The sequence below is a fragment of the Avibacterium sp. 20-129 genome, assembly GCF_026226845.1.
Classification (GTDB): Bacteria; Pseudomonadota; Gammaproteobacteria; order Enterobacterales; family Pasteurellaceae; genus Avibacterium.
On sequence record NZ_JAKKOE010000001.1, the window covers coordinates 1095761 to 1153431 of the forward strand.

Annotated in this window: 53 protein-coding genes and 6 tRNA genes (1 of these 59 cut by a window edge); 28 read left to right on the top strand and 31 right to left on the bottom strand. The window is 40.4% G+C overall.

Translation table 11 applies throughout. The annotated features are described in order from the left end of the window. The 3 genes from upp to hda form a co-directional block, all read left to right on the top strand. Positions 1 to 30: the 3' portion of a uracil phosphoribosyltransferase gene (gene upp / locus L5B90_RS05180; RefSeq protein ID WP_250351541.1), read on the top strand. Its footprint begins 597 nt before the window's first position; 30 of the gene's 627 nt are visible here — the last part of the coding sequence; its start codon lies off the left edge, out of view; the stop codon is at positions 28 to 30. A gap of 98 nt (positions 31 to 128) precedes the next feature. Next, positions 129 to 1382, top strand: a complete 1254-nt coding sequence (locus L5B90_RS05185) for a nucleobase:cation symporter-2 family protein (RefSeq protein ID WP_265762323.1) — start codon at positions 129 to 131, stop codon at positions 1380 to 1382. Positions 1383 to 1488: 106 nt separating this feature from the next. Beyond that, positions 1489 to 2178, top strand: coding sequence for a DnaA regulatory inactivator Hda (gene hda, locus L5B90_RS05190; RefSeq protein ID WP_268738960.1), 690 nt, complete (start codon positions 1489 to 1491; stop codon positions 2176 to 2178). A 121-nt stretch (positions 2179 to 2299) separates the two neighbouring features. Here hda and L5B90_RS05195 read toward each other — a convergent pair whose 3' ends face one another. The 11 genes from L5B90_RS05195 to ccmA form a co-directional block, all read right to left on the bottom strand. Then, positions 2300 to 2875 carry a hypothetical protein gene (locus L5B90_RS05195; protein WP_250351539.1) on the bottom strand — a complete coding sequence of 192 codons (576 nt, stop codon included), beginning with the start codon at positions 2873 to 2875 and terminating at the stop codon, positions 2300 to 2302. A gap of 16 nt (positions 2876 to 2891) precedes the next feature. Continuing rightward, a complete protein-coding gene (gene gloA2, locus L5B90_RS05200; protein WP_250351538.1) occupies positions 2892 to 3287 on the bottom strand; it encodes an SMU1112c/YaeR family gloxylase I-like metalloprotein in 396 nt (131 codons plus the stop codon). Positions 3288 to 3405: 118 nt separating this feature from the next. Continuing rightward, positions 3406 to 4305, bottom strand: coding sequence for a c-type cytochrome biogenesis protein CcmI (gene ccmI, locus L5B90_RS05205; RefSeq protein WP_250364040.1), 900 nt, complete (start codon positions 4303 to 4305; stop codon positions 3406 to 3408). 3 nt (positions 4306 to 4308) lie between these two features. Then, a complete protein-coding gene (locus L5B90_RS05210) occupies positions 4309 to 4791 on the bottom strand; it encodes a cytochrome c-type biogenesis protein (RefSeq protein WP_250364039.1) in 483 nt (160 codons plus the stop codon). After that, a complete protein-coding gene (locus L5B90_RS05215) occupies positions 4791 to 5336 on the bottom strand; it encodes a DsbE family thiol:disulfide interchange protein (RefSeq protein ID WP_250364038.1) in 546 nt (181 codons plus the stop codon). Before L5B90_RS05215 ends, L5B90_RS05210 begins: the two co-directional genes overlap by 1 nt. A 19-nt stretch (positions 5337 to 5355) precedes the next feature. Then, a complete protein-coding gene (locus L5B90_RS05220; protein WP_265762324.1) occupies positions 5356 to 7305 on the bottom strand; it encodes a heme lyase CcmF/NrfE family subunit in 1950 nt (649 codons plus the stop codon). Further along, a complete protein-coding gene (ccmE, locus tag L5B90_RS05225; RefSeq protein ID WP_250351533.1) occupies positions 7305 to 7820 on the bottom strand; it encodes a cytochrome c maturation protein CcmE in 516 nt (171 codons plus the stop codon). The genes L5B90_RS05220 and ccmE overlap by 1 nt, the downstream gene beginning before the upstream one ends. Next, positions 7817 to 8020, bottom strand: coding sequence for a heme exporter protein CcmD (gene ccmD, locus L5B90_RS05230; RefSeq protein WP_250351532.1), 204 nt, complete (start codon positions 8018 to 8020; stop codon positions 7817 to 7819). Before ccmD ends, ccmE begins: the two co-directional genes overlap by 4 nt. A gap of 107 nt (positions 8021 to 8127) precedes the next feature. Further along, positions 8128 to 8865, bottom strand: coding sequence for a heme ABC transporter permease (locus L5B90_RS05235; protein ID WP_265762325.1), 738 nt, complete (start codon positions 8863 to 8865; stop codon positions 8128 to 8130). A gap of 45 nt (positions 8866 to 8910) precedes the next feature. Further along, entirely contained in the window at positions 8911 to 9576 is a 666-nt protein-coding gene (gene ccmB / locus L5B90_RS05240; protein WP_265762326.1) for a heme exporter protein CcmB, read from the bottom strand. Between the two features lie 45 nt (positions 9577 to 9621). Further along, a complete protein-coding gene (ccmA, locus tag L5B90_RS05245; RefSeq protein ID WP_265762327.1) occupies positions 9622 to 10272 on the bottom strand; it encodes a cytochrome c biogenesis heme-transporting ATPase CcmA in 651 nt (216 codons plus the stop codon). 525 nt (positions 10273 to 10797) lie between these two features. On the opposite strand from ccmA, the gene leuA reads away from it, so the two are divergent. From leuA to leuD, 5 genes are read left to right on the top strand one after another with little or no spacing between them, the layout of a single operon-like run. Next, a complete protein-coding gene (leuA, locus tag L5B90_RS05250) occupies positions 10798 to 12351 on the top strand; it encodes a 2-isopropylmalate synthase (RefSeq protein WP_265762328.1) in 1554 nt (517 codons plus the stop codon). A gap of 11 nt (positions 12352 to 12362) precedes the next feature. After that, positions 12363 to 13448: a 3-isopropylmalate dehydrogenase gene (gene leuB / locus L5B90_RS05255; protein WP_265762329.1), complete on the top strand. Its 1086-nt coding sequence runs from the start codon at positions 12363 to 12365 to the stop codon at positions 13446 to 13448. A gap of 25 nt (positions 13449 to 13473) precedes the next feature. Further along, the gene (locus L5B90_RS05260) at positions 13474 to 14100 is read left to right on the top strand and encodes a LysE/ArgO family amino acid transporter (protein WP_265762330.1); all 627 of its coding nucleotides are present in this window, start codon (positions 13474 to 13476) and stop codon (positions 14098 to 14100) included. Positions 14101 to 14145: 45 nt separating this feature from the next. Then, a complete protein-coding gene (gene leuC, locus L5B90_RS05265; RefSeq protein WP_265762331.1) occupies positions 14146 to 15561 on the top strand; it encodes a 3-isopropylmalate dehydratase large subunit in 1416 nt (471 codons plus the stop codon). A 9-nt stretch (positions 15562 to 15570) separates the two neighbouring features. Continuing rightward, the gene (gene leuD / locus L5B90_RS05270) at positions 15571 to 16173 is read left to right on the top strand and encodes a 3-isopropylmalate dehydratase small subunit (protein ID WP_250351525.1); all 603 of its coding nucleotides are present in this window, start codon (positions 15571 to 15573) and stop codon (positions 16171 to 16173) included. 180 nt (positions 16174 to 16353) lie between these two features. Here the strand turns inward: leuD and folD are convergent, their stop codons facing one another. Next, positions 16354 to 17214 (bottom strand): bifunctional methylenetetrahydrofolate dehydrogenase/methenyltetrahydrofolate cyclohydrolase FolD, encoded by an 861-nt coding sequence (gene folD / locus L5B90_RS05275; RefSeq protein WP_250364031.1) that lies wholly within the window; start codon positions 17212 to 17214, stop codon positions 16354 to 16356. Between the two features lie 167 nt (positions 17215 to 17381). On the opposite strand from folD, the gene L5B90_RS05280 reads away from it, so the two are divergent. Both L5B90_RS05280 and L5B90_RS05285 read left to right on the top strand, forming a co-directional pair. Further along, positions 17382 to 17458: transfer RNA gene (locus L5B90_RS05280), tRNA-Pro, on the top strand. Positions 17459 to 17483: 25 nt separating this feature from the next. Next, a tRNA-Arg gene (locus tag L5B90_RS05285) sits at positions 17484 to 17560 on the top strand. A gap of 269 nt (positions 17561 to 17829) precedes the next feature. Here L5B90_RS05285 and groL read toward each other — a convergent pair. Both groL and L5B90_RS05295 read right to left on the bottom strand, forming a co-directional pair. Continuing rightward, a complete protein-coding gene (groL, locus tag L5B90_RS05290; RefSeq protein ID WP_265762332.1) occupies positions 17830 to 19473 on the bottom strand; it encodes a chaperonin GroEL in 1644 nt (547 codons plus the stop codon). Between the two features lie 72 nt (positions 19474 to 19545). Next, positions 19546 to 19836, bottom strand: coding sequence for a co-chaperone GroES (locus L5B90_RS05295; RefSeq protein ID WP_250351521.1), 291 nt, complete (start codon positions 19834 to 19836; stop codon positions 19546 to 19548). A 319-nt stretch (positions 19837 to 20155) separates the two neighbouring features. Here L5B90_RS05295 and L5B90_RS05300 point away from each other — a divergent pair, with 319 nt between their 5' ends. The 3 genes from L5B90_RS05300 to L5B90_RS05310 are packed head-to-tail and all read left to right on the top strand — an operon-like array spanning position 20156 to position 23906. Further along, positions 20156 to 21166, top strand: coding sequence for a Fe(3+) ABC transporter substrate-binding protein (locus tag L5B90_RS05300; RefSeq protein ID WP_250351520.1), 1011 nt, complete (start codon positions 20156 to 20158; stop codon positions 21164 to 21166). A gap of 56 nt (positions 21167 to 21222) precedes the next feature. Further along, complete coding sequence (locus L5B90_RS05305) at positions 21223 to 22884, top strand: ABC transporter permease (RefSeq protein WP_265762333.1); 1662 nt, start codon at positions 21223 to 21225, stop codon at positions 22882 to 22884. After that, positions 22881 to 23906, top strand: coding sequence for an ABC transporter ATP-binding protein (locus L5B90_RS05310; protein ID WP_265762334.1), 1026 nt, complete (start codon positions 22881 to 22883; stop codon positions 23904 to 23906). The genes L5B90_RS05305 and L5B90_RS05310 overlap by 4 nt, the downstream gene beginning before the upstream one ends. Positions 23907 to 23980: 74 nt before the next feature. Here L5B90_RS05310 and L5B90_RS05315 read toward each other — a convergent pair. Continuing rightward, positions 23981 to 24056, bottom strand: a tRNA-Ala gene (locus tag L5B90_RS05315). A gap of 78 nt (positions 24057 to 24134) precedes the next feature. Further along, positions 24135 to 25577: a glutamate--tRNA ligase gene (gltX, locus tag L5B90_RS05320; protein ID WP_250364027.1), complete on the bottom strand. Its 1443-nt coding sequence runs from the start codon at positions 25575 to 25577 to the stop codon at positions 24135 to 24137. A 173-nt stretch (positions 25578 to 25750) separates the two neighbouring features. On the opposite strand from gltX, the gene L5B90_RS05325 reads away from it, so the two are divergent. From L5B90_RS05325 to L5B90_RS05335, 3 genes are all read left to right on the top strand, one after another. After that, positions 25751 to 25826, top strand: a tRNA-Val gene (locus L5B90_RS05325). Between the two features lie 39 nt (positions 25827 to 25865). Then, positions 25866 to 25941 (top strand) — tRNA-Val (locus L5B90_RS05330). A 66-nt stretch (positions 25942 to 26007) separates the two neighbouring features. Then, positions 26008 to 26083 (top strand) — tRNA-Val (locus L5B90_RS05335). Between the two features lie 140 nt (positions 26084 to 26223). Here the strand turns inward: L5B90_RS05335 and mreD are convergent. The 4 genes from mreD to uvrA all read right to left on the bottom strand — a co-directional run bounded on the left by mreD (position 26224) and on the right by uvrA (position 31861). Continuing rightward, a complete protein-coding gene (mreD, locus tag L5B90_RS05340) occupies positions 26224 to 26712 on the bottom strand; it encodes a rod shape-determining protein MreD (protein WP_250351516.1) in 489 nt (162 codons plus the stop codon). Then, a complete protein-coding gene (gene mreC / locus L5B90_RS05345; protein ID WP_265762335.1) occupies positions 26712 to 27758 on the bottom strand; it encodes a rod shape-determining protein MreC in 1047 nt (348 codons plus the stop codon). Before mreC ends, mreD begins: the two co-directional genes overlap by 1 nt. 80 nt (positions 27759 to 27838) lie before the next feature. Next, complete coding sequence (locus L5B90_RS05350; protein ID WP_265762336.1) at positions 27839 to 28885, bottom strand: rod shape-determining protein; 1047 nt, start codon at positions 28883 to 28885, stop codon at positions 27839 to 27841. Between the two features lie 147 nt (positions 28886 to 29032). Beyond that, entirely contained in the window at positions 29033 to 31861 is a 2829-nt protein-coding gene (gene uvrA / locus L5B90_RS05355; RefSeq protein WP_250364025.1) for an excinuclease ABC subunit UvrA, read from the bottom strand. Positions 31862 to 32033: 172 nt separating this feature from the next. Here uvrA and L5B90_RS05360 point away from each other — a divergent pair, with 172 nt between their 5' ends. The 7 genes from L5B90_RS05360 (at position 32034) to L5B90_RS05390 (ending at position 41358) form a co-directional block, all read left to right on the top strand. Next, positions 32034 to 32549, top strand: coding sequence for a single-stranded DNA-binding protein (locus tag L5B90_RS05360; protein WP_250364024.1), 516 nt, complete (start codon positions 32034 to 32036; stop codon positions 32547 to 32549). A 331-nt stretch (positions 32550 to 32880) separates the two neighbouring features. Further along, entirely contained in the window at positions 32881 to 34752 is a 1872-nt protein-coding gene (locus L5B90_RS05365) for a PTS mannitol transporter subunit IICBA (protein ID WP_265762337.1), read from the top strand. Positions 34753 to 34820: 68 nt separating this feature from the next. Then, positions 34821 to 35972 carry a mannitol-1-phosphate 5-dehydrogenase gene (locus tag L5B90_RS05370; protein WP_265762339.1) on the top strand — a complete coding sequence of 384 codons (1152 nt, stop codon included), beginning with the start codon at positions 34821 to 34823 and terminating at the stop codon, positions 35970 to 35972. Between the two features lie 44 nt (positions 35973 to 36016). Further along, positions 36017 to 36526 carry an MltR family transcriptional regulator gene (locus L5B90_RS05375; protein ID WP_250351509.1) on the top strand — a complete coding sequence of 170 codons (510 nt, stop codon included), beginning with the start codon at positions 36017 to 36019 and terminating at the stop codon, positions 36524 to 36526. A 117-nt stretch (positions 36527 to 36643) separates the two neighbouring features. Then, positions 36644 to 37291, top strand: a complete 648-nt coding sequence (locus tag L5B90_RS05380) for a hypothetical protein (RefSeq protein WP_265762340.1) — start codon at positions 36644 to 36646, stop codon at positions 37289 to 37291. A gap of 441 nt (positions 37292 to 37732) precedes the next feature. Further along, positions 37733 to 40600: a DNA polymerase I gene (gene polA / locus L5B90_RS05385; protein ID WP_265762341.1), complete on the top strand. Its 2868-nt coding sequence runs from the start codon at positions 37733 to 37735 to the stop codon at positions 40598 to 40600. A 107-nt stretch (positions 40601 to 40707) separates the two neighbouring features. Continuing rightward, complete coding sequence (locus L5B90_RS05390; protein ID WP_265762342.1) at positions 40708 to 41358, top strand: IS1595 family transposase; 651 nt, start codon at positions 40708 to 40710, stop codon at positions 41356 to 41358. 52 nt (positions 41359 to 41410) lie between these two features. Here L5B90_RS05390 and L5B90_RS05395 read toward each other — a convergent pair whose 3' ends face one another. Both L5B90_RS05395 and L5B90_RS05400 read right to left on the bottom strand, forming a co-directional pair. Then, entirely contained in the window at positions 41411 to 43195 is a 1785-nt protein-coding gene (locus tag L5B90_RS05395) for a cation:proton antiporter (protein WP_265762343.1), read from the bottom strand. Positions 43196 to 43305: 110 nt separating this feature from the next. Continuing rightward, the gene (locus L5B90_RS05400; protein ID WP_250351506.1) at positions 43306 to 45333 is read right to left on the bottom strand and encodes a BCCT family transporter; all 2028 of its coding nucleotides are present in this window, start codon (positions 45331 to 45333) and stop codon (positions 43306 to 43308) included. 490 nt (positions 45334 to 45823) lie between these two features. On the opposite strand from L5B90_RS05400, the gene copM reads away from it, so the two are divergent. Both copM and dprA read left to right on the top strand, forming a co-directional pair. Then, positions 45824 to 46126 (top strand): CopM family metallochaperone, encoded by a 303-nt coding sequence (copM, locus tag L5B90_RS05405; protein ID WP_326938224.1) that lies wholly within the window; start codon positions 45824 to 45826, stop codon positions 46124 to 46126. Positions 46127 to 46285: 159 nt separating this feature from the next. Continuing rightward, entirely contained in the window at positions 46286 to 47413 is a 1128-nt protein-coding gene (dprA, locus tag L5B90_RS05410; protein ID WP_250364017.1) for a DNA-processing protein DprA, read from the top strand. A 7-nt stretch (positions 47414 to 47420) separates the two neighbouring features. On the opposite strand, the gene rsmD is transcribed toward dprA, so the two are convergent. Beyond that, positions 47421 to 48032, bottom strand: coding sequence for a 16S rRNA (guanine(966)-N(2))-methyltransferase RsmD (rsmD, locus tag L5B90_RS05415; RefSeq protein WP_250364016.1), 612 nt, complete (start codon positions 48030 to 48032; stop codon positions 47421 to 47423). A gap of 172 nt (positions 48033 to 48204) precedes the next feature. On the opposite strand from rsmD, the gene ftsY reads away from it, so the two are divergent. Next, positions 48205 to 49839: a signal recognition particle-docking protein FtsY gene (ftsY, locus tag L5B90_RS05420; RefSeq protein ID WP_250364015.1), complete on the top strand. Its 1635-nt coding sequence runs from the start codon at positions 48205 to 48207 to the stop codon at positions 49837 to 49839. 129 nt (positions 49840 to 49968) lie between these two features. On the opposite strand, the gene L5B90_RS05425 is transcribed toward ftsY, so the two are convergent. The 4 genes from L5B90_RS05425 to L5B90_RS05440 all read right to left on the bottom strand — a co-directional run bounded on the left by L5B90_RS05425 (position 49969) and on the right by L5B90_RS05440 (position 53197). Next, positions 49969 to 50526, bottom strand: coding sequence for an IS3 family transposase (locus L5B90_RS05425; RefSeq protein ID WP_265748356.1), 558 nt, complete (start codon positions 50524 to 50526; stop codon positions 49969 to 49971). Next, positions 50498 to 50731 (bottom strand): IS3 family transposase, encoded by a 234-nt coding sequence (locus tag L5B90_RS05430; RefSeq protein ID WP_250364013.1) that lies wholly within the window; start codon positions 50729 to 50731, stop codon positions 50498 to 50500. The genes L5B90_RS05425 and L5B90_RS05430 overlap by 29 nt, the downstream gene beginning before the upstream one ends. Positions 50732 to 50802: 71 nt before the next feature. Further along, on the bottom strand, positions 50803 to 51129 hold the full coding sequence (locus tag L5B90_RS05435; protein WP_250364012.1) for a helix-turn-helix domain-containing protein: 327 nt from the start codon (positions 51127 to 51129) through the stop codon (positions 50803 to 50805). A gap of 154 nt (positions 51130 to 51283) precedes the next feature. After that, positions 51284 to 53197 carry a bifunctional 5-dehydro-2-deoxygluconokinase/5-dehydro-2-deoxyphosphogluconate aldolase gene (locus L5B90_RS05440; protein WP_250364011.1) on the bottom strand — a complete coding sequence of 638 codons (1914 nt, stop codon included), beginning with the start codon at positions 53195 to 53197 and terminating at the stop codon, positions 51284 to 51286. A 250-nt stretch (positions 53198 to 53447) separates the two neighbouring features. Between L5B90_RS05440 and L5B90_RS05445 the strand changes: the two genes are divergently transcribed. Continuing rightward, on the top strand, positions 53448 to 54281 hold the full coding sequence (locus L5B90_RS05445) for a MurR/RpiR family transcriptional regulator (protein WP_250364010.1): 834 nt from the start codon (positions 53448 to 53450) through the stop codon (positions 54279 to 54281). A gap of 65 nt (positions 54282 to 54346) precedes the next feature. Here L5B90_RS05445 and rplS read toward each other — a convergent pair whose 3' ends face one another. From rplS to rpsP, 4 genes are all read right to left on the bottom strand, one after another. Beyond that, positions 54347 to 54697: a 50S ribosomal protein L19 gene (gene rplS / locus L5B90_RS05450; protein ID WP_250351010.1), complete on the bottom strand. Its 351-nt coding sequence runs from the start codon at positions 54695 to 54697 to the stop codon at positions 54347 to 54349. 72 nt (positions 54698 to 54769) lie between these two features. After that, on the bottom strand, positions 54770 to 55522 hold the full coding sequence (gene trmD, locus L5B90_RS05455) for a tRNA (guanosine(37)-N1)-methyltransferase TrmD (protein WP_250364009.1): 753 nt from the start codon (positions 55520 to 55522) through the stop codon (positions 54770 to 54772). 62 nt (positions 55523 to 55584) lie between these two features. After that, entirely contained in the window at positions 55585 to 56112 is a 528-nt protein-coding gene (gene rimM, locus L5B90_RS05460) for a ribosome maturation factor RimM (RefSeq protein WP_250351012.1), read from the bottom strand. A gap of 32 nt (positions 56113 to 56144) precedes the next feature. Further along, positions 56145 to 56393 carry a 30S ribosomal protein S16 gene (gene rpsP / locus L5B90_RS05465; RefSeq protein WP_250351013.1) on the bottom strand — a complete coding sequence of 83 codons (249 nt, stop codon included), beginning with the start codon at positions 56391 to 56393 and terminating at the stop codon, positions 56145 to 56147. 224 nt (positions 56394 to 56617) lie between these two features. Between rpsP and L5B90_RS05470 the strand changes: the two genes are divergently transcribed. Beyond that, positions 56618 to 57637 carry a glycosyltransferase family 9 protein gene (locus L5B90_RS05470; protein ID WP_265762344.1) on the top strand — a complete coding sequence of 340 codons (1020 nt, stop codon included), beginning with the start codon at positions 56618 to 56620 and terminating at the stop codon, positions 57635 to 57637. The last annotated feature ends 34 nt before the right edge of the window (positions 57638 to 57671 follow it).

A 57671-nucleotide genomic window follows, 5' to 3' on the forward strand; every position in this document is an offset into this window, starting at 1 on the left:
GCCGGTGATAAAATTTTTGGTACAAAATAATCTTTTTAAAAACGGCATTTATGCCGTTTTTTTCCGCGTGTTTTATGTAAATAAAACGTTTTTTTAAAGTTAATTCAGACAGAGAGTTGAAACTTAAAATGATAAAAACCAATCCAAATGCACCTATTGAGGTGGAAAACAAAGCCAAACAAGCCTTTGTAGGCTTGCAAATGTTATTTGTTGCTTTTGGCGCACTAGTACTTGTTCCCCTTATTACAGGCTTAGATGCCAATACCGCATTATTAACCGCGGGGGTGGGAACATTACTTTTCCAATTATGCACGGGTAAACAAGTCCCCATTTTTCTTGCTTCTTCTTTTGCTTTTATTGCGCCAATCCAATATGGCGTTGCGACTTGGGGGATTGCCGTAACAATGGGCGGGCTAGCTTGCACTGGCTTAGTCTATTTTGCGTTAAGCACACTGGTAAAACTAAAAGGTGCGGAAGCCTTACAAAAGATCTTTCCGCCTGTCGTGGTAGGCCCTGTCATTATTATTATCGGTATGGGACTTGCGCCTGTTGCGGTAGATATGGCACTTGGGAAAAACTCAGCATATCAATATAATGATGCGGTTTTAGTTTCTATGGCAACACTCTTAACGACGCTGGCAGTGGCGGTTTTTGCTAAAGGAATAATGAAACTGATTCCAATTATGTTTGGTATTACGGTCGGTTATATTTTATGCTTATTCTTAGGCTTAATTAATTTCCAGCCTGTCCTTGATGCCCCTTGGTTTAGTTTACCGCATATCACCACACCAGAATTTAAGCTAGAAGCTATTTTATACTTACTTCCAATTGCGATTGCCCCTGCGGTAGAACACGTTGGCGGAATTATGGCGATTAGCTCTGTAACGGGTAAAGATTTTCTGAAAAAACCGGGATTACACCGCACATTACTCGGTGATGGTGTCGCGACCACTGCGGCATCATTATTGGGTGGCCCACCAAATACCACCTATGCGGAAGTAACAGGGGCAGTTATGCTAACACGCAACTTCAATCCAACAATTATGACCTGGGCTGCCGTATGGGCAATTGCCATTTCTTTCTGTGGAAAAGTGGGGGCATTTCTTTCCACCATTCCAACCATTGTAATGGGAGGCATTATGATGCTAGTATTTGGCTCTATTGCAGTGGTCGGAATGAGTACCTTAATCCGTGGCAAAGTCGATGTTACCGAGGCACGCAATCTGTGCATTATTTCTGTGGTGATGACTTTTGGTATTGGTGGAATGTTCGTGAACTTCGGCGAAATTTCATTAAAAGGTATTAGTTTGTGTGCGGTTGTGGCGATCCTTCTTAACCTGATTTTGCCAAAAGCGAAAGATCAGGTAGAAATTCAAGAATAAAATATCACCAAATTCAACGTAGAAAATAGGGGTAGGCTTTATTTATCCCTATTTTTTTTGTATATTCTTACCGCACTTTAGTTTACGAACACATTGGTTATTAGATTTGCAGTTACCGCTTCCCATTCATCAAATTGATGAAGAAACTCTAGATAATTTTTATGCCGACAATAATTTATTGTTGCTCGATTCCTTGCATAAAAATTTTACTGAATTAAAACAGCAATTTTTCTATATCTGGGGAACAAAAAGTAGCGGCAAAACCCATTTACTAAAAGCCTGTTCTAATGAATTTTTAGTGCAGCAACGCCCTTCTATTTATGTGCCATTAAGCAAATCACAATATTTCTCCCCTGAAGTGCTGGAAAATTTGGAGCAGCAAGATTTAGTCTGCTTAGATGATATTCAAGCGGTGATTGGTAATGATGAATGGGAGCTCGCAATTTTTGATCTGATTAATCGTATGCGAGAACAAGGGCAAGGTATTTTACTCATCAGTGCCAATCAATCACCAAATGCGCTACCAGCGAAATTGCCTGATTTGAGATCACGTTTATCTTGGGGGGAAAGTTATCAGCTTGTATCTTTAGATGATGAACAGAAAATCAAGGTATTACAACAAAAAGCACATTCTCGTGGCATAGAACTGCCCGATGAAACCGCTAATTTTCTGCTAAAACGCCTTAATCGTGATATGCACACGCTGTTCCAAGCATTGGCAGACTTAGATAAAGCCTCTTTACAAGCACAGCGTAAACTGACGATTCCTTTCGTGAAAGAGATTTTAAAACTATAAAGGGAAGGTATTCCCCTTCCCTCTCAGTATGTTATCGTCATTCCAAATAAAAATCATACAGCGTTGCCGCTTCCTTATGTACGACGAGTAACACCGCGGTCGCTTTCTCGTATTTTCATTTTCAACGACGATAATAATCTTGTTTACAAATTGTTTTTTTCAGCATTTCTGAATTTTTTGCAATATTTTGTGTTGCAACTTGTTTACCGTATTTATTTTCTTCATCTTGCACCTGCTGTGCAATTTTTTCATCTTGAATGTTAAATACAGGCGCATATTGCACATTTTCTGGCGCATTTTTAGAATAAATGGTGGCACCTGCAATGCTTGCATAATATTCATTATTAGCTTGGTCAATATAATAAGTACGAGAATCGGTCATATCAACGCCATAATGTGATCTAAACCCTCGACAAATCCCCGCACCAGATTTGAATACCGTGTGCGCAACACGATTTTCACTCACCTCATACACTTCAAACTCAATACTTTTGGCGAGTTTTTCTGCATCGCTCATTTTCTTAGGATTAAGAAGCTTCGATTCTTCCTTGCTCACATAGGTTTGATTTTCTGGCTCACTTTCAGAAAAACGAAAAACTTCCACATAACCAGAAGGCTCTGCCGTTTCTTCAACTGCCATAATGAAATGGCTAGAAAAGCTAAGGAAGATAGCCGTTGCTATATTTAACTTTTTCATTTTGTTACCAAATATTTTACTCAATTTCGTATAGTTCCAAAGGTAACCCATCTGGATCTTGAAAAAAGGTAAACTGCTTACCCGTTAATTCATCGACTCTGATAGGTTCACAAAAAATGCAATGTTGGGCTAAATATGCCACAACTTGATGAATATGCTTTACTTTAAATGCCAAATGGCGTAAACCGCAAGCTTCTGGTTTTGTCACTCTGGCTGGCGGGTTGGGAAAGGAAAACAGCTCAATTTGACTACCATCGGGCAAAGCAAGATCCAGTTTATAGCTGTCTCGCTCTGCTCGATAGGTTTCTTGAATCACCTTTGCCTGCAAAATTTGCGTGTAAAAATGTTTAGATTTTGCGTAATCTGACGCAATAATCGCAATATGATGAAAACCTAAAAATAATGAATTCATTTATCCTCCACGCAATAATCGCTCCACTATATCATTTTTTCAGTAAAATGTGGAATTATCGCTCAAATAGGAAAAAGATAAGATTGGCGTATTTCAAATGGCGCGACGCCACACATCATTACTTTTTCTGATTTGCCTTCTCTTTTTCTTCTTGCGCATCACGCGCTGCACGGATACTTTTTTCTAATAATGCGACTCTAGGATCATCTTTGGGAATTAAACGCAGCATCATTGCCCAAGTAACCGCAGCCATTTTATATTCTTCAGCTTCAAAATATTGAAAAGCCAACAAACCTAACGCCTGTAAATTCGTATGATCTTTACGCAGTACGCCTTTGAGTAAATCCATACCTTTATTTTTATCCGTTTGGTCATCAGAGAACATTAATATACGTGCATAAGAAAGCTGATATTCCTTATTTTCAGGATCTAATTTTACCGCTCTTGCATAGCTGTCATAAGCCAAACGTGCATCATTAAGATTCATTGCCGCCTGCCCAAGCGTCCACCAATCTGCCGCATTATTTGGCTCTTTTTGCAATTTCAAACGCAAAGCCATCGCAAACTGCTGTAATTCTTGCTCATTCATTGGCTTACTTTCTTCTTCCTTTAAGCGTTCATAAAAGTGCGGTAATTTTTGATAAGTTTTTTCAATCATAGCCTCTTGTTGCCACGCTCCTACACGCATATAGCCTAATCCCGCTAGAATAGCCAACGCGAGAAAACCTGAAACAAACCAAATTTTGCCATATTGTTTATGATCTTGTTGCAGCGGTTCATTTTCAGGAATATCTTGCAATAAGGTTTGTTGCAATTCTGTGCGTAACTGCGGGGTATCTTCAATTAAGCCTTGTTGTTCATCATCCTCAAGTTCTTTTAACCGATTAAGATAAAAGGCTTTATTTAACTTATTTCGCTTATTGCTATCCTGTTCGGTTTTGCTTGAAAATAATAAGGGATAGAAACAAATCACTGCAATCAAGAGTGTTACGCCTAGACTAATGAGCCAAAAATTCATTGATTATTCCTTATCTGCTAATAATTTTGCTAAACGTTGCTGTTCTGCTTGGGTTAATTTTTCATCATCCATTTGTACCGCACTTTGCTTTGCCTGAATTTGTGTTTTGGATTTGCGGCGTAACACTAAAATACCACCAAATAACACCAAGCCAATCGGTACAATCCAAAGTAATAGCGTAGCTGGCGTGAGCGGTGGGTTGTAGGTAACAAAGTTGCCATAACGTTGCACCATATAATCCACCACTTGCTGTTTAGTTTGTCCTTGATTGAGCAATTGATAAACTTTTTCGCGCATATCCACCGCAATGGTGGCGTTAGAATCTGCAATATTATTGTTCTGACACTGCGGGCAACGTAGCTCTTGGGTGAGGCTTTGATAATCTTGTTCCTGTTGTGCTGACGCAAAATTCCGCACCTCAATCGCTGCCTTGGCGGTGATAGCAAAAAATAAAAGTGCGGTAAAAAAATAAGGAATTTTTCGCATTATTTTTGTTCCATTAATTTTTGATAAATTGGCTGTAACGTGCTTTGCCAGACTTTTTCGTTCACATCACCTGCATAGCGATAATGAATGATGCCTTTGCCATCAATAATGAAGGTTTCTGGTGCGCCATAGACGCCTAAATCAAGTCCAAAAGCGCCTTTTTCATCTTTAATCACAAGCTGATAAGGATTGCCTAACTCTTTTAACCATTTAATCGCCTTATCCGTTTTGTCTTTATAATCTACCCCGATAATGGTTATCCCTTGTGAATGAAGCTGATTTAAATATTGATGTTCCGCATAGCAGGTGGGACACCAAGTTGCCCATACATTCAATAAGATTGGCTTGCCTTGCTGAAAAATACGTTGCTCGTGCGTTTTGTTGTCAAACAGATCTTGCAATATTGCGGTTGGCACAGGTTTGCCCACTAACGCACTTTCCAACGCTTTGGGATCATCGCCGTTGGAATTACGCTGTAATTGAACGAAAAAGGCAATACTCAATGCCAAAAATAAAATTAGCGGAATTGCATATTTTTTATTCATTATAACCTTCTTATTCTGTTTAAGCCTTCGTTAATAACTGTTTGAAACGGTAACGTCGATCAAACATACAAAGCAAGCCGCCTAACGCCATAAAGAGACCACCGAGCCAAATCCAACGAATAAACGGTTTATAATATAAACGTAATGCCCACGCGCCATTGCCAAGGCTTTCACCTAATGCCACATAGAGATCGCGTGCAAAGCCCCAATCAATCGCGGCTTCTGTCATTGACATTTTACTTACCGTGTAAAAGCGTTTTTCAGCATACAGCGTGGTTTCATATTGACCATTTTTACTGATTTCAATTTCTGCCTTGCCACCAAGATAGTTTGGCCCATTCGCATCACTAATCCCTTGGAATTTAAAATCATAGCCCGCAATCTCAATGCTATCGCCAACGTTCATTCGCACATCACGTTCAATGCTGTAATTTTGGCTAAAGGCAATCCCCCAGACGGTCATCGCCACGCCGAGATGTGCCAACACCATTCCCCAATGCGAGCGGGAAAGTTTGCTTAGCCCTGCAAAGAAGTGATGGCGGTGAGTAGCTCGCTGTTGTAATTCGTATAAGGCTAATACGGTGATAATCACCGACATCATCACGCCTAGCACAGAGGTTGCCGTGATACGATCTTGTAACCAATAAGGCAACACAACCCCCGCAATTAACATCAAAATTAGGCTAAGAATGACAGGTGTTCGGATAGCAGAAAATTGATCTCTACGCCATTTTACCAACGGTCCAATACCAAGTAATAAAGCAAAAGGGATCATAATGTAAAGGAACATTTGATCGAAGAATGGCGCACCGATAGAAATGCTCCCCAAGCCAAGTTGTTTATGCACTAAAGGCAATAATGTACCTAAAAACACCACAGCAAGTGCGGTCATTAAAAGGATATTATTGAGTAACAACATCGTTTCGCGCGAATAACGTTCTGCATTATCTCTTGAACGAATGCGGTTGCCTTTGTAAGCATACAAGGTCAGTGAGCCACCAATCACGACGATCAAATACGCTAAAATATAGAGTCCACGGGTTGGATCAGAAGCAAAGGCGTGTACAGACACTAAAATACCCGAACGCACAAGGAATGTGCCGAGCAAACAAAGGGAAAAGGCTAAAATCGCCAGCAATACTGTCCAAGCTTTAAATGCGCCCCGCTTTTCGGTTACCGCAAGCGAATGCAATAACGCCGTTCCTGCCAACCAAGGCATTAATGAGGCGTTTTCTACCGGATCCCAGAACCACCAGCCGCCCCAGCCGAGTTCATAATACGCCCACCAAGAACCAAGTACGATCCCTAAGGTTAAAAACACCCAAGCGGCCATTGTCCAAGGTCTTGACCATCTTGCCCACGCGGTATCCAGTTTGCCCGTCATTAATGAGGCAATGGAAAAAGCAAATGCCACTGAAAATCCCACATAGCCCATATAAAGCAGGGGCGGGTGGAAAATTAAGCCCACATCTTGCAATAAAGGATTTAATTCTCGCCCTTCCACTGGAAAATTTGGAAAGGTACGTGTAAAAGGGTTCGATGTGAAGAGAACAAAAATCAAAAAACCAATCGTAATAACCCCCATCACGCCTAACACGCGCGCAACCGCTTCTTGCGGTAACGGCTTGCTGAAAAAGGCTACCGCAGCACTCCATAAGGTGAGCAACCAAATCCATAGCAATAATGAGCCTTCGTGCGATCCCCATACCGCAGATAAGCGATAAGCCAAAGGTAACGTTGTATTTGAATTATTGACCACATATTGCACAGAAAAATCATTGGTCGCGAATAGATAAAATAAGCACGCAAATGCCAAACTCAATGCCACAAATAATCCATAGGTCATTGGACGTGCTAATGCCATCAGTTGGGCATTATTTTTTTCTGCCCCATATAAAGGGAATATCGCCAATAATAATGCAATGCCTAAACTTAGGGCTAACGCATAATTTCCTAATTCCGCAATCATTATTTACCTTCTCGTTTTTCTTGACGATCTCGTTCGCTTTCATGGCTTAAATCTGAAATGCCCATTGGCTTATGCACTTTTTTCATTTGTTCGCCTAATTCGGGTGGAACATAATTCTCATCGTGTTTTGCCAATACTTCACTGGCTTCTAGCACAGTCGGGGTTTTTAATACTCCTTGTGCGACAATGCCCTGTCCTTCACGGAATAAATCAGGCAAAATACCTTCATATTCCACCGTAATTGAAGGCCCAATATCGTTGAGATCAAATACCACTTTCAGGCTTTTCGCATCACGTTTTACTGAGCCTTCCACCACCATTCCGCCAACACGGATACGTTGCCCAACGTGCGGTTTGGTTTCCGCATTCTCATTTTTGCCATAAAGTACTTCTGTTGGTGTATAAAATAAATCAATATTTTGACGCAACGCATACAACACCAGCGATGACGCCACCGCAAGACCGACTAACACAAATAAAACAATGGTTAAACGAGATTTACGTCTTGGATTCATAGGCTTTCTCCCGTTCTACGTTTTTGTTCATATTGGGCGCGTTGTTGTTCACGTTTAATTTCATTAATGAGATTTTTCTTACTCATCACCCCTTGCAAGATCAAGCCCACAATGGCTAAGAAAGAAATGCCATAGGAAAGCCAGACGTAAAACCCATAGCCCCCCATATTTAGAAAATCACTCACAGAGTTAAAAAACATTCTCTTATCCTTATAAAATTAAAAATTCGTTGAAAAACCACCGCACTTTGGTTTTCTCCCCACATTATGTTTAAAAAATAAAAGTGCGGTGCAAATTTATGCAAAATTTATTTGCTATTTACTAACATTTTTACCCAAGGGCGTTTTTTCTCATCATTTAATAAGGCTAAACGATAACGCACTAAGGTTAAACAAATGGTTAATGCCATAAAGCCCAAAATAGATAAAATCAGTGGGATCAACATCGGCGTTGCAATAGATGGCTTTTCAAATTTGGTGATACTCGCGCCTTGGTGCAAGGTATTCCACCATTCCACAGAGAAGTGGATAACCGGAATATTGATGACACCAACAATGGATAAAATGGCGGCGGCTTTCATTCCTGTTGTGCGATCTTGGAATGCGGAATACAACGCAATCACGCCTAAATATAAGAAAAATAAAATTAATGATGCGGTTAAGCGTGCGTCCCACACCCACCACGTTCCCCACATAGGTTTTCCCCAAATCGCCCCAGTTACTAAGGCGATAAAAGTAAATACCATACCAATTGGTGCCATCGCAATAATTGAAAGATGCGCTTGGCGAATTTGCCACACTAAACCAATGATTCCCGCAATCGCCATTGACACATAAATACTCATTGACCAAATGGCTGCTGGAACGTGAATATACATAATGCGAAAGCTATTACCTTGTTGGTAGTCTGCTGGTGCATAAGCTAAGCCCCATACTAAAGCCGTCGCAATGAATAAGGTTGAAAGTATGGCAAACCAAGGAAGTAATTTTCCACATACGCGATATTGCGTTTCTGGTTTAGCATAAGGGTGAAGCCATTTCCACATAATGAATATTTTCCTTACTTTAAAATCAAAAATCAGTTTCTCACGTTATTCCACGCTAATCCGTAACGCTGCCGCAATAGCAAAAGGCGATAAGGTTAATGCAGCACATAACATTGCGCCCAAAATAGCAAGTTGCCCATTATAAGGCAAGGTAAGTGCCGCCGCTTCAAGGACAGACGAAGAAAAAATCAGCACGGGAATAAACAAAGGTAACACCAATAAACTCAATAGCACACCGCCTTTGCGTAGCCCAACCGTAAGCGCCACACCAATTGCACCAAGACAGCTTAGAATTGGCGTCCCCAATAACAATGTCAGCACTAACGCCCACCAAATATGGCTATCCAAAGAAAGCAATAATGCGGCAATGGGGGAAAGCAAAATCAGGGGTAAACCTGTCAATAACCAATGTGCCACCACTTTAGCTAATGCGGTTAAGGCTAAATGTTGTGAGCTGAGCATTAATTGCTCTAATGAGCCATCAATAAAATCATCACGAAATAAACGTTCAAAAGATAATAATGCCGAGAGCAAGGCTGCCACCCAAGCAATCCCGGGGGCAATTTCGGCGAGTAATTTCGGTTCTGGGCCGATGACCAAAGGAAATAAGGTAATAATAATCAAAAAGAACCACAACGGATTGAGAATCTCCGTTTGTTTTCGCATCGCAATGCGTAATTCCCGTTTGATAATTTGTGCAAATATCTGCATAAAAACGTCTCTCATTTTGCACCGCACTTTATTTGAGCATAGCGACTAAGCACGATGTAGGTCAAATTTATATTTCTCTAAATCCAGCACCTGTAATTGTTCGCTCGGGATCGCTTGATGACTAGTTAAAATCACCATTCCGCCTTTTTCCACTTGCTGTTCAAATAAGCCTGTTAAAATGCGTACACCCTTTTTGTCAATCGCCGTGAAAGGCTCATCTAAAATCCATAAAGGCGCTTGGGAAAGCCATAACCGTGCAAGGGCAATACGTCGCTGTTGCCCTGCGGAAAGTTGCCCTGCGATAATCTCTTCACGCCCGATCAAGCCCACTTTTTCCAATGCCTGCCAAAGGGCTTCTTCACCTTGTTGGCATTGGCTAACGGCTTGATAAAATTTCAAATTTTCCCACGCAGTAAGTTCTGGTTTAATTCCCGTGTGATGACCTAAATATAATAACTGGTAATAATACGCTTCACGGCATTGTTTAATCGGTTGAGCATTCCAGCATACTTGCCCAACAACAGGTTCGGCTAGCCCAACTAAAATCCGTAATAAACTGGTTTTTCCAATACCATTATGTCCTTCAATCTGTACAAAATCACCACTTTGCCAAGTTAAAGATAACTCGGAAAATAAGGTTTTATCGCCACGTTGGCAGGTAATTTGTTCAAGCTGTAATTGATTGATTATTGACATAAAAATTGACAATTATTGGAAAATGCCCTGATTCTATCATAAGGCGATAACGCCGCGTAGTTCTTCCAGCAAAGAAAGGCTACCCCTTTAGTAGTATTTGTAGGTTATTATTGATTTAACGCAAAATTTGTTTTTTCTTCTTTATCAAAATAAATTTTATTCTCTTGTTTTCAGGAAAAGTGCGGTATAAAAAAATAACATTTTTGCCACTTTTAGTTTATTAAACCAATATAAAATTAAAATGCAAAATATTAAACTAAATAAATACATTGAAAATCGTTTGCTTTAGAGAAAAATACTAAAATAGTGTTTGACAGTTTATTTTTAGCAGGTAAGATAAAACCGTTTTCAAGAAGGATTATGTTTTATGTTTACTCGTGTTTTGCTTTCACTCCACCTGCTCCTCTCACAATTTTTGTGCGGCTAGCTTGTGGATAAAAAACACGTTATGTAAAAATTTCCCAAATTTGACCCGCACTTTAGAGGCGGGTTTTTTTATATTCAAAATCAATGAAAGGATAAGTTATGACAGATCAAGTGATTATCTTTGACACCACCTTACGCGATGGCGAGCAAGCCCTAAAAGCCAGTTTAACGGTAAAAGAAAAACTACAAATTGCCCTTGCTCTTGAACGTCTTGGCGTTGATGTAATGGAAGTGGGATTTCCTGTTTCTTCTGAGGGAGATTTTGAATCCGTACGCACCATTGCGGAACATATCAAAAATAGTCGTGTCTGTGCGTTATCTCGTGCGGTGGATAAAGATATTGATGTGGCAGCAGAAGCCTTAAAAGTGGCGGAAGCATTCCGAATTCATACTTTCATTGCCACCTCAGCTTTGCACGTTGAAAGCAAATTACGTCGCACCTTTGATGATGTGATAGAGATGGCAATTAATGCGGTTAAACGTGCGCGCCGTTATACCGATGATGTGGAATTTTCTTGTGAAGATGCTGGGCGTACAGGCATTGATAATATTTGCCGTATTGTAGAAGCCGCAATCAATGCGGGAGCAACCACAGTGAATATTCCAGATACAGTGGGTTATTGTTTACCAATGGAATATGGCAATATTATCGCCAATGTAATGAACCGTGTACCAAATATTGATACAGCGATTATTTCCGTGCATTGCCATAATGATTTGGGAATGGCGACTGCGAACTCTTTAACTGCGATACAAAATGGTGCAAGACAAATTGAATGTACAGTAAATGGTATCGGTGAGCGTGCGGGTAACACGGCATTGGAAGAAGTGGTGATGGCAATTAAAACCCGTCAGACCTTGTTTGGCGTAGATACTCGTATTAATACACAAGAAATTCACCGTGTTAGCCAAATGGTTAGTCAATTATGTAATATGCCAATTCAACCCAATAAAGCGATTGTTGGGTCAAATGCCTTTTCCCATTCTTCTGGTATTCATCAAGACGGTATGGTGAAAAATAAAAATACTTACGAAATTATGTCGCCAGAAACCATCGGTTTGAAAAAAGAAAAATTGAATTTAACGGCTCGTTCTGGGCGTGCAGCGGTAAAAAATCATATGGATTCAATGGGATATCAAGAAAGTGAATATGATTTAGATAAATTGTATGAGGCGTTCTTGAAATTAGCAGATAAAAAAGGGCAAGTGTTCGATTATGATTTAGAAGCCCTTGCTTTTATTGATATGCAGCAAGGCGATGAGGATCGTTTAACCTTAGATGTGATTACTTCACAAATGATCAGCCATTTACCTGCCTCTGCCTTTGTGCAAGTGGAGCTAGACGGTGAAAAATTAAGCCAAGTATCCAGTGGGGGGAATGGCCCAGTTGATGCAGTGTTTAATGCCATTTTGAACATCACGAATATTGATTTAAAAATGTTGAATTATCACTTAACGGCTAAAGGCGAAGGGGCTGAGGCACTAGGGCAAGTGGATATTGTGGTGGAGCATAAAGGTCGCCGTTTCCACGGGGTGGGCTTGGCAACGGATATTGTAGAATCCTCAGCCCGTGCGCTGATCCACGCCATCAATGCAATTTACCGCTCACATAAAGTAGAAAATTTGAAATTAAGCAAAAACTCGATCAATTAAGGAGTGATACGATGAAAAATTATAATGTTGCTGTATTAAGTGGTGATGGCATTGGGCCTGAAGTGATGGCAGAAGCCATTAAAGTGCTTGATGCCGTACAACAAAAATACGGTTTTCAGCTTAACTTCCGCCATTTTGATGTAGGTGGCATTGCCATTGACAAGCACGGCACAGCGTTACCAGAAGACACCTTAACAGGTTGCGAACAAAGCGATGCTATCTTATTTGGTTCAGTGGGTGGACCAAAATGGGAACATCTTCCGCCTAACCAACAACCTGAACGCGGTGCGTTATTACCATTACGCAAACATTTTTCATTGTTTTGTAATTTACGCCCTGCAACCTTATACAAAGGCTTAGAAAAATTCTGCCCATTGCGTGCAGATATTGCTGCTAAAGGTTTTGATATGGTTACCGTCCGTGAATTAACGGGAGGCATTTATTTTGGTCAGCCAAAAGGGCGCGAAGGCGAGGGAGATAATGAGAAAGCCTATGATACGGAAATTTATCATCGCTATGAAATTAAACGCATTGCCAAAGTTGCCTTTGAAACCGCAATGAAACGTAAAAAACATTTAACGTCTGTAGATAAAGCCAATGTATTAATCAGTTCAATCTTATGGCGGGAAGTGGTTGAAGAAGTTGCGAAAGATTACCCAGAAGTAACGTTAGATCATATCTACATTGATAATGCTACGATGCAATTAATCAAGCAACCTGAATTTTTTGATGTGTTACTTTGCTCAAATATTTTCGGCGACATTATTTCTGATGAATGTGCGATGATCACGGGTTCAATGGGAATGCTACCTTCAGCGAGCTTAAACGAAAAAGGATTTGGTTTATATGAGCCTGCAGGTGGTTCTGCCCCTGATATCGCAGGGAAAGGTATCGCAAACCCGATTGCACAAATTCTTTCTGCCGCAATGATGTTACGTTATAGCTTTAATCTTAATGAGGCGGCGAATGAAATAGAAAGTGCGGTACAAAAAGTGCTAGAAAATGGCTATCGTACAGCAGATTTAGCCGATGAAAACACACCTGTTTCAACGAAGGAAATGGGGGATCTCATTATTCAACAAATTATTGAAAATTAATTAAAGAACCACAGGTTTATTATAAATGGATAACTTTATTTACGGTTTGCTCCTCTCAGGCAGTATGATTATGGCGATTGGTGCGCAAAATGTGTTTGTCATCAAAAATGGTATTATTAGAAATAATGCTTTTATCATCGCTTTCATCTGCTTTTTATGCGATTTTCTGCTTATGTTTACAGGGGTATTTTTTGTTGGTTCAGTTGCTACAATTAATCCTTGGGTCACATTATGCATTTCTGCCGCTGCCATTATATTTCTATGTTGGTATGGACTAAATGCTTGGAAAACTGCACGCAAAGGAGATTATCAACTGAAATTTGATATAGCGCAACAACGCTCAAGCATCAAGCTTTCAATCCTTTCAACATTAGCTATCACAATGCTCAACCCACACGTTTATTTGGATACCGTTGTGGTTGTAGGAGGAGTTGCAGCACAACTAAATCAAACTGAGAAATGGCAATTTGTCATTGGTGCATTAACCGCCTCTGCTCTTTGGTTCTTTAGCATTGCTTATTTTTCTCGCTTTGCCTTAAAACTTTTCCAAAACCGTAAAGCCTGGATTGTTTTTGATACGGCAGTTGCTTTATTTATGTGGTTCTTAGCGGCCAATATTGCTTGGTATGCTTATAACGAAATTCAATTTTAATATTCTATATGATTAAAAGAATAACTAAACAACGAGTGATTACAAATGAAAACACAAAAAACCCTATATGACAAATTATTCGATGCACACATCGTCTACGAATCACAAGGTGAAACACCGATTTTATACATTAATCGCCATTTAATTCACGAGGTTACTAGCCCTCAAGCATTTGATGGATTACGAGTCGCGAACCGCCCCGTTCGTCAAGTAGGAAAAACCTTCGGCACAATGGATCACAGTATTTCAACGCAAGTACGTGATGTGAATAAATTGGAAGGGCAAGCCAAAATTCAAGTGCTTGAATTAGCTAAAAACTGTGCAAAGACAGGAATTGAGTTGTTTGATATGAATAGCAAACAACAAGGTATCGTTCACGTAGTTGGACCTGAACAAGGGCTAACCTTACCGGGTATGACCATCGTATGTGGCGATTCACACACCGCAACTCACGGTGCTTTTGGTGCATTAGCCTTTGGAATTGGAACATCAGAAGTCGAACACGTGTTAGCAACACAAACCTTAAAACAAAGTCGCGCGAAAAATATGAAAATTGAAGTACGTGGTAAAGTTGCCCCGGGGATTACTGCAAAAGATATTGTGCTTGCGATTATCGGTAAAACCACAATGGCTGGTGGCACAGGACACGTTGTAGAATTTTGTGGCGAAGCGATTCGTAACCTCTCAATGGAAGGCCGAATGACAGTATGTAATATGGCAATTGAACTCGGTGCGAAAGCAGGATTAATTGCCCCAGATGAAACGACCTTTGAATATTTAAAAGGGCGTCCTTATGCGCCGAAAGGTAAAGATTGGGATGAGGCTATCGCTTATTGGAAAACACTCAAAACCGATGAAGGGGCTGAATTTGATACGGTAGTCGTATTAGAAGCCAAAGACATCGCACCACAAGTCACTTGGGGAACAAATCCGGGACAGGTGATTGGTATTGATCAAACCGTACCCAATCCAGCGGAAATGCGTGATCCTGTGATACGTGCCTCTGCGGAAAAAGCCTTAGCTTATATTGGTTTAGAACCCAACGCAGATTTAACTCAGATTTCCATTGATCAAGTATTTATTGGCTCTTGCACGAACTCTCGTATTGAAGATTTACGCGCTGCCGCTGCGGTGATGAAAGGGCGTAAAGTGGCGGATAACGTAAAACGCGTGTTGGTTGTTCCGGGGTCTGGACTTGTGAAAGAGCAAGCAGAAAAAGAGGGGTTGGATAAAATCTTTATTGAAGCTGGCGCACAATGGCGTAACCCCGGCTGTTCAATGTGCTTAGGAATGAACGATGACCAACTAGGCGAATGGGAACGCTGTGCCTCCACCAGTAACCGTAATTTTGAAGGCCGTCAAGGGCGTAATGGCCGAACACATCTTGTTAGCCCAGCAATGGCAGCAGCCGCAGCGGTGTTTGGTAAATTTGTCGATATTCGTCAAGTGGAATTATATTAAGGAGAAATTATGGCAGGCTTTAAACAACATTCAGGCATTGTTGTGCCATTAGATGTGGCAAATGTAGATACCGATGCCATTATTCCAAAACAATTTTTACAAGCGATTACACGCGTCGGTTTTGGTAAACATTTATTCCATGAATGGCGTTATCTTGATGCCGAAGGCACTCAGCCAAATCCCGAATTTGTACTAAACTTCCCGCAATATCAAGGGGCGAGTATTTTGCTTGCACGCAAAAATCTAGGCTGTGGTTCATCTCGTGAACACGCGCCTTGGGCATTGGCCGATTATGGTTTCAAAGTGATGATTGCACCAAGTTTCGCAGATATTTTCTATAACAACAGCTTAAACAATCATATGCTTCCAATCCGTTTAAGCGAAGAGGAAATCGAAGAAATCTTCCAATGGGTGTGGGCAAATCAAGGTGCAACCATTGATGTGGATTTAGAAAAAATGACCGTTACCACAGGTGAAAAAATCTATCCCTTTGAACTAGATGCATTCCGCCGTCATTGCCTATTAAATGGTTTAGATAATATTGGTTTAACCTTGCAACACGAAGAGGCTATTTCAGCATACGAGAAAAATATTCCTGCATTCTTGAAATAGATTTAAGGCTGACATAACGTCAGCCTAATTTTATCTAAAGGCTGGAAATTTTGATTGTTTTAATGTATACCTATGCCAATATTCTGCATATTCAAAGTGGTGATATAGCAATGAGCTTAGGATTATTTTCAATCGGCATTGGGTTATATTTTTAAAGTGCGGTGTTTTTTTCTATTATTTTTATTTACCCTCAGCCCAATGTTTTTCATAAGCGGATAACGTATTATACATTAACATTGCAACGGTCATTGGCCCTACACCACCGGGAACTGGGGTAATATAACCCGCTCTTTCTTTTGCTTTATCAAATTCCACGTCACCAGCAAGTTTGCCATCGACACGGTTAATCCCGACATCAATCACCACAGCGCCTTCTTTAATCCATTCGCCGGGGATAAATTGTGGTTTTCCTACCGCTACCACTAAAATATCCGCTTGCTTAACGTGATGTGCCAAATCTTTTGTAAAGCGATGTGTTACCGTAACGGTGCAGCCTGCGAGTAATAGCTCTAATGCCATAGGACGCCCTACGATATTAGAAGCCCCTACAATTACGGCATGCTGACCATAAAAATCAATGCCAGTGGTTTCTAAAAGCTTAATCACGCCGTAAGGCGTACAAGCGCGTAAGGTAGGAATACGCTGACATAAACGCCCCACATTATATGGGTGAAAACCATCCACATCTTTATTTGGTGAAATACGCTCAATCACAGAGGTGCTATTAATATGAGCCGGTAAAGGCAATTGAACGAGAATCCCATCAATGTTCGGATCCGCATTTAACTCATCGATCAGGGCAAGCAATGCTTGCTCGGAGGTACTTTCAGGCAAGTCATAAGATTTAGAAAACATACCAATTTCTTCACAGCTTCTACGTTTACTTTCAACATAAACTTGTGAAGCTGGATCTGTGCCAACTAAAATAACAGCCAACCCTGGGGCGCGTCTATTTTGTTTAAGATGCTGCTGAATTTTTTCTGCTATTTCTGCTTTGATTTCTTTCGAGAGTGCGGTGCCAGAGATGATTTGTGCCGTCATTACGTTTTCCTTAAATATGAAATGCTGAGAAAGTAAACGTTTGCTATTTTCTCAAAAAAAACCTTCTAATGTAAGCCTAATTGAGATAATTTTGAGCGATTAAACCAAAAAACAGAAAAAATTCATTGACTGATAATAAAAGCATTTTATAATTACCGCCATCTTGTCGGCGAGTAGCGCAGCTTGGTAGCGCAACTGGTTTGGGACCAGTGGGTCGTAGGTTCAAATCCTATCTCGCCGACCACTTCTTTTATATATCCATTTGAAATGCGCCCTTAGCTCAGCTGGATAGAGCAACGGCCTTCTAAGCCGTAGGTCATTGGTTCGAATCCAATAGGGCGTGCCATTATGTTATTTTCCCTTGTGAATTCTTGTTAATTCCTATTTCTTATCAAGTATTTAATAAAAAATACATCCTAATGAAAACGAGAGGAAATCTATATCATTTTCCATATAAAATAATCCGTACTGATTTTTTATACTGATGATTTTCGCTCTAACTTATTAGTCTAACTACAAAAAATCCCCATAGCGAAAACTACGGAGATTTTGCAGTAGAAATTTAAAAATAAGAAAAATTTCTACCGCTCTTTGAAAATAAGGATGTGGGAGGAATTACATCATACCGCCCATTCCCCCCATACCGCCCATTCCGGCGCCTAGGTCAGCTTTCTCTTCTTTAGGAATCTCTGTTACCATCGCTTCAGTGGTAATCATTAATCCCGCGATAGAAGCGGCAAATTGAAGTGCTGAACGTGTTACTTTAGTTGGATCTAAGATACCCATTTCAAGCATATCACCATATTGCTCAGAACCGGCATTATAACCAAAGTTTCCTTCGCCAGATTTCACCGCACTTGCCACAACAGAGGCTTCTTCACCTGCATTGGTAACAATTTGGCGTAATGGCGCTTCCATTGCACGTAAAGCTAGTTTGATCCCGACGTTTTGCTCTTCATTATCACCTTTTAAGTTTGCGGCTACTTTGCTTGCTGCACGAATTAAAGCAACACCACCACCAGCGACAATTCCTTCTTCTACCGCTGCGCGGGTTGCGTGTAAGGCATCTTCAACGCGATCTTTTTTCTCTTTCATTTCAACTTCGGTTGCTGCACCCACTTTAATTACTGCCACGCCACCAGCTAATTTCGCTACGCGCTCTTGTAATTTTTCTTTGTCATAATCAGAAGTACTTTCTTCAATTTGCTGACGAATTTGTGCAACGCGTCCTTTAATTTGCGCTTCTTCACCTACCCCGTCAATAATGGTCGTGTTGTCTTTATTGATCACCACACGTTTTGCTTGACCTAAATCTTCTAAGGTTGCTTTTTCTAACTCCATACCGATTTCTTCAGAAATTACGGTACCTGCCGTTAAAATGGCAATATCTTGTAACATTGCTTTACGGCGATCACCAAAGCCCGGCGCTTTTACTGCGGCGACTTTCACGATACCACGCATGGTATTTACCACTAATGTTGCAAGCGCTTCTCCTTCTACATCTTCTGCAATGATAAGTAACGGCTTACCAGCTTTTGCTACCGCTTCTAATACAGGTAATAATTCACGAATATTAGAGATTTTTTTATCCACTAAAAGAATAAATGGGTTATCAAATTCTACCGTTGCAGCTTCAGGTTTATTGATAAAGTATGGAGAAAGGTAACCACGATCAAATTGCATTCCTTCCACGACAGCAAGCTCATCTTCTAAGCCCGTGCCGTCTTCAACGGTAATCACGCCTTCTTTACCCACTTTTTCCATTGCTTCAGCAATTAATTTCCCTACGACATTATCTGAGTTCGCAGAAATCGTACCAACTTGCTCAATTTCTTTTGAGCTTTCGCACGGTTTAGAAAGGGCTTTTAATTCAGTCACAACTGCATTAACCGCTTTATCAATACCACGTTTTAAATCCATTGGGTTCATTCCTGCAGCCACGGCTTTTAACCCTTCATTCACGATCGCTTGGGCTAAGACCGTTGCGGTTGTGGTACCGTCTCCTGCCGCATCATTCGCTTTAGACGCCACTTCTTTCACCATTTGTGCGCCCATATTTTCAAATTTATCTTCTAATTCGATTTCACGAGCCACAGAAACACCATCTTTTGTGATCGTTGGCGCACCAAAGGCTTTATCTAAAATTACATTACGACCTTTTGGCCCTAGCGTTACTTTCACTGCATCTGCAAGAATGTTTACGCCGTTAAGCATTTTTACACGTGCATCATTACTAAATTTAACGTCTTTTGCTGCCATTTTTTTTATTCCTTCTTAATAATAAATTGAGAGAAAAATGCGGTAAAAAAGCACCGCACTTTTTTATTTTGATTATTCAACGATGGCTAAAATATCGCTTTCAGAAATGATTAACACTTCTTCGCCATCAATTTTTTCTGCTTTTACGCCATAGCCATCATTAAAAATAATGGTATCGCCTACTTTGACATCTAAAGGGAGTACTGTGCCATTTTCTAAAATACGTCCTTTCCCCACTGCAAGCACTTTTGCACGGGTAGATTTTGTTGCCGCAGAACCGGTTAATACGATTCCGCCCGCAGATAAGGTTTCAATTTCTTCACGTTTGATGATCACACGATCGTGTAATGGACGAATATTCATTGTTATTTCCTTTTTACGTTGATGTTTAAAAAAAGTATTGCAAATATGGGGGAGTTTTTTTGCGCTTTCAAGAGCGTAATCAAATTTTTTTATCCAAGAGTAAACATCAAATCAAAGAAAATGAGAATAATTTTTATTTACTTCATTATTTTTTTATGTAAAATCAAGCACAGCTAGAAGGAATTTTAGCGAAACAACATCACTTGAATATGAAATCTGTTTTTTTGTCATACCAAAGAAAAATTCGTTTGGAAAGAGTGCGGTCTAAAAAGCAGGAAAATTTCAAACACCCATCTATTTTAACCACGGAGAACGTGAAATGAAAAAAACATTATCAGCGATTGCATTATGCACCACATTTGCCACCTCAGCGTTGGCTGCCAATGAAGTCAATGTTTATTCTTATCGTCAGCCTTACTTAATTGAGCCTATTTTAAAGCAGTTTGAAAAAGAAACGGGCGTAAAAGTGAATTTTATTTTTGCTGATAAAGGGCTGGTTGAGCGTGTGAAACGTGAAGGCGAGCTTAGCCCGGCTGATGTGCTATTAACAGTGGATATTAGTCGTGTTATGGAAATTGTTAATGCTGGATTAGCGCAACCGATTCATTCTACAACGTTAGAGAAAAATATTCCTGCTCGTTTCCGTGATAGTCAAGATAGATGGTTTGCTTTAACCAGCCGTGCGAGAGTGATCTATTCTTCAAAAGATCGTGTTGGCAAATTACCACCGAGCTTTACTTATTATGATTTAGCCAAACCTGAATTAAAAGGCAAAGTGTGTGTGCGTTCTGGCAAACATTCTTATAATGTTTCGTTAATTGCGTCATTGATTGCCCACGATGGCGTAGAAAAAGCCAAAGCGTTCTTAACGGGATTAAAAGCAAACTTGGCACAAAAACCACAAGGCGGTGACCGCGATCAAGTGAAAGCAATTAAAGAGGGCGTGTGCGATTATTCATTAGGCAATAGCTATTATTACGGCAAAATGCTAGAAGATGAAAAACAAAAAAGCTGGGCAGAAGCGGCTTATATTAACTATCCAAACCAAGAAACCGTGGGAACACATATGAATATCAGCGGTGTGGTTGTCGCAAAATATGCCCCAAATAAAGCAAATGCGGTTAAATTAGTCGAATATTTAAGCGGTGATCAAGCACAACATCTCTACGCAGAGCTAAATCACGAATATCCAGTAAAACCTTCTGTAGAAAAATCAAAATTGGTACAGTCTTGGGGCGAATTTAAGCAAGATGACTTACCATTAGAGAAAATTGCAGAAAACTATGAAAACGCATTGAAATTAATCGATGAAGTAAAATTTGACCTATAATAGGCCTAATCTAGGCTAGCCTATCCCATACAGGGTAGGCTAGTTTTATTTTGATTATGGATAATTTCACACAACATAAAAAATTTTTCGCAAAAAGCACCGCACTTATCATATTGTTAGGGGTATTGGGGTTTTTCTTGCTTCCAATTATCGCTCTGCTATCTTCGGCATTTGGCAGTTCACTGCACAGTTTACAACATTTATGGCAAACAGTGTTTACCGACTATTTAGTTAATTCCCTAAGCCTAGTGGTGGGGACAACAGCCTTAAGCTTATGCTTTGCCTTACCTTGTGCATTTTTGGTTTCGCGTTATCATTTTATTGGTAAAACCTTGTTACAGTGGTTGCTTTGCCTCCCACTTGCCATTCCAGCGTATTTATCAGCCTATCTTTATACCGATTTTTTAGACTATCCCGGTATTGTGCAACAAAGTTTACGCACTTGGTTTGATTGGCAAACCAAGCAAGATTATTGGTTTCCTTCCATTCGTAGTCTAGGCGGTGCTTGTTTTATTTTGGCATTGTCTTTATATCCTTATATTTTCTTATTGGTAAGAATGGCATTAATGGAGCAAGGCGATAATTTACAACAAAGCGCAAAATTGCTAGGGGCAAGTCGCTGGCGGGTGTTTTACAAAATTACCTTTGCCTTAATCCGCCCTGCTATTGCGGTGGGTTGTGCCTTAGTTGCAATGGAAACCTTAGGCGATTTTGGTACGGTCGCATTCTTTGCGATTCCTTCACTTACCACCGCTATTTATGATACTTGGCTCGGCTTTGGTGATTTACAAGCGGCAGCGCAAATTTCGCTTTTTATGCTAGGGCTATTGGTGCTATTTATCAGTATTGAACGTTACGCTCGTCGCCAACAACGCTATTATCAACGAACAGGGCAGCGCCCGATCCAAACGCAACAGCTCAACGGATTAGGTTGGGGATTACTGTTATTTAGCATTATCTTGATTATTCTTGCCTTTTTTATCCCACTCTTTCAACTCAGCTATTGGTCTATCATCTATTTTGAGCAAGCGTGGACGGCTGATTTCTGGCAATATAGCCAGAACAGCTTACTGGTTTCTGGACTGGCAATGATCATTTGCGTATGTTTAGCGTTATTAATGCACTTTTGGGCAAGATTAACCCCCGTGCCGTTGGCAAAACTGGCAGTACGCTTTTCTGCACTAGGCTATGCCATTCCCGGTACGGTACTTGCAATCGGCTTGTTAATTCCTTTTACCTTTGCCGATCATCAACTTAATCAATGGTTAAAATGGCTAGATTTACCAATGCTTGGTTTAGTGTTTTCAGGCTCGCTTTTCGCGCTTGTCTCTGCTTATGTCATTCGCTTTTCGGCAATGGCATTAGGCAGTTTAGAAACGAGCCTGAACCAAATACCCCCTTCTTTAGAAATGGCAGGCAGAATGTTAGGCTATAAATCGTGGGGAATCTGGCGAAAAATCCATTTACCTCTTATGCATAAAGGCATTTTTACCGCATTATTGCTGGTTTTTATTGAAAGTATGAAAGAACTCAATGCTTCTTTATTATTGCGCCCGTTTAATTTTGATACGCTCGCCACCCACGTTTTCACCTTTACTTCAGATGAACAGCTTGAACGTGCCGCGTTGCCTGCATTAATACTGATTTTAGTTGGGATAATTCCCGTATTAATTTTAACTCGCGCTTTACTGCAATCAGGGAAAAAACAGAATAAATGAAGATGTTAGATATTACCCATTTAACTTGTTGCTATAACAATCAACCTATTTTACAAGATCTTAATTTATCTATTGAAAATGATGATATTGTCTGTTTACTTGGCGCAAGCGGTTGCGGAAAAACGACCTTACTCAAAGCTATCGCAGGATTGCTCCCACTCAGTGCAGGAACGCTTCGCTTGCAAGGTAAAGATATTGGCTATCTTGAGGCAAATCAACGAGAAATAGGCTTGATCTTTCAAGATTATGCACTTTTCCCTCACTTAACCGTAGCAGAAAATATTCTGTTTGGCTTACATCAACGCAATAAAAATGAGCAAATAAAAACCTTGCAAAAAATGACCGCACTTGTGCATTTGCAAGGTTTGGAAAAACGCTATCCACACGAGCTTTCAGGCGGGCAACAACAGCGTGTCGCCATTGCTCGTGCGTTAGCTTGTCAGCCAAAACTGTTATTACTAGACGAACCTTTTTCTAACATTGATAGCCAAGTTCGTCATCAAATGATCGAAGAAATTCGCACTATTCTCAAACAGCAGCATATTCCTGCCATTTTTGTAACACACAGCAAAGAAGAGGCATTTCTATTTGCTGATAAATTAGCGCTAATGAACCAAGGAAAAATCTGTCAAGTTGGGTCACCCAGCACACTTTACCAGCAACCAAACAGTCCTTTTGTGGCTAATTTCTTGGGCGAAATGAATTATTTGCCTTGTCAGCCTATTGATGAACAGCATTACCAATCCCTACTTGGCGTGCATTTATGTACAAATCATCAATTACAACAAAAGCCGAGTTATCTTGCGATCCGTCCAGAACAGTTACAATTACGCTTAGTGGATGATCTCAAACAAGCCAACGGCATTATCCGCCAGAAGCGTTTTTTAGGGGCTTATTATAAATATCACGTAGAAATCTCTGGCGTGCAATTGATCATTACAAGCCAGCAATCTTTACCCTTAACGGGGCGGGTTCAGGTATTCTATGAGAAAGAAACTGGCGTCATCTTTGCTGAAAAATAATATATTGAAAATTGAAGTATTATTTAGCGTATAAAAAGCAAAAGCCTTGAAATTTCTTTCAAGGCTTTAAAATCTGGTGGAGATAATCGGGATCGAACCGACGACCTCTTGAATGCCATTCAAGCGCTCTCCCAACTGAGCTATATCCCCTTAATGCTGAGCTATGATAATTAGCAGAATGAATGCTGTCAATATTAAATTTGTTGCATTCATTCGCTAGATTAAATATTAAGCGTTTTGTGCTTGAATAAAATCGATGGCTTTTTGAATACGTGCCAATGAACGTTCGCGACCGATACCCACAAGGGTGATATCCATTGAAGGGGATTGTCCTGCTCCTGTAACGGCAACACGTAATGGCATACCCACTTTACCCATTCCTACCCCCAACACTTCCGCTGTTTGCTCAATGGCTTGGTGAATTGGTTCAGCTGTCCATTGAGGAAGTGCGGTCAATTTTTCTTTTACTTTTTCAAGTGCATCAATCGCACCAGATTTAAAGTGTTTTTTCACCGCACTTTCATCAAAATGATCAAACTCTTCAAAGAAGTAACGGCTTGCACTTGCCATTTCTTTCAATGTTTTACAACGCTCACCAAGCATAACGACAATATCACTTAATGCAGGACCATTGCTGGTATCAATGCCTTGCTGTTGATAATGCCAAGCAAGGTGTTTAGCAACATATTCAGGCGGTAATTCACGAATATAGTGATGATTTAGCCACAAGAGTTTTTCCGTATTGAATGCACTTGCAGATTTACTCACTTGAGTTAATTCAAACAGCTTGATCATTTCTTCTACAGAGAAAATTTCTTGATCGCCATGCCCCCAACCTAAACGAACCAAATAATTGAGTAAGGCTTCCGGTAAAAAACCCTCATCACGATATTGCATAACACTCACTGCCCCGTGGCGTTTTGATAATTTTTGTCCATCATCACCTAAAATCATAGAAACGTGTGCATAAGTTGGAATTGGCGCGCCTAATGCTTTTAATATGTTAATTTGACGTGGGGTGTTATTAATATGATCTTCACCACGCACAACGTGTGTGATACCCATATCCCAGTCATCAATCACAACACAGAAGTTATAGGTTGGTGAACCATCGGTACGGCGGATAATTAAATCATCAAGTTCGCGATTGTTAATTTCAATACGTCCGCGCACCGCATCATCAAATACGACAGAACCTTCTTGTGGGTTTTTGAAACGTACAACGTGAGGTGCATCGGGATTCTCAGGTGCGTGATGTAAGCAATACCCATCATAACGTGGTTTTTCTTTATTTTTCTCTTGCTCATTGCGTAAATGTTCTAAACGTTCTTTAGAGCAATAACAACGATAAGCCAAACCTTGCTCAAGCATTTGATCAATGACTTGATTATAACGATCAAAACGTTTTGTTTGGTAATATGGCCCATGCTCCCAAGCTAAATTTAACCATTCCATTCCTTCTAAGATTGCTTGTGTTGCTTCAGGTGTAGAACGTTCTAAATCAGTATCTTCAATGCGTAATACAAATTCACCTTGGTTATGTTTTGCAAATAACCAAGAATATAATGCCGTTCTTGCTCCTCCAACGTGCAGATAACCCGTTGGGCTAGGAGCAAAGCGAGTACGAACTTTCACAGAGGGATCTAAAGTAAATAAGGGTTCAGCTTTCATTTTATAACCTTGTTCGATAGAAAAAATTAAATCGGCGGTATTGTACTATGAGTTATCCGAATTCACGATAAAAAAAGAAAATTTATGTCTATTTTTACAACACTTAGACAAAAATAACTAAAAATGTATTGACTGTATGTTGAGAATACTTATAATGCCAACCCACAACACAAGGGCGATTAGCTCAGTTGGGAGAGCACCTCCCTTACAAGGAGGGGGTCACTGGTTCGAGACCGGTATCGCCCACCACTTTTTTAAGGACTTGTGTTGTAATGCTTAAACTCACGTGGGCGATTAGCTCAGTTGGGAGAGCACCTCCCTTACAAGGAGGGGGTCACTGGTTCGAGACCGGTATCGCCCACCACTCAAGTTTAAGTTCCCATTTAACTTTTGCAAAGTTAAATCCGATAGCTAGAAATAGCATTCTGTCGGGCGATTAGCTCAGTTGGGAGAGCACCTCCCTTACAAGGAGGGGGTCACTGGTTCGAGACCGGTATCGCCCACCACTTTATTCAAAACTAAAATATTTATTATTTCTCTACAGTATTTTCATTAAAAAATAAAAAAATCTCTTTTAATTTGGTTTATCAATTAAGTTTACCCAATATCAAAAGAGACAAAAATCATTTCTTATTTATTGATGATATTATTCAATATGTAATTGCTTTGCTACTTTTCGTAATAACAAGAATATCCAAGGCCATAATACCCCGCTCGTCATAGCACCAAAGATCTCTTGCCAATTAAAATCCGCACTATGTAAGAATAATTCAACAATAAAAATACCTATTCTTACGCTAAAAACAGCGAAAATAACAAATATCCCCTGCATCCATAACGATAGGTTACGAATTAATATACTATTCACCGCTAATAAATAAGCAAAAACAGAAAGCACTAATGCGTGAATACCTAAGGTTGAGCCAAGTACAAGATCCCAAGCAATCCCCATACAAAATGCCGTGCCTACACTAATTTTTGCAGGCATTGCTAAAATCCAATAAGTTAAAACGAGCAATAACCAAGCAGGCTTGAAATGATGTAAACTGCTTGGCCAAGGCGCAATTTCTAACACCATTGCAACTAAAAAGGTGGATACAATAAATAATAATTGTAAAAAAGCACGACCTTGCATTAATCTTCCTCTCGATAATGTTGCAATTCAGGCTCAACAGGTTCAGAAGGCATTTCCATTTGTTCCGTATGGATGTCCTCTAGCGTTGGCGTTGATGGTTTTTCTTCTGGTTCTTCAGTCGTCATCAATGGCGGTAGAATGTCTTGCTTTTTCTGTGTTTCAAGACGCTGGCGAACGGCTTTACGCACTTCTTCTGGTGTACTTGAATTGACTTTACGCATATCTTCATTAGTCGGCCATAAAAGCAAGACATAACGTAAGCGCTCGAGCGATGCAAGCGGCTTTGCGGTGATCGTGGCAAAATAATTTTTTCCATCGCGCGATACATTTTCTACAATCGCAACAGGATATCCTTCAAGAAAACGTCCTCCTAATCCTGAAGTAACCAAGAGATCACCTTTCACAATATCCACTGAACGTGGCACATTGTCTAAAGTAAGTTCATCGCTGTGTCCCGTACCACTTGCGATCACGCGCACATCATTACGTAGCACTTGTACTGGAATAGAATGCGTTACATCAGTGAGCAATAACACGCGGCTTGTATGACTTCCCACAGAAATAATTTGCCCAACGACACCTTTTTCATCAATAACCGGTTGCCCAACATAAGCACCATCATTTTCTCCTTGGTTAATGACCACTTGCTGGCGATAAACATCTGTTTCTGCAGTTAAGACCTCAGCAATTTTTTTGTATTCGTCTGTGCGTAATGGGGAATTTAGCAATAAACGTAAGCGTTGATTTTCTACTTTGAGTTGATCCAAGAGTAATAAATCGGCATTTTTTTCGCGAAGTTGTTCTCTTAGCACTTTATTTTCGATTTGTAATTTGTTGGTATCAACAAGATTGTAAGACACGCCGTCTAGCACCGTTCTTGGTGTGTTGGCAAGATAATAAACGCTACCAATCGCCGTTTCCATTATGCTACGTGCCTTTATCATCGTATTGGTTTGTCCATCAAATAAAATAAGCACGATAGAAGCTATCACGGCAAAAATTAAACGGATGCCAAGATAGGGGGCTTTTCCAAAGATCGGTTTCATTAATATCACTCAGAAAGAAGTGCGGTCAAATTTTTAGCATTTTTTGACCGCACTTTTATAAACATTTATAACATTGGAAATTAAATGTCATCACTGAAAATATCAGCACCGTGCATATCTAATGCTTCACCACCACCGCGTGCGACACAGGTAAGTGGATCGTCTGCCACAATAACTGGTACACCCGTTTCTTTTGATAATAACACATCAATATTGCGTAATAACGCACCACCACCAGTTAGCACAATGCCACGTTCAAAGATATCGGCTGCGTGTTCTGGTTGGCATTCTTCAAGTGCGGTACGCACTGCGGCAACAATACCATTTAATGGCTGTTGAATTGCCTCTAAGACATCACGCGAGTTTAAGGTAAAGGTTCTTGGCGCACCTTCTGAAAGGTTATGACCGTGAACTTCTAGCTCTTTAATTTCATCGCCTTCTTGAATATAAGCAGTACCAATTTCTTCTTTGATACGCTCTGCTGTCGGCTCACCAATAATGGATCCAAAGGTACGACGCACATAAGCAATAATTGCTTCATCAAAACGGTCGCCACCAATACGCACAGAAGAAGAATACACAATACCGTTTAAAGAAATCACCGCAACTTCTGTGGTACCACCACCAATATCGATAACCATTGAACCCGTTGCTGTAGAAACTGGCAATTTCGCGCCGATTGCAGCAGCCATAGGCTCTTCAATTAAATACACTTCGCGTGCGCCCGCACCTAAGGCAGATTCCTTAATCGCTCGGCGTTCAACTTGGGTTGCACCAGCAGGTACGCAGACTAACACCCGTGGACTTGGGCGCATAAAATTTCCGCTATGTACTTGCTTAATAAAATACTGCAACATTTTTTCGGTTACCGAGAAATCCGCGATAACCCCATCTTTCATCGGACGAATGGCTAAAATACTTTTCGGTGTGCGCCCAAGCATTAATTTTGCTTCTTTTCCTACCGCTGCAATACTTTTCATTGAACCTGCACGCCCTTGACGAATTGCAACCACAGAAGGTTCGTTTAGCACAATGCCCTGCCCTTTCACATAAATCAACGTGTTGGCTGTACCTAAATCAATAGAAAGATCATTGGAGAATAAACCACGAATTTTTTTAAATAGCATAAGAATTCCGTTAAAATCACTGTATAAAAAACACTCACATTTAAGTGTGAGAAAAATTGTGCTAAATGTATCAAAAAATCAACATTGATGATAGAAGTTTTTATACAATTCTGCCTAAAAAATTACCGCACTTTGATTTCAGCCCGTTTATTTTTCAAGGATTTGTTTCAAGAACCGCGCAGTATGAGAACCTTTCACTTTTGCGACTTGCTCTGGCGTGCCAGTGGCAATGATTTCACCACCGCCACTTCCCCCTTCAGGCCCAAGATCAACAATCCAATCTGCGGTTTTAATCACATCTAAATTATGCTCAATCACCACAATGGTATTACCCTGATCACGCAAGCGATGTAGCACTTCGAGGAGCTGTTTAATATCAGCAAAATGTAAGCCTGTTGTCGGTTCATCAAGAATATATAAGGTTTTTCCCGTATCTCGTTTTGACAACTCCGTGGCGAGTTTCACTCGTTGCGCCTCCCCACCTGACAATGTTGTGGACGATTGCCCAAGGCGAATATAAGAAAGTCCAACATCCATTAATGTCTGTAATTTACGTGCAATTTGTGGAATCGCATCAAAAAACTCTCGTGCTTCTTCAACAGTCATATCAAGCACTTGATTAATCGTTTTTCCTTTATAACGAATTTCTAATGTTTCACGATTATAACGTTTTCCTTTACATTGATCGCAAGGCACATAAACATCAGGCAAGAAGTGCATTTCTACTTTGATTACCCCATCCCCTTGGCACGCCTCGCAACGTCCACCACGCACATTGAAACTAAAGCGTCCCGGATTATAACCACGTGCGCGTGATTCTGGCACGCCCGCAAATAATTCACGAATTGGCGTGAATAATCCGGTGTAAGTTGCGGGATTGGAACGTGGCGTGCGTCCAATCGGGCTTTGATCAATATCAATGACTTTATCAAAGAATTCTAACCCTTGAATAGATTTGTAAGGGGCGGCTTGTGCGTTTTCTGCACGGTTTAACGCACTCTGCGCAAGTGGGAATAAGGTGTCATTAATCAGGGTAGATTTACCTGAACCTGATACCCCTGTGATACAAGTAAATAATCCGACAGGTATATCTAAATTGACGTTTTTCAGATTATTGCCTGATGCCCCTTTGAGTTTTAATATTTTCGCTTTATCAAGTGCGGTGCGTTTTTTAGGAATTTCTATTTTTTCTTTTCCCGACAAGAATTTTCCAGTTAAAGAATGTGGGTTTTGCATAATTTCTTTTGCTGTGCCTTGTGCAACCACATTACCGCCATGCACACCCGCTCCCGGTCCAATATCAATGATATGATCCGCCGCTAAAATTGCATCTTCATCGTGTTCAACCACAATGACAGTATTGCCTAGATTTCTTAGATGAATCAACGTGTTAAGCAAGCGTTCATTATCACGTTGATGTAACCCAATAGAGGGTTCATCAAGCACATACATCACCCCCACCAAGCCTGCGCCAATTTGACTAGCAAGACGAATACGCTGTGCTTCACCGCCAGAAAGGGTTTCTGCCGAGCGGGAAAGAGACAGATAATTTAGCCCCACATTCACCAAAAATTGTAACCGCTCTTTAATTTCTTTTAGGATTTTGTCAGCAATTTGCGCGCGCTGTCCGCTTAGAGTTAGGCTATCCACAAAATTAAACGCTTCGCCGATGCTTTTTTCTGAAACTTCAGGCAAATTCGTTTCACCGATAAACACATTGCGAGCTTCAGGGCGTAAACGCGAGCCACCGCAATCCTTACAAGGGCGGGTGCTGATATTTTTCGCCAATTCTTCACGCACAGACATTGATTCGGTTTCCTTGTAACGGCGTGCCATATTATTGAGAATGCCTTCAAAACTATGACGGCGTAATACCACATCGCCACGGTCATTCATATATTGGAATTCAATTTCTTCTTTACCTGAACCGTGCAAAATAATGTGCTGAATTTTTTTCGGTAAATCTTCAAAAGGGCTTTCTACATCAAAGCCATAATGTTTGGCGAGCGAAGTGAGCATTTGGTAATAATAGAAATTACGGCGATCCCAGCCTTTAATCGCCCCCCCTGCTAAGGAAATAGTTGGATTTTGTACCACCCGTTTTTCATCAAAATATTGTTGAACGCCTAAACCGTCGCAAGTAGGACAAGCCCCCGCTGGGTTATTAAAAGAGAATAAACGAGGTTCTAATTCTGGCACAGAATAACCACAATACGGGCAAGCAAAATTGGCTGAAAAAAGCAATTCTTCCCCTTGCGGTTCATCCATATTTGCCACCACTGCCGTGCCACCAGAAAGCTCTAATGCTGTCTCAAAGGATTCAGCTAAACGCGTTGCCAAATCTGGACGAACTTTAAAACGATCCACCACCACTTCAATAGTATGTTTTTTCTGCAATTCCAATTTAGGTGGATCGGATAAATCACAAATTTCGCCATCAATTCTGGCTCGAATATAACCTTGCGCAGCAATATGCTCCAAAATTTTAATATGCTCCCCTTTGCGATCTTTTACCACTGGAGCAAGTAACATCATTCGGCTTTCTTCAGGCAACGCCAACACTTTATCCACCATTTGGCTAATGGTTTGTGCCGCCAAAGGAATATGATGATTTGGACAGCGCGGTTCCCCAACGCGGGCAAATAATAAACGCAAATAATCGTGAATTTCCGTGATTGTTCCCACCGTAGAACGTGGGTTATGCGACGTGGATTTCTGTTCAATGGAAATGGCTGGAGATAGCCCTTCAATATGATCCACATCTGGCTTTTCCATTAGCGATAAAAACTGGCGCGCATAAGCAGAAAGGGATTCCACATAACGGCGCTGCCCCTCAGCATAAAGGGTATCAAATGCGAGGGAAGATTTTCCCGAACCAGAAAGCCCTGTAATCACAATCAATTTATCACGCGGAATAGTCAAATTAATATTTTTTAAATTATGGGTTCTCGCCCCACGTACATCTATTTTTTCCATAATCTTTTAGTCTGTTCAAGCAATTTAAGGTGATTTTGCGATCATTATCGCATAATCTGAAATAACTGTGCAAATATCCAGTTGATTTGCATTGAATTAATAGCTTTTTATTTTTTTTTAAGGCAAAATAGCAAAAATTTTTACCGCACTTAATAATCAGACAGAGGAATTTATGGCTGGAGTAAACAAAGTTATTATCGTAGGAAACCTTGGAAATGATCCTGAAGTTCGCACAATGCCAAATGGTGAAGCTGTTGCAAACATTAGCGTAGCCACCAGTGAGAGCTGGATGGACAAGAATACTGGCGAACGTCGTGAAATCACTGAATGGCATCGCATTGTCTTTTATCGTCGTCAAGCTGAGATCGCAGGAGAATATTTACGAAAAGGGTCAAAAGTGTATGTGGAAGGACGCTTAAGAACCCGTAAATGGCAAGATCAAAATGGACAAGATCGTTACACCACTGAGATTCAAGGTGATGTGCTACAAATGTTAGATAGCCGCGCAGAACGTGGGCAAGGTGGCTATGCGCCACAAGGCGGGGGTTACCAACAACAAAGTGGCAACCAATACGCCCCTCAAGGAACACAACCAACATATCCATCATCAAAACCAACGCAGCAACCAACGCCAGCACCTCAGCCAGCGATTGATGATATGCAATTAGATGATGATATTCCATTCTAACCCTTTCCAAACTGCTTGGTCATTGCCAAGCAGTTTTGTATTGCTTTCTAAAATCTCAACATCACATTTTTACTGTTTTATCTTTCCTGCCACACTGATAGAAGTCGCGCCTTTCTATACATTTTTTATCTTATGTATGTGATATAGATCACATAAAATTTCATTCAAATAAAATTATGTGATCTACATCACATTTTGATTTTATATACCTAAAAATATCTTGTGATCTACTTCACATTTTTAAACTTAAAAATTTGGGCTTTAATTTTCGCTTTGCTATGCTTTCGTTCATTAAATGGACACAACTTAGCTCAATACTAATGAGGTTAATATGTTATCAGCAAATGCAAAACTTAAAGTCCAAAGCTTTGGACGCTTTTTATCAAATATGGTTATGCCGAATATCGGGGCATTTATCGCTTGGGGATTTATCACCGCCCTTTTTATTCCAACAGGTTGGTTTCCAAATGAAACGCTCGGCAAACTTGTTGGGCCGATGATTACCTATTTATTACCCTTATTAATTGGTTATACTGGGGGGAAATTAGTCGGTGGCGATCGCGGTGCCGTTGTGGGCGCAATTACCACTGCTGGGGTCATCATTGGTACAGATATTCCAATGTTCCTGGGTGCAATGATCGCCGGGCCAACAGGTGGTTGGGCAATTAAGCATTTTGACCGTTGGGCTGATGGTAAAATTAAAAGTGGTTTTGAAATGTTAGTGAATAATTTTTCATCTGGCATTATCGGTATGCTACTTGCCATTTTGTTCTTCTTGGTTGTAGGCCCAGCAGTAAAAATACTTTCTACTACCTTAGCGGCTGGCGTTGATGTGCTTGTTCAAGCCCATTTATTACCATTAACCTCTATTTTTGTTGAACCCGCGAAAATTCTTTTCTTAAATAATGCGATTAATCACGGTATTTTCTCACCACTGGGTATTCAACAATCACAAGAACTTGGACAATCTATTTTCTTCTTAATTGAAGCAAATCCGGGCCCGGGTTTAGGCGTATTATTAGCCTATATTCTGTTTGGTAAAGGTTCTGCAAAACAAACAGCAGGGGGCGCCGCGGTTATCCACTTCTTTGGTGGTATTCACGAAATTTATTTCCCTTATGTGTTAATGAATCCACGTTTATTAATTGCCGTTATCGCAGGGGGAATGACTGGGGTGTTCACGCTGGTGTTATTTCACGCAGGCCTCATCGCCCCTGCCTCACCGGGTTCAATCATTGCTGTATTGGCGATGACACCTTCACATTCTATCTTTGGCGTACTTTGTTCGGTGGCATTAGCAACTGTTGTGTCTTTCATCATTGCTGCGTTCTTCCTAAAAATCCAAAAAGAAGATACTTCAGATAAATTAGCAGAAGCACAAGCGGCTTCAAAAGCAATGAAAGGTGGTGTAGCACAGCCAATCACTGATTATAAAGGCTTACAAAAAATCTTCGTTTCTTGCGATGCAGGTATGGGATCAAGCGCGATGGGTGCAAGTATGCTACGCAAAAAAGTAAATGATGCAGGCTTGCCAATTGAGGTGGCGAACTGTGCAATCAATGACTTGCCAGATAATGCAAGATTAGTCATTACGCACCAAGACTTAACGCTACGCGCACAAAAACAAGTACCAAATGCAATGCACTTGTCTCTTACCAATTTCTTAGATAATAAATTCTATGATAATTTGGTGAATGAATTAAAAGCGCATTTCGCTGAAGCGGCTTCAAAACCCACAGACAGTGCAGAAGTCGCAGAAATGAATGGGGCAACCTTCAACTTAAGTGCGGATCAAATTTTCTTAGGATTAAAAGCAGAAAATAAACAAGACGCCATTCGTTTTGCCGGTGAACAACTAGTAAAAGCAGGCTTTGTGTTACCAAGTTATGTCGATGCAATGTTTGAACGTGAAGAATTAGTTTCCACTTACTTAGGTGAGGGGCTAGCGGTTCCGCACGGCACGGTTGATGCAAAAGACGCCGTATTAAAAACGGGTATCGTGGTATGTCAATATCCTGAAGGGGTACGCTTCACGGAGGAAGAAGATGGCATCGCTAAATTAGTCATCGGTATTGCCGCTCGCAACAATGAACACATTCAAGTGCTGACGGCAATCACGAATGCATTAGATAGTGAAGAAGCGATTGCCACACTGACCTCTACAACAAATGTAGAAGATGTGTTAGCGTTACTCAAATCTTAAAGTGCGGTATAAAATGGCATCGTTTTTTACGATGTCATTTCTCATTATAAACGTTATTGGAGAAAAAAATGAAAGCATTACATTTTGGCGCAGGTAATATTGGACGAGGATTTATCGGCAAATTACTTGCTGATAGCGGTATTGAGGTGGTTTTTGCTGATGTAAATGACGACGTTATCCGTTTATTACAAACACAAAAAAGCTACAACGTTAAAGTGGTGGGCGAAAAGGTTAATCGTATTGAACAAGTGTCCAACGTAACCGGCGTTAATTCAAAAGATGAAAATGCACTGATTGAACGCTTTAAGCAAGTGGATTTGGTCACCACAGCAGTTGGTCCAAATGTGCTAAAAATTATTGCCAGCACCCTTGCCAAAGGATTAATTGCTCGCATTGAAGCAGGTAATACCCAACCACTAAATATTATTGCTTGTGAGAATATGGTGCGTGGCACAACCTTCTTAAAAGAACAGGTTTTTCAATATTTAGATGAAAATCAACAGCAACAGGTTGAGGCATTAGTCGGTTTTGTTGATAGTGCAGTGGATCGTATTGTACCGCCTGTGCAAGCCAACCCTGCCGATCCCCTTTTAGTCACAGTAGAAGAATTTAGTGAATGGATTGTGGATAAAACGCAATTTAAAGGCACAATCCCACAAATTGCTGGAATGGAACAAACCGATAATCTTATGGCGTTTGTAGAACGTAAATTATTCACGCTAAACACAGGACACGCCGTTACCGCCTATTACGGCAAGTTAAAAGGCTACCAATTTGTCAAAGAAAGCATTGAAGATCCGACGGTACGCGCTTTTGTTAAAGCCGTTATGGAAGAAAGTGGTGCCGTATTAATTAAACGCTATGATTTCGATCCGCAAGCTCACGCCGCTTATATCGAAAAAATCCTAGCTCGTTTCGCCAATCCTTATTTAGTGGACGATGTAGATCGCGTAGGACGTGAGCCATTACGAAAACTCAGTTATAATGATCGCCTAATTAAACCATTGCGTGGCACATTAGAATACCAATTGCCACACCAATATTTGGTACAAGCCGTGGCTACCGCATTATGCTATCGCAATGACAACGATCCGCAAGCACAAACGTTAGCACAATCGTTAACACAAAATGGCGTGATCAATACCTTAAAACAATATACTGAATTACAAGATAATGCCGTGATTGAACAAATTGCACAAGCCTATCAAGCACTTGTGTAAGCTGTCTTCCCATTATCTGTATCAATCACATTAGGAAGGTATCATTGGACGATCCTATTTACGAAAAACTCACCGAAGCCACCTCTATTCGTGGCTTTATTACCGCCAGCGTTGCACTTTTTGATGAGGCGGTGGACAGCTTAATCAATCGTGTATTCCGCAAAACGGATTTTGCGGTCAAATCGGTGGTGGACTCCCTATTTATGACGTCAGGCCCCCTTTTTGATCTTTCCATTCGCTTAAAAGTGCTACTTGGGCTTGGCGTCATTGAGCATAAGATTTTTGAAGATATTAATGCCTTTATCAAATTTAAAGAAACATTAAACAACGATGAAAAAGAACATCGTTTTTTCGATCCACTGATTATTGAATTTGTACAACACTTACATTTACAGCAAGACAAAAACTTACTTAATTTTCCTGATGATAAAGAAGATCCAAATTCTCTCAGCTATCAAATCAAAACCCAACGTAAAGAAAAATTAGTACGCTCTTGCTTAATGCTCACCATTAATGCGATTTACGAACATTTACAGGTGGAAAGCCCGTTGTAAAAATTGATAAAAAAGCACCGCACTTACTTTATTTATCTAATAATTTGAGTATAAAAAATACAGTAATATTTTATCTCTTTATAAAACATTATAGACCTGATATAAGGATGAAAAATAATGGAATTAATTCAGCTATTTACTTCTAGTTTAAATAAAGGAGAATACTTTACCACTATCATCATTACATTAATCGGATTAATTCTCTTATTTAGACCTTTATTTGAATATTTTCTAATTCTTCGAGAAATGAAATTCAAGGATCTTGATTATGCAATTTCTATCTTAGATAAAGAAAGGTATCCTGACTTAGAGAGATTTTTAAAAGAACAACAACTTGAATGGATATTGTATCGCTTAACAAAAATTAGGGGAAATCTTAATTTTTTAAGGAAATTTATTGCATTTCATAATTTTATTCAAAAGAAATATACATTTAATCAGGTAGCAAAATCTGCTAAGTATTTTAAATTACAAGAAGGTTCGCTTGTTTTATCGATCAAAAAAGCAGAAAAATTTGATGTCTGTATTAATGTACTTTACTTTTTTATATTAACTTTCTTCGGTATATATTTTATATACTATGGCTTTTCAAATCTTGAACATAATCTCAAAAATGCAGCGATCATCCTCTTTACTGGATTTTTTTATTTCTTTATATCTCTATTTTTCGCCCTACAGGTACAACCTTACCTAATAGCATTAAAACTCAAACGCGATCTTGAACAATTTAATCTTACGCAAGAAGCTATAACTAAACTTAGGTAAATATCATACCACCTAAAAAATGTATCAATACAATAAATCCTGTATTTTTTCACTTATTTTTAATTTTAGACTATTTCTTTTCAATAGAATATCAGATTTCTACCCATTGTTTTGTGCTTTTTTATACTTTACAGGAAAGCGGCTCTGAGCTTAAGGCTAACATTGGATAATTTAGCAGCTTTTTATAGATGATACCTAACGCCATAAGGCAAAATTTTATGATGTTTAAATAAAATTTAACTATATACTGATCGGCTGATACCATATTATTATCACTCACTCTCTTTTATTGACACACTCATCATTTATTACTGTGACAGAAAGATCTTAATTCCAATAAGCTTTTCCTTTCTTTTAATCCTAGTCGTAATAAAAATGCAAAAAACATCTCTATTTCCGCTATAATATCCCCCATTTTTCATCACAGTTATCGAGAATCTTATGGCTAAAATTGCAGAAAACCCACTTGTGTTAGTTGATGGGTCATCTTATTTATATCGTGCGTTTCACGCCTTTCCACCACTTACCAATTCCCTTGGCGAGCCAACGGGGGCGATGTATGGCGTGTTGAATATGCTGAAAAGTTTGATTGCACAGGTGCAGCCGAGCCATATTGCGGTGGTGTTTGATGCCAAAGGAAAAACTTTCCGTGATGAATTATTTGAGCAATATAAATCGCACCGTCCGCCAATGCCAGATGATTTGCGCAAACAAATTCAGCCATTGCACGCCATTATCAAAGCCCTTGGCATTCCGCTTTTGTCCATTGAGGGGGTGGAAGCAGATGATGTTATCGGTACACTGGCGGTGCAAGCCTCCCAAGCGGGCAAGAAAGTCCTCATTAGCACGGGAGATAAAGATATGGCGCAGTTGGTGGACGATAATATTATGCTCATCAACACAATGAATAACAGCCTGCTTGACCGTGAGGGCGTGATTGAAAAATACGGCATTCCCCCTGAGTTAATTATTGATTATTTAGCCTTGATGGGCGATAGTGCAGATAATATCCCCGGTGTGGCTGGCGTAGGCGAAAAGACCGCGCTCGGCTTGTTGCAGGGCATTGGTAGTATGGCAGAAATTTATGCTAATTTGGAAAAAGTTGCTGAATTGCCCATTCGTGGCGCAAAAAAATTAGGTGAGAAACTACTTGCCGCGAAAGCGGATGCAGATTTGTCCTATATTCTCGCGACAATCAAAACAGATGTGCCATTAGCCGTGAAGCCAGAGGCACTCACACTTGGGCAAAATCAGCGTGATGAATTAGTGGAATATTTCGCCCGCTATGAATTTAAGCGTTGGCTTAATGAAGTCATAGAGGGGGAAAGCGGTTTAACCAAAGGCGATTTGCAAAGCGCTAAATTTGCAACACCCATAACACAAAATGAAAATAAGGTGAAAAGTGCGGTGCAAAATTCGGTAAAAATAGACCGCACTTTATATGAAACCGTGGATAACCAAGCCAAGCTCGATGAATGGCTCAATAAAATACAGCGCGCCAACCTCATTGCAGTGGATACGGAAACGGATAATTTAGATGTGATGCAAGCGAACTTGGTGGGCATTTCTTTTGCCTTAGAAAGTGGCGAGGCGTGCTATATCCCTCTTGATCATTTGCACGAAGTGGCGTGCGAAAGCCAATCACAAGGGGATTTGTTTGACGAGTCGGCACAAGCTAGCGAAACCTATTTTGCGCGTGTACCGAACCAATTGGACAAACAACAATGTTTGCAAGCACTTAAACCGTTATTAGAAAATCCACAGATTGAAAAAGTGGGACAAAATATTAAATACGATCTTAGCGTATTCGCGAATCACGGCATTCACTTACAAGGTGTGCGTTTTGACACAATGTTGGAATCCTATGTGCTAAATAGCACAGGGCGGCACAATATGGATGAGCTTGCCAAACGCTATTTGGATCACCAAACCATTGAATTTGAAGCCATTGCAGGCAAGGGCAAAAAGCAGCTTACCTTTGATAAAATTGTTATTGCACAAGCCAGTGAATATGCGGCGGAAGATGCCGACATCACAATGAAATTGCATCAAACTTTATGGCCAGAATTGGCGAAAACGGAAAGTTTGGTGACGTTATTTGATGACATCGAAATGCCATTAGTGGGCGTGTTATCACGTATTGAACGCAATGGTGTCTTAGTGGATAGCCAAATCTTACTTGCCCAATCGCAAGAAATTAGCGAAAAATTGACCGCACTTGAAAGTCAAGTGCATCAAGCTGCTGGGGAAACCTTCAACCTTGCGTCCACCAAACAATTGCAAGAAATCTTGTTTGAAAAATTGAATCTGCCAATTATCGCAAAAACGCCAAAAGGCGCGCCTTCCACCAATGAAGAAGTGTTAGAAGAGCTGGCTCAACAAGGGCATATTGTGCCGAAATTACTCATTGAACACCGTGGTTTAGCGAAGTTGAAATCCACTTATACGGATAAACTTCCGCAGATGATCAATCCGCGCACTGGGCGAATTCACACCTCCTATCATCAAGCCGTAACGGCAACGGGGCGATTGTCCTCCAGCGATCCAAACTTGCAGAATATTCCCATTCGTAATGAAGAAGGACGCCGTATTCGTCAAGCCTTTATTGCACGTGAAGGGTACAAAATTATCGCCGCAGATTATTCTCAAATTGAACTGCGTATAATGGCACATTTATCCCAAGATAAAGGGTTGATCAGTGCATTCCAGCAAGGCAAGGATATTCACCGCTCCACCGCCGCAGAGATTTTTGGTGTGCCACTTGATGACGTAACGAGCGAACAACGTCGCAGCGCAAAAGCCATTAACTTTGGGCTAATTTATGGAATGAGTGCGTTTGGGCTTTCCCGTCAGCTTGGCATTGCGCGTGGCGATGCACAAAAATATATGGATTTGTATTTCCAACGCTATCCAGATGTGCAAACCTTTATGACTGATATTCGCGAAAAAGCCAAACAGCAAGGCTATGTGGAAACCTTGTTCGGACGCCGTTTATATCTGCCTGAAATTCAATCCAGCAACGCAATGCGCAGAAAAGGGGCGGAACGCGTGGCAATCAATGCCCCAATGCAAGGCACAGCCGCGGATATTATTAAACGCGCGATGATCGCCATTGACCACGCCATCAATCAAGATCCAAATATTGCGATGATTATGCAAGTTCACGATGAATTGGTGTTTGAAGTGAAAGAAGAACATATCACACGTTACAGCACGCTAATCCAATCTTTAATGGAAAACGCCGCTGATCTTGTTGTACCGTTAATTGTCGATGTCGGCGTGGGCGAAAACTGGGACGAAGCCCATTAATTCGCGTTAATGCGTATGCAGTTAGAAACAAAGTGCGGTGAAAAATATTTATTTTTGGGGCTGTCCTAGATAACGACTAAAAACTCTATTTAGGTTAAAATGACCAAATGAGAAAAAGTCGCTTAAGTCAGCATAAACAAAATAAACTCATTGGGCTGTTTGTCGCAGGTGTTACTGCAAGAACAGCAGCTGAGCGAGTAAATGTAAACAAAACGACAGCAGCGTATTACTTTCATCGCTTGCGATTACTTATATATCAAAACAGCTCCCATTTGGAAATGTTCGATGGCGAAATTGAAGCCGATGAAAGCTATTTCGGTGGCATTCGCAAAGGCAAACGAGGGCGAGGTGCAGCAGGTAAAACGGCTGTATTTGGGCTTTTAAAGCGCAATGGTAAGGTTTACACCGTCGCGGTGCCAAATACTCAATCTGCGACATTGTTGCCAATCATTCGTGAGCAAGTAAAGCCTGATAGTCTTGTTTACACTGATTTCTACCGAAGTTATGATGTACTTGACGTGAGTGAATTTAACCATTTTCGTATCAATCACAGTACACACTTTGCAGAAAAACAAAATCACATTAACGGAATTGAGAACTTTTGGAATCAGGCGAAACGCCATTTACGCAAGTTTAACGGTATTCCTAAAGCTCATTTTGAGCTTTATTTGAAGGAATGCGAATGGCGTTTTAATAACAGTAACTTAAAATCTCAAATTTCTATTTTAAAACAATTAGTTAAAGGGAATTTAGCCTAGTTATCTAGGACAGCCCCTTTATTTTTTCCACCGCACTTATTTTTATGCGCTTTTATTGGCTTTTCGCCGTTTCGTCTTCTGCCACCAAGGCGACAATACGGCAGAGGGTTGGGATCGCTTGTTCATCATTGATAATCGAAATAAAGCCTTTATCATCAATGGTATATAACGGCACAAATTGTTTATTGGTGGTTTTGTAATCCTGATAAGTATAGCTATCAGTCAGATTGGTAACCTTAATCCGTGCATTTTTTGCCAACATACTGGCTAATTTCGCATAGGTGACATTTTTGCCAAAAAGCCAGTTAGAGCGGTAGTTATCTTGAATATCATAACGTTCCGTTGGGTTGTTATCATCACTGAAACGAATGCGGTAAATGTTTTCTTTATCAAATTCGTGGCGATAATGAATTTCCGACAAGGTGTTGAGTTCTTTATCCGTGCTAATGGCGAACATATTGCCTAGCCCAATCAGATCTAAATGCCCGTCTGCGTGAGTAGAAACAGGGTTACCGTAGTAGGTGCGAAGCCCTAACATTCTTGCTTTGGCGACTTCATTATAGTGGCGGCTTGCTACTAGCACTTCCACATTTTGATCTTTTAGAGATTTCGCGATTGCCAACGCCACAGGGTTTGAGCCAATAATCAGTACGCCTTTGTACACAGCCTCTTGCACATTCAGCCATTTTGCAATGGTTTTTGCCCCCAAGCCTTGAATTAACACTGTACCGATAATAATCGTGAACACTAATGGCACGAGCAATTCCACGCCTTGAATGTGCGTTTCCTGCAATTTTATGGCAAATAAGGAAGAAATTGCCGCTGCCACAATTCCACGCGGCCCAATCCAGCTAATCATCAGCTTTTCATTTAAACTTAAACTTGAACCGATTGAAGAAAACCAAATGGCGAGCGGACGCGCAATAAACATTGCCACGAATAAGAGCAAAATTCCTGCAATGCCCACACTAACCAGATGGGTTAAATTCACTCGTGCAGCTAAAATAATAAACAGGGTAGAAATCAGTAAAACGGTCAGGGACTCTTTAAATTCTAAAATATGATCTTTAGGGAAGCCTTTCCAATTAGCCAATGCCACGCCTAATACGGTGACGGTTAAGAGACCTGATTCGTGGGCAAAATGGTTTGAGGCGGTAAATAACAGTAAAATATAAGCAAGCACAAACACGTTGCGTAAATATTCTGGGATCATATGGCGTTTAATCAAATTTGCTAACAGCCACGCCCCTGCCATTCCAATAACTCCCGCTACTGCAATGATTTTCGCAAAAGTGCCGATTTCGCTCGATTCACCGCCAGAAATAATGTATTCATACACTAAAACCACCGCAATCGCGCCGATTGGATCAATGATAATGCCTTCCCATTTGAGAATATTGGCAATGTTACTGTTGGGGCGAACACTACGTAATAACGGCACAATCACCGTTGGGCCAGTTACACACACTAATGTGCCGAAAAGCAGGGCAATGCGCCAATCCACATCAAACAGAAAATAAGTGGCGACGGAAATCACACTGACGGTGATGAGCATTCCGAGCGAAACCAAGAGTTGCACAACCTTGCCGTGTTGTTTAATCTCATCAAATTCTAACGTAAGCGCGCCTTCAAAAAGGATCACAGCCACACCAAGGGAAATAAAAGGAAAGAGCAAATCGCCCAAAATGACATCGGGATTAAACAACTTCAGCACGGGGCCAACAATAATCCCTATCAGCAATAAAAATAAAATTGAAGGTTGTTTTAAATACCAAGCTAACCATTGTGCCACTATGCCTAAGCCGACAATAGCAGATAAAATAAATGCGGTATCCATAAGTTCTCCATAAATAATCAAAGCGAGAAAAGCTCGCGTAAAAAAGTGCGGGCAAAATTCTATCATTTTTTGACCGCACTTTGTTTTTTATTGTGGGACAATAAGTCAACTTATTCTGCTAATTCTGTTTGTTCGTGCGACATTAGCTCTTGTCCGACATCTTCTAGTAAGCTGATATAGCGTTCGTATTGACGCAAAATATCTGCAATCAGTTCATCACGCGTCATATATTGCACATCGTAACCCGTGCGACCATCTGCAAAGTAGGTCATCGGTTGATATGTTATCGAATGTTGAATATGCGGGAGATTTTCATCATCAACTAACTGCGATGAAATTTCGTGGCTCACGGATTTCACCCCGTAGATAAAATCACGCATTGATTCTTTTTTGATGATAAGTTCCACGCTAGGTTCTTCAGCATCCAGTGACGGGACAACGTCCACATTAAGATTGTAAACTTCCACTAACTCTTGCCGTAACTCACGCATTGCAGGCAAGGCAGTACGTTTTAGGAATTTGACAATATCCTTTTCTTGCGTTTGGTTGAGCATTTGCCCCAAACGTTCTTTCCATTTTTCGCCCGTCCATAACAAACTGGTCGGCGTGACTTTCGCGGCGAAATATTTTTGATCCGCATTCAAGCCTTTCCATAAACTCACGCACATCACTAACATCAACATTGCAAAGGGAAGTGCGACTAACAAGGTCATTGTTTGCAGTGTGCCTAGCCCACCTTCACGCATTAGTACAATGGCAAGTACCATCATCACAACACCCCACATCATTGCTTGCCAACGTGGCGCAGAAAGGCTTTTATCGCGAGATGCCATATTATTTAGCACATAAATACCCGAATCTGCCGACGTGATAAAAAATAACGAAATGATCACTAAGGCTAAGGTTCCTGTGAGGGCAGAGAGCGGTAAATAATCTAAGAATTTAAACAATAATTTTTCTGGTGCCGAGGTGAACTCGTGCAATGCCCCGTTCGCCACGTTTAATTCTAACCAAATTGCGCTATCACCGAACACGGTAAACCAAAGAATGCTGAATAAGCTTGGTACGGCTAGCACACCAAAAATAAATTCACGAATGGTGCGACCACGAGAAATACGTGCGATGAACAAACCGACAAACGGCGCCCAAGAACACCACCACGCCCAATAAAGCACCGTCCAGCCGGTAAACCACGCGGTGTTTTCTGTTTCGTAAGCGTAGGTTTTAAAACTTAAACGCACTAAATTGCTTAAATAAATGCCAATGTTATCGCTAAATGTGGTTAATAAATAGAGGGTTGGGCCTGCGACTAAAATAAACAGCATTAGCGTTAATGCTAATCCCAAATTGATCTCACTAAGCAATTTGACGCCCTTTCCCACTCCTGAAATAGCAGAAAACACGGCAATAGACATCACTACGACGATAATAATCGTTTGCAAACCGAAACTATTTTCTTGCACCACGCCCAGTTCAGTTAGCCCTGCCCCAAGCTGAGCTGCGCCAAAACCTAAGGTCGTGATAATCCCGAATAGAGTGGCGATTAATGCCATAATATCGATCACATCGCCAATTTTGCCGTTGATCCGATCTTTCAATAGAGGATAAAAGCAAGAGCGTAATGCCAAGGGTAATTTATAACGGAAACCGAAATACGCTAACGCAAGCGCAATCACCCCATACACCGCCCACGCGTGAATACCCCAGTGGAAAAAGGTGTGTAATAAGGCTTCTTGCTGTTTATGTTCCGCCGATCCTGTGGTGATCGAGGAAAAATAATGGGTGAGTGGTTCTGCTACACCGAAGAACATCAATCCCACCCCCATTCCAGCGGCGAATAACATTGCTAGCCAAGAAAGAAAGGAAAATTCAGGCTCTTCTTCATTTGCCCCGAGCTTAATGTTACCTAAGCTACTCACTGACAATACGAATAAAAAACACAGAAAAATGGAAAAGGCTAAAATATAAAACCAGCTAAAATTCGCAAACACGCCCGCTTTTGCCCAATTTAAAAGTGCGGTGGTTTTTTCTGGCAAAATTAAGGTTGCGGCAAGCAACAAAAGCACCAGTAATAAGGTTGCCCCTATGACAAAGGGGTTAAACGATGATCTTTTATGAATAAAAGTAGAAAAAGACACAACAATTATTCTCCTTTATGTTAATGTTTTACGCATTATCAATGCTAATAAGTCAATTGAAATCGCAGCGAGAGCGTTCGCTAAAACAAAGAATGCAAAACAAATTAATGAATGAAATTGCTTCAATTTTGAGCTAAAAAAGACTATTGATTTGTCTTTCTCAGCAATAAACGTTTATACAACGCATTGAGTTGTACATAACAGTACAAAAAGACGAAAAAATCATACTTTATCAATATGAAATTCTCAAAAACAAACAGATTATAGCATAAAATATCGAATTTTCACAGAGCTTATTATTTTTACTTATATATCAATAAGATAGCCTTACATTTTATAAACTCACTCCCGACAAAAAGGACGTGCTTTTTCTTGACCTTAACCTTAGGATAAGGTTTATTATTTTGCCTCATTTAATTACACAAAAAAGAAGGTCATCATAATGAAAAAAGCTCGCTTGATTTTAATCGGTTTACTTTCCACGACGGCAATGGCTGAAATGCAACACGTGCATTCTGCCCATCAACCTAACGAAATGCAAAATGCGTTAATGGAAAGTATGTCAGCAATGCACAGGGATATGGAAAAAGGAATGCAGTATCAAGATGCCGATGTGGCATTTGCAGCCAGTATGCTACCTCATCACGAAGGTGCAGTAAAAATGGCAGAAATAGAATTAAAATATGGCAAAGATCCTGAATTACGCCAACTTGCGGAAAATATTATTAAAGCACAGCAAAGCGAAATCCAATTTATGCAACAATGGTTGGAAACTCATCAAGCTAAACAATAACACAGAAATCACGCCCCGATGATTAGGGCGTGATGTATCTTTCCTACGTTTAATCGCGACGAAATTTTCGATCACCGTCGCAAAATATGCATAAAATTTACCTTTATTCTACGCTTTATTTTAAGCTACGCCTCTATTTTGCCAATTTCTACAATAGTAATGTTAAACAACGAAATCGTACTCCGCTTATTACAAATCCCCAAACTTGGCGCTAATAGCATTCAAAAAATATTGGCTGACATTCCGCCTGAACAGCTTTTAGACTATGACGCGATCGCGTTCAAACAAATCGGTTGGACAGAAAAACAAATTCAGCGTTGGTTTTATCCTGAGCGTAAATTTATCGATCCGGCATTAGATTGGTCGCAAAGTGCGGGCAATGTTTTACTGAATTTTACCGAGCAACATTATCCTTATTTGCTGAAACAAATTCCTTCTGCACCACCGCTTTTATTTTTGCAAGGAAATATGACCGCACTTTCACAACCACAAATTGCCATTGTGGGTAGCCGTTATTGCTCAAATTATGGGGAATATTGGGCGAAGTTTTTCGCGCAAGAATTAAACCAAGCGGGTTTTGTCATTACCAGTGGTTTGGCATTAGGGATTGATGGCTTTTGTCATCACGCGGTGGTGGCACAGAAAGGGCAAACCGTTGCGGTATTAGGCAGTGGGCTAAATGCTATTTATCCTGCTAAACATCGTGGTTTAGCTCAGCAAATTCTTGAAAATAATGGTGCATTGGTTTCTGAATTTTTGCCCAACCAGCCTCCGGTAGCAGAAAATTTCCCTCGTCGAAACCGTATTATCAGTGGGCTTTCTCTTGGTACATTAATCATCGAAGCAACAGAACGCAGTGGCTCACTGATTACCGCTCGCTACGCCCTTGAGCAAAATCGAGAAATCTTTGCGCTCCCCGGCCATATTCAAAATGGGTTCAGCGAAGGCTGTCATAAATTAATTAAACAAGGCGCAACACTGGTGGAAAACGTGCAGGACATTCTAGACAATCTGCCAAATTATGGCGATAACGCCTCACGTTATGCGGTAGCAAAACAACAAGATCTTCCACTTAATTTAAACGGCTCGCCAAAAAACTCCGCCACACAGCCAAATGAGCCACCAAGTTACCCTGAACTTTACGCCCAACTTAGCCATATTGCCATCAGCCTTGATGAGCTTTCCGCACGGTTATCCTTACCTATTGATGAATTGCTCACCCAACTATTAAGTTTAGAACTGCAAGGTTTAGTGGTCAGTGAAAATGGATTATATCGAAGAGGTTGATACAGCATTACTCGCCCAACACATATTGATACAAGCGATAACTCACTTGCCCTGTGTTTTTTTCTTTTAACAGCTGCCAAGTATTTGGCACACGCAAGGTTTTATTTTTTTCTGTTTCCACATAAATGAGTGCATCTGGCTTGAGCCAATTAAATGAGGTCAGCAAATCAACAGATTGTTGAGCGAAATCGAAATGAAAAGGCGGATCGAGAAATACCACGTCAAACAAGGGATCTTGCGGTGCTTGCTGTAAATAATACAAGCTATCTTGATTAATCACTCGCCCTTGCTGTGGCGTACATTTCAGTTGCTGTAAATTTTGCGTGAGTTGGTTTGCTACCTGTTTATTAAGCTCTAAAAAGGTAACCTGCTTGGCTTGCCGTGAAAGCGCCTCTAACCCTAATGAACCACTACCCGCAAAACAATCCAAACAGCTTGCATCTACAATATAAGGCATCAGCCAATTAAATAGCGTTTCCTTCACCCGATCCCCTGTTGGTCGCAAGCCTTGCGCATTAAGCACCGGCAATTTCCGTCCACGCCAAAGCCCAGCAATAATACGGACTTCTCCTTTTGCCAAGTTAGTGTGTTGCTTGCGGGTAACAGGATTTTTTTTCATAGGGATTCGCCAAATTATGATAAACTATGCAAACTTTTCGCTGAGCTTAATGCTAATTTTCAGCCTGTTTTTGCGTTGAATAACAGAATAAAATTAAGGCACATAGTTTAGTATAAAAATGGCTTAGTACAAATTCAAAAAATCAGTAATTTTTCATAATAGTGAGCAATTTATGGCAGAAAAAAATAAAAAAGGTGGTTTTTGGTCTTGGTTTGGATTAGGAAAAAAGAAAGAAGAAACATCAAACCAAGCTGAAATACAAAAAACAGAAATCGCAAAGCAAGCAGAACTTCCACAAGAACAAAGTGCGGTAGAAAATCCTGATGTTTTAGCACAAGAAACAAAAATCGCAGAGCAAGCAGTGCTTTCACAAGAACCAAGTACGGTGCAAAATCCTGATGTTTTAGCACAAGAAACAAAAAACGCAGAGCAAGCAGAACTTCCACAAGAACCAAGTGCGGTGCAAAATGCTGATGTTTTAGCACAAGAAACAAAAATCGCAGAGCAAGCAGTGCTTTCACAAGAGCAAAGTGCGGTAGAAGATCCTGATCTTTTAGCACAAGAAACAGAGAGCGCAGAGCAAGCAGAACTTTCACAAGAACCAAGTGCGGTGCAAAATCCTGATGTTTTAGCACAAGAAACAGAGAGCGCAGAGCAAGCAGAACTTCCACAAGAATCAAGTGCGGTAGAAAATGCTGATGTTTTAGCACAAGAAACAGAAACCGCAGAGCAATCAGGACTTCCACAAGAACCAAGTGCGGTAGAAAATGCTGATGTTTTAGCACAAGAAACAGAAATCGCAGAGCAAGCAGTGCTTTCACAAGAGCAAAATGCGGTGCAAAACACTGACATTTCAACCCAAGAAAAACCAAGTGAAGGGGGCTTTTTTAGCCGTTTAGTGAAAGGCTTAATTCGCACGAAACAAAATATCGGTTCAGGCTTTTTCGGGTTATTTTCAGGTAAAAAAATTGATGATGATCTGTTTGAAGAATTAGAAGAACAACTTCTCATCGCTGATATTGGAATGCCAACAACGACCAAAATTATCAATAATTTAACTCAGCACGCAAGTCGTAAGCAGTTAAAAGATGCGGATCTGCTCTATCAACAATTAAAAGTAGAGTTAGCTGAAATTATTAAACCTGTGGCACAGCCTTTGGAAATTGATCATAGCAAAAAACCTTATGTGATTTTAATGGTCGGCGTTAATGGCGTAGGAAAAACCACCACCATTGGAAAACTTGCACGCCAATTCCAAATGCAAGGCAAATCGGTGATGTTAGCGGCGGGAGACACCTTCCGTGCTGCTGCCGTAGAACAACTTCAAGTGTGGGGGGAGCGTAACAATATTCCCGTAGTTGCACAAAGTACTGGGGCGGATTCAGCCTCCGTAATTTATGATGCAATGCAATCTGCAGCCGCACGAAATATTGATATTTTGATTGCGGATACCGCTGGGCGTTTACAAAATAAAAATAACTTGATGGATGAGCTGAAGAAAATCGTTCGTGTAATGAAAAAATACGATGAGACCGCTCCACACGAAATTATGCTCACGCTTGATGCCGGCACGGGGCAAAACGCAATTAGCCAAGCCAAACTATTCAACGAAGCCGTGGGCTTAACAGGAATTAGCTTAACTAAATTAGATGGCACAGCCAAAGGCGGCGTAATTTTCGCCATCGCCGATCAATTTAAACTGCCAATTCGTTATATTGGTATTGGTGAAAAAATTGAGGATTTACGCCCATTTAAAGCAGATGAATTTATTGAGGCGTTGTTTAATACGGAAACGACACATCATTAAGCTAAAGGCTTTCTTTTTGGCGGTCAATTGTTCAAGTTTTAGTTTTGTGCAACTGCTACTAATGTCGGAAAAATGGATATTTTCCACCGCACTTATGATCTGCCCCCAAAAGTTGAACAGGTTGTTAAACTATAAATACTGAGTTCTGTATTGAACAGGACTCAGTCCTTTTGAAGCCATTTTAATACGTTTTTGGTTGTCATACACCACAGATTCCTCAAGTTCAGCTTGCAATTCCGCTATCGACGTATAGCTATGCGTATAAAAACACTCGGATTTTAAAATCGCAAAGAAACTTTCAATCACCGCATTATCATAGCAATTCCCGCGTCGGCTCATACTCGGTATCGCGCGCCCCTCCAGCATTTTTCGCCAAGCGTTTGTATGATAAAGAACGCCTTGGTCACTGTGAATAATGGGGCAATCCGTCGCACTTAATTGGCTTAACCCTTGTTCCAGCATCTTTTTTACCAAGGGAAAATTGGGGCGCCTTGCAAACTGATAGGCGATAATTTCTCGATTCGTCAAATCCATTAATGCGGAAAAATACAGCTTCTCCCGCCCAATATGAAATTCGGTCACATCCGTCACCCATTTCTGATTCAGTTTTGTCGCAGTAAAATCACGATTCAGCACATTTAGCGCAATCAAAGCGGTCTTACCTCCCGTACCTTTTCTTGCGAACAATCGACTGAATTTGCAACTCCCTCATTAATTTCAGTACGGTTTTATGATTCAACGTAAACCCGATTTGACGTAATTTGAACGTTAAAGGGCGGTAGCCATCTCGCTGTTTACTCGCTTGATACAGCGAGAATATTGCCGCTTTTTCTACCGAGTAATCGCGCTTAACTTCTTGATAATAAAAGGTAGAACGCGGCCTTTTCGCCACTTTCAGTAAATCATCTAACGCGTGCTTTTGCTTTAGTTCGTCAATGGCGGCTCTTTTTTCTGCCGTCGTTTTTATCGGTCTAATTCCTCCAACTTTTTTAAATAAGCAATCTCTGCACGGGCGAGAGCCAGTTTACGTTGCAATTTTTTAACTGCTTTAGGGGATAACTCTGTGGGGTCAGGAATATTCATCTCTTTTTTCTTCATTTTGGGCTTAACTCTTTTAGGTTGAATAAAGGGGGATTTTACCCCCTCTAAGCCTCTTTCGTGAAAGGCTTTTAACCACTTAATCACAAGAGAATGAGAAATCTGATAACGTTTAGCCACTTCTCGGATACCCACACCCTGTTCGGTGACTTGTTTGATAATTTCTAAACGGAATTGATAGGTATAGGACATAATCTGCACCTCTAATTAGGTGTCCAGTTTTTAGGGAGCAGATCAAAATGCGGTGGAAAATTTGTAAAAAATAGCCGCACTTAGCCAATTTCTAAAACAAATGAGCAAGCCGTTTGACTTGCTCACAATGTTTATGAAAGCAAACCTAGTGTCGTTAATTTTTACGATTTTTCCATAATCGAATTAAGCGTCTATAACGTTCAGATACAGCTTGAACCAATTGCGCATCCGAAAGCTCTCCTGATAGCCATTGGTAAGATGGCTGACCAAAAATCGTACGCCCCACAGCAAAACCTTTGACTAATGGTGTATTAGCAGAGGCTTTAAAGACCTGTCCAAATGTTTCTTCTGGTGCATCCAATCCTAAAATAAGAATACCACGACAATAAGGATCGCTTTGTTCAATGACATTGCTGATCTCTTGCCAAGCCAGTGAGGATACACCGGGTAATTTCCACCAATCTGGCTTAATGCCAATGGCATAGAAGTGCTTAATCATTTCTGCATAATAATGTTCGTTTTGTTCCATATCTACAGGCAAAATAATTTCTAACAACAACTCATGCCCTGTACGGCAACAAGTTTGATAAACTTGTTTGAGCATTTCGTCTTGCTCTATGCGTAAATCTGCATTATCTGCGGGATGATAGAAAACAAGACATTTAACAACGTGTTCCGCTGGCCAATTGATTAGTTGGCTACCGAGATCACCGTACTCTAAACGTAGCGGGCGAGAAGAGGGTAATTCAATTGGTCGCCCTATCCACCAGCCTTTCCCTGTGATTTCATTGAGTGCAGCTTGCCCAAAGGTTGTGTCTGCGAGGACACCTGCATATCCGTTGGAAATACCTTCTTGTTGAGCTGTTTGTTCAGCAGCTTGCACGAGAAGTTTTTTTAGCACAGGAATTTTATCTAAATTAGCCCCACACTTTTGTGCCATATCGACAAGTTGTTTGCGATGATCAAAAGCAAAAATGCAGAGATCATTCCATTGTTTTTTACGTGAGGTGACACGATGTAAATGATTTAGTTGTAAATCTAGGTCAGGACGCGGCACGCTTTCTGCTCGAGCAAGATAATCATCAAGTTCTGTTTTAGTTGGCATTGCTGGCGCACAGCCATGACGTGAAACCACTAATGCACCGCAAGCATTAGCATAACGGCAGCATTGCTCCCAGCTTTCTCCATTGATATAACCACGTAATAAGCCTGACATAAAGGCATCACCTGCACCTAAAACATTCAATACCTCAACCCGAACCCCGTAAACATTAATACCCCCATCTAAATCATTAGGAATATCACCTTCAAACACGGAGCAACCTAATGCACCACGTTTACATACAAGAGTAGCATCACTCACCTTACGCACATTTTTTAATGCAGTCAGTGTATCTGTTGAGCCACCGGCAATATGAAATTCTTCTTCGGTGCCAACTAACACGTCAAAATGGTGTAACACTTCTTGCAGGGATTTAGTCACGGCTTCAGAATCAATAAAGCGAGTTTCACCATCACCAAGAGAGGTTAATCCCCACAAAACAGGACGATAATCAATATCAAGCAAGCGTTTTGTGCCGTTACGTCCAGCATACTCTAAGGCAGTCAATACTGCTTGGCGGGTGTTAGGATGCGATAAATGTGTTCCTGTAATCGCAAGCGCTTTCGCTGAAGCAATATAAGCTTCATCAAAATCCTTCGCATCAATTGCCATATCCGCACAATTATCGCGATAAAAAATAAGTGGGAAAGTATCTTGATCTTTGATACCTAAAATGACTAAGGCAGTTAAGCGCGCTTTGTCGGTAATAAGATGGCTCGTATCCACCCCAACTCGTTGTAATTCTTCACGTAAAAAACGTCCCATATGTTCATCACCTACACGAGCGAGCATTGAGGATTTAATACCTTGTACCGCTGTACCATAAGCAACATTTCCTGATGATCCGCCTAAATATTTCGCAAAAGAAGTAACGTCTTCCAAGCGACAGCCAATTTGTTGAGCATACAAATCTACTGCCACACGTCCAAGACAAATAAGATCTAAGGTTTTTTCAGTCGTTTTCATTGTGCTTTTCCTTAGTGATGATGAAATCACAAAATACTTAACTCATAAAATCATAGTCAAATTAAAACATATATTTCAAAAATGTCATTTTATGAAATTAATATTTGAGAAGTAGATCACAAAGATTTTCTCTATTTATGATAAAACTGCAACGAAACCTTAAAATTTATCAAAGAACATTTTCTGTTCAGATGAAATTTTTGCTATCATTAATTAAGTTATAAAATGTTTATTTCGTTAGGAAAGTAGAATGCAAAATAACTCTCAATTAGTCCAATTACAAAATGAAATCCGTGCGCGTTATGACAACTTAAGTAAGCGCTTAAAGCAAGTGGCACAATATGTACTAGACAATAGTAATAGTGTGGTCTTTGATACAGTAGCCACCATTTCTGAACGAGCCAATGTACCGCCTTCCACTCTAATTCGCTTTGCTAATGCTTTTGGATTCAGTGGGTTTAATGAAATGAAACAAATCTTCCGTGAAAACCTAATGGAAGAAACAGCAAATTACACTGAGCGCTTACAACTTTTTCGTCAGCTTGAACCAGAACAGGCCAATCGGGAAAGTGCGGTGGATATTTTAAATATTTTTACTCAAGCAAATCATCAAGCTTTACAGCAACTAGCTAACCAAACTTCTGAGCAAGAAATACAACGCGCAGTGGAAATTCTAAACAATGCGAATAATATTTTCATTATTGGCTTAAAACGCTCCTTTAGCATAGCAAGCTATTTCGATTATGCCCTACATCACTTAGACTGCCGTTCATTTTTAATTAATGGCTTAGGGGGAATGTTTGATGAACAACTGAATTTAGTTAAAGAGGGTGATGTTGTCATTGCAATCAGTTTCTCTCCTTACGCGAAAGAAACCGTAGATATTATGCATACCACAGCAAATAAAGGCGTAAAGCAGATCGCAATCACGGATAGCCAAATTAGTCCTCTAATCGCTTTTAGTGATGTCTCTTTTGTAATTAAAGAAGCCCAAGTGCGTGGCTTTCGCTCACAATGTGCAACAATGACTTTAGTGCAAACCTTAGCAATTACACTGGCATTGAAGAAAGAATTACCTCTTTAAAAACAAATAATAAACAAAAAGGCTTGAGAATGCCTCTCAAGCCTTTCTTATTTCTGCTTAGAAAATTAATCGCCAAGACGCTCTTTAATACGTGCCGATTTACCTGAACGCTCACGTAAGTAGTAAAGTTTCGCTTTACGAACCGCACCTTTACGTTTAACGGCGATGCTTTCTACAACAGGTGAGTGAGTTTGGAATACACGCTCAACACCTACACCGTTAGACACTTTACGTAAAGTGAATGCGCTGTGCAAGCCACGGTTACGAATTGCAATAACCACGCCTTCGAATGCTTGCAGACGACGTTTGCTGCCTTCAACAACCCATACTTTAACTTCTAAAGTATCACCCGGACGGAAACTAGGTACGTTTTGTTTTAATTGTTCTTGTTCAATTTGTTTAATGATGTTACTCATTGTGTAATCCTTCTATGATCCTAGTATTAACTGATGATTTCACGAAACTGGACAAAGCCATTTCGCGATCAACTAATCAACTTTATTTGCTTGCTGTTCAAGTTTTACTTGCGCCAGCAATTTTCGTTGTTCGTCAGTCAGAGCTAGGCTTTCCAATAGCTCAGGGCGTCTTAACCACGTTCGTAATAACGATTGTTTTAATCGCCATTTGCGAATTTCTGCGTGGTTACCTGACATCAACACCGCAGGTACTGACATTCCATCGAGTACCTCTGGGCGAGTATAGTGGGGACAGTCAAGCAATCCTTCCGCAAAAGAATCTTCTTGTGCGGAGGCTTGTTTGCCTAATACACCGGGAATAAAGCGTGCAACGGCATCAATTAATGTCATTGCGGGTAATTCACCACCCGTTAAAACGTAATCACCGATTGACCATTCTTCGTCAATCTCCGTTTCAATCACTCGTTCATCAATGCCTTCATAACGACCACTGACTAAAATCAATTTTTGATTTTTTGCCAATTCTGTTACACCATTTTGATCGAGCTTACGACCTTGTGGTGAAAGATAAATTACCTTTACCCCTTCTCCTGCGGCCGTTTTAGCGGCGTGGATTGCATCTCGTAATGGTTGCACCATCATCAACATTCCAGGCCCACCGCCGTAAGGGCGGTCATCAACGGTTTGATGTTTATCCGTGGTAAAATCCCGTGGATTCCAACACTGTACTTGCAAGAGATTCTGTTTTACGGCTCGTCCCGTTACCCCATACTCAGTAATCGCTTTAAACATTTCGGGGAACAATGATACAAGACCAATCCACATTGTTATTTTCCTAATTTGTAGGCTCGAAATGCTACAACCTAAAGCTCACTGTATGCCTGAGTTTAGAAACCAGCGTCCCACTCCACGTCAATAGTTTTGGTAGTGAGATCTACTCTTTTAACTACTTGTCCATACAAAAACGGAATTAACCGTTCTTGTTTACCAAAAGCATCTTTGCTATTTGCTCGCACAACTAAGACATCATTTGAGCCAGTTTCCATCATTTCTGCCACTTTACCCATTTTGTAACCTTGTAAATTCACAACATCACAACCAATTAAATCGTGCCAATAATAATCCCCTTCTTCTAACTGAGGGAATACACTTAAATCAACACCGATTTCAATATTTGCGAGGGTTTGTGCCATTTCACGATCATTGATACCTTTTAATTTAACAATAAGTTCGTGATTATGATGTTTCCAGCTCTCTAATTCTGTTGCTTGCCATTGACCTTTAATTTTTAAAAACCAAGGCTGATAATCAAAAATGCTTTCAGCTTGTTCTGTTGATGAATAAATACGTAACCAACCACGAATTCCGTATGTTGAACCTAATTTCCCAACTACTTCAATTCTCTGTTGTGTCATTTTATTCACCTATTAATCTGAAAAATCTGCAATTAAGCAGCTTTTTGCGCTTCTTTTACTAAAGAGCTAACGCGATCAGATAATGTCGCCCCTTTTTCAACCCAAGCATTTACGCGCTCTAAATTAATGCGTAAACGTTCAGCTTTACCTGCTGCTAATGGGTTAAAAAAGCCAACACGCTCAATAAAACGACCATCACGAGGGCAACGGCTGTCAGCGACAACAATTTGATAAAATGGGCGTTTTTTAGCTCCGCCACGAGATAAACGAATGGTTACCATAACCTTCCTCTAATTTTAATAAACAAAAAGAAAACCCACATCGAAGGAGTGGGAATGCTTACTTTTTTCTCTGTATATATAGACAAAAAGCCTGTGGATTGTACTCTTTTTTACGAAAAAAGCAAGGTAAATAGCGTGATGAAGTGAATTATTCTTTAATAAAAAAGCCTTCCTTTGTTACAATGTGGCAACCTACTCAAAAATAACCCGTGAAAGTCAGAATAATGCAAAAACTTTTGGTAATCCGTAATGACAAACTGGGCGATTTTATGCTGATATTTCCAGCCTTAGCCTTAATAAAAAAGGCAAATCCTCAGTTAAAAATCACCGCACTTGTGCCTAAATACACTGCACCGATGGCAGAACTTTGTCCTTATATTGACGATATTATTATTGACGCACAAGACAAAAAAGATAAAGCCCAATTTAAGCAAGTGTTACAGACAATTAAAGCGGCGAATTTTGATGCTGTAATCAGTTTTTTCTCAAATTGGCATAATGCTAAATTGGTATGGCTAAGTGGTATTAAATATCGTCTTGCTCCCGCGACAAAATTAGCCCAACTCGCCTATAATCATCGTTTAACCCAACGCCGTTCTCGCTCCCTTAAGCCAGAATTTGAATATAATCTGGATCTGGCACGCGTATTTTTACAAGATCAGCACTTACCTCTTGATGAGTCCCCCCCTCCTTATTTAGTCATCTCACAAGAAATTTTGCACACGCAAAAAAGCAAACTCCAACAACATTTAGGTATTACACAAAATAAGAAATGGATTTTCCTACATAGTGGAACAGGGGGATCGGCAAATAATCTTTCTTTGGTTCAATACGCAGAATTAATCAAAGAGACCTTGCAACAATTTGATGCTTATATCATTCTCACAGCAGGACCAAACGAAAGTGAGAAAGCACATCAATTAGCTCAATTAGTGAATAGTCCCAATGTGGTTATGTATGATAAGAATGAGGGTTTACTAGATTTCACTTACTCTTTGGCTTGTGCTGATTTATTTATTGCAGGTTCAACAGGACCATTGCATATTTGCGGTGCATTAAACGTGCCAACCATTGGTTTTTTCCCAAGCCACCGTTCAGCGACACCATTACGTTGGCAGCCAATTAACGATCCAAATCGTCATTTAGCTTTTTCACCACCAAATGAAGAAAAAGTACTTTCTAATATTAAAATTAAGGAAATTTTTCCTCAAATTCGAGACTTTATTCATCATCTCTGGTACTAAAAAAGTGCGGTAGAAAATCATAAGATTTTCTACC

What these genes read in the sequence shown, in the direction of transcription:
- L5B90_RS05365 (WP_265762337.1), top strand. Translation starts at nt 32,881, where the DNA reads ATGTTATCAGCAAATGCAAAACTTAAAGTCCAAAGCTTTGGACGCTTT.
- leuA (WP_265762328.1), top strand. Translation starts at nt 10,798, where the DNA reads ATGACAGATCAAGTGATTATCTTTGACACCACCTTACGCGATGGCGAG.
- folD (WP_250364031.1), bottom strand. Translation starts at nt 17,214, where the DNA reads ATGACGGCACAAATCATCTCTGGCACCGCACTCTCGAAAGAAATCAAA.
- L5B90_RS05210 (WP_250364039.1), bottom strand. Translation starts at nt 4,791, where the DNA reads ATGCGAAAAATTCCTTATTTTTTTACCGCACTTTTATTTTTTGCTATC.
- ftsY (WP_250364015.1), top strand. Translation starts at nt 48,205, where the DNA reads ATGGCAGAAAAAAATAAAAAAGGTGGTTTTTGGTCTTGGTTTGGATTA.
- ccmA (WP_265762327.1), bottom strand. Translation starts at nt 10,272, where the DNA reads ATGTCAATAATCAATCAATTACAGCTTGAACAAATTACCTGCCAACGT.
- L5B90_RS05395 (WP_265762343.1), bottom strand. Translation starts at nt 43,195, where the DNA reads ATGGATACCGCATTTATTTTATCTGCTATTGTCGGCTTAGGCATAGTG.
- rplS (WP_250351010.1), bottom strand. Translation starts at nt 54,697, where the DNA reads ATGAGTAACATCATTAAACAAATTGAACAAGAACAATTAAAACAAAAC.
- polA (WP_265762341.1), top strand. Translation starts at nt 37,733, where the DNA reads ATGGCTAAAATTGCAGAAAACCCACTTGTGTTAGTTGATGGGTCATCT.
- L5B90_RS05300 (WP_250351520.1), top strand. Translation starts at nt 20,156, where the DNA reads ATGAAAAAAACATTATCAGCGATTGCATTATGCACCACATTTGCCACC.
- gltX (WP_250364027.1), bottom strand. Translation starts at nt 25,577, where the DNA reads ATGAAAGCTGAACCCTTATTTACTTTAGATCCCTCTGTGAAAGTTCGT.
- rimM (WP_250351012.1), bottom strand. Translation starts at nt 56,112, where the DNA reads ATGACACAACAGAGAATTGAAGTAGTTGGGAAATTAGGTTCAACATAC.
- ccmD (WP_250351532.1), bottom strand. Translation starts at nt 8,020, where the DNA reads ATGTTTTTTAACTCTGTGAGTGATTTTCTAAATATGGGGGGCTATGGG.
- uvrA (WP_250364025.1), bottom strand. Translation starts at nt 31,861, where the DNA reads ATGGAAAAAATAGATGTACGTGGGGCGAGAACCCATAATTTAAAAAAT.
- mreC (WP_265762335.1), bottom strand. Translation starts at nt 27,758, where the DNA reads ATGAAACCGATCTTTGGAAAAGCCCCCTATCTTGGCATCCGTTTAATT.
- L5B90_RS05295 (WP_250351521.1), bottom strand. Translation starts at nt 19,836, where the DNA reads ATGAATATTCGTCCATTACACGATCGTGTGATCATCAAACGTGAAGAA.
- L5B90_RS05360 (WP_250364024.1), top strand. Translation starts at nt 32,034, where the DNA reads ATGGCTGGAGTAAACAAAGTTATTATCGTAGGAAACCTTGGAAATGAT.
- ccmI (WP_250364040.1), bottom strand. Translation starts at nt 4,305, where the DNA reads ATGAATTTTTGGCTCATTAGTCTAGGCGTAACACTCTTGATTGCAGTG.
- leuC (WP_265762331.1), top strand. Translation starts at nt 14,146, where the DNA reads ATGAAAACACAAAAAACCCTATATGACAAATTATTCGATGCACACATC.
- dprA (WP_250364017.1), top strand. Translation starts at nt 46,286, where the DNA reads ATGTTAAACAACGAAATCGTACTCCGCTTATTACAAATCCCCAAACTT.
- L5B90_RS05470 (WP_265762344.1), top strand. Translation starts at nt 56,618, where the DNA reads ATGCAAAAACTTTTGGTAATCCGTAATGACAAACTGGGCGATTTTATG.
- L5B90_RS05305 (WP_265762333.1), top strand. Translation starts at nt 21,223, where the DNA reads ATGGATAATTTCACACAACATAAAAAATTTTTCGCAAAAAGCACCGCA.
- L5B90_RS05390 (WP_265762342.1), top strand. Translation starts at nt 40,708, where the DNA reads ATGAGAAAAAGTCGCTTAAGTCAGCATAAACAAAATAAACTCATTGGG.
- gloA2 (WP_250351538.1), bottom strand. Translation starts at nt 3,287, where the DNA reads ATGAATTCATTATTTTTAGGTTTTCATCATATTGCGATTATTGCGTCA.
- ccmB (WP_265762326.1), bottom strand. Translation starts at nt 9,576, where the DNA reads ATGCAGATATTTGCACAAATTATCAAACGGGAATTACGCATTGCGATG.
- L5B90_RS05380 (WP_265762340.1), top strand. Translation starts at nt 36,644, where the DNA reads ATGGAATTAATTCAGCTATTTACTTCTAGTTTAAATAAAGGAGAATAC.
- L5B90_RS05350 (WP_265762336.1), bottom strand. Translation starts at nt 28,885, where the DNA reads ATGCTATTTAAAAAAATTCGTGGTTTATTCTCCAATGATCTTTCTATT.
- L5B90_RS05370 (WP_265762339.1), top strand. Translation starts at nt 34,821, where the DNA reads ATGAAAGCATTACATTTTGGCGCAGGTAATATTGGACGAGGATTTATC.
- groL (WP_265762332.1), bottom strand. Translation starts at nt 19,473, where the DNA reads ATGGCAGCAAAAGACGTTAAATTTAGTAATGATGCACGTGTAAAAATG.
- rpsP (WP_250351013.1), bottom strand. Translation starts at nt 56,393, where the DNA reads ATGGTAACCATTCGTTTATCTCGTGGCGGAGCTAAAAAACGCCCATTT.
- L5B90_RS05185 (WP_265762323.1), top strand. Translation starts at nt 129, where the DNA reads ATGATAAAAACCAATCCAAATGCACCTATTGAGGTGGAAAACAAAGCC.
- trmD (WP_250364009.1), bottom strand. Translation starts at nt 55,522, where the DNA reads ATGTGGATTGGTCTTGTATCATTGTTCCCCGAAATGTTTAAAGCGATT.
- L5B90_RS05195 (WP_250351539.1), bottom strand. Translation starts at nt 2,875, where the DNA reads ATGAAAAAGTTAAATATAGCAACGGCTATCTTCCTTAGCTTTTCTAGC.
- L5B90_RS05235 (WP_265762325.1), bottom strand. Translation starts at nt 8,865, where the DNA reads ATGTGGAAATGGCTTCACCCTTATGCTAAACCAGAAACGCAATATCGC.
- mreD (WP_250351516.1), bottom strand. Translation starts at nt 26,712, where the DNA reads ATGCAAGGTCGTGCTTTTTTACAATTATTATTTATTGTATCCACCTTT.
- copM (WP_326938224.1), top strand. Translation starts at nt 45,824, where the DNA reads ATGGCTGAAATGCAACACGTGCATTCTGCCCATCAACCTAACGAAATG.
- L5B90_RS05440 (WP_250364011.1), bottom strand. Translation starts at nt 53,197, where the DNA reads ATGAAAACGACTGAAAAAACCTTAGATCTTATTTGTCTTGGACGTGTG.
- ccmE (WP_250351533.1), bottom strand. Translation starts at nt 7,820, where the DNA reads ATGAATCCAAGACGTAAATCTCGTTTAACCATTGTTTTATTTGTGTTA.
- L5B90_RS05260 (WP_265762330.1), top strand. Translation starts at nt 13,474, where the DNA reads ATGGATAACTTTATTTACGGTTTGCTCCTCTCAGGCAGTATGATTATG.
- L5B90_RS05215 (WP_250364038.1), bottom strand. Translation starts at nt 5,336, where the DNA reads ATGAATAAAAAATATGCAATTCCGCTAATTTTATTTTTGGCATTGAGT.
- leuD (WP_250351525.1), top strand. Translation starts at nt 15,571, where the DNA reads ATGGCAGGCTTTAAACAACATTCAGGCATTGTTGTGCCATTAGATGTG.
- L5B90_RS05435 (WP_250364012.1), bottom strand. Translation starts at nt 51,129, where the DNA reads ATGTCCTATACCTATCAATTCCGTTTAGAAATTATCAAACAAGTCACC.
- L5B90_RS05310 (WP_265762334.1), top strand. Translation starts at nt 22,881, where the DNA reads ATGAAGATGTTAGATATTACCCATTTAACTTGTTGCTATAACAATCAA.
- leuB (WP_265762329.1), top strand. Translation starts at nt 12,363, where the DNA reads ATGAAAAATTATAATGTTGCTGTATTAAGTGGTGATGGCATTGGGCCT.
- L5B90_RS05445 (WP_250364010.1), top strand. Translation starts at nt 53,448, where the DNA reads ATGCAAAATAACTCTCAATTAGTCCAATTACAAAATGAAATCCGTGCG.
- L5B90_RS05220 (WP_265762324.1), bottom strand. Translation starts at nt 7,305, where the DNA reads ATGATTGCGGAATTAGGAAATTATGCGTTAGCCCTAAGTTTAGGCATT.
- rsmD (WP_250364016.1), bottom strand. Translation starts at nt 48,032, where the DNA reads ATGAAAAAAAATCCTGTTACCCGCAAGCAACACACTAACTTGGCAAAA.